This is a genomic window from Gillisia marina (assembly GCF_000258765.1).
In the GTDB taxonomy this organism is placed as follows: Bacteria; Bacteroidota; Bacteroidia; order Flavobacteriales; family Flavobacteriaceae; genus Gillisia; species Gillisia marina.
Genome location: NZ_AJLT01000052.1, coordinates 1 through 57671 on the forward strand (window position 1 = coordinate 1; position 57671 = coordinate 57671).

General features: G+C 36.1%; 50 protein-coding genes, 2 tRNA genes and 4 pseudogenes (1 of these 56 running past the window's edge). 24 read left to right on the forward strand and 32 right to left on the reverse strand.

Annotated elements, in window-relative coordinates; genetic code table 11:
- A pseudogene (locus ON07_RS11655) lies at nucleotides 1–249 on the reverse strand (hypothetical protein); the annotation flags it as partial.
- A gap of 17 nt (nucleotides 250–266) precedes the next feature.
- A complete protein-coding gene (locus ON07_RS11660) occupies nucleotides 267–1343 on the reverse strand; it encodes an AsmA family protein (RefSeq protein ID WP_029331893.1) in 1077 nt (358 codons plus the stop codon).
- A gap of 299 nt (nucleotides 1344–1642) precedes the next feature.
- Here ON07_RS11660 and ON07_RS16705 point away from each other — a divergent pair, with 299 nt between their 5' ends.
- The 4 genes from ON07_RS16705 (at nucleotide 1643) to trxA (ON07_RS11680) (ending at nucleotide 3407) form a co-directional block, all read left to right on the forward strand.
- Entirely contained in the window at nucleotides 1643–1798 is a 156-nt protein-coding gene (locus tag ON07_RS16705) for a hypothetical protein (RefSeq protein ID WP_193360284.1), read from the forward strand.
- Between the two features lie 99 nt (nucleotides 1799–1897).
- The gene (locus ON07_RS11670; RefSeq protein WP_033445110.1) at nucleotides 1898–2545 is read left to right on the forward strand and encodes a metallophosphoesterase family protein; all 648 of its coding nucleotides are present in this window, start codon (nucleotides 1898–1900) and stop codon (nucleotides 2543–2545) included.
- A 121-nt stretch (nucleotides 2546–2666) separates the two neighbouring features.
- Nucleotides 2667–2996, forward strand: a complete 330-nt coding sequence (locus ON07_RS11675) for a hypothetical protein (protein WP_010231639.1) — start codon at nucleotides 2667–2669, stop codon at nucleotides 2994–2996.
- Between the two features lie 111 nt (nucleotides 2997–3107).
- On the forward strand, nucleotides 3108–3407 hold the full coding sequence (gene trxA / locus ON07_RS11680; RefSeq protein WP_029331895.1) for a thioredoxin: 300 nt from the start codon (nucleotides 3108–3110) through the stop codon (nucleotides 3405–3407).
- Nucleotides 3408–3726: 319 nt separating this feature from the next.
- Here trxA (ON07_RS11680) and ON07_RS11685 read toward each other — a convergent pair.
- Nucleotides 3727–3799, reverse strand: a tRNA-Gln gene (locus tag ON07_RS11685).
- Nucleotides 3800–3991: 192 nt separating this feature from the next.
- On the opposite strand from ON07_RS11685, the pseudogene ON07_RS15390 reads away from it, so the two are divergent.
- Nucleotides 3992–7287 (forward strand): annotated as a pseudogene (locus tag ON07_RS15390) (protein O-mannosyl-transferase family).
- A gap of 77 nt (nucleotides 7288–7364) precedes the next feature.
- Nucleotides 7365–7940: a polysaccharide deacetylase family protein gene (locus ON07_RS11695; RefSeq protein ID WP_237708915.1), complete on the forward strand. Its 576-nt coding sequence runs from the start codon at nucleotides 7365–7367 to the stop codon at nucleotides 7938–7940.
- Here ON07_RS11695 and ON07_RS11700 read toward each other — a convergent pair.
- Together ON07_RS11700 and ON07_RS11705 are read right to left on the reverse strand one after the other, a co-directional pair.
- Entirely contained in the window at nucleotides 7937–8233 is a 297-nt protein-coding gene (locus tag ON07_RS11700) for a thioredoxin family protein (RefSeq protein WP_010231642.1), read from the reverse strand. The genes ON07_RS11695 and ON07_RS11700 overlap by 4 nt on opposite strands.
- A 75-nt stretch (nucleotides 8234–8308) precedes the next feature.
- Nucleotides 8309–9535, reverse strand: coding sequence for a metallophosphoesterase (locus ON07_RS11705; RefSeq protein ID WP_010231644.1), 1227 nt, complete (start codon nucleotides 9533–9535; stop codon nucleotides 8309–8311).
- A gap of 193 nt (nucleotides 9536–9728) precedes the next feature.
- Here ON07_RS11705 and ON07_RS11710 point away from each other — a divergent pair, with 193 nt between their 5' ends.
- The 3 genes from ON07_RS11710 (at nucleotide 9729) to ON07_RS17965 (ending at nucleotide 13846) form a co-directional block, all read left to right on the forward strand.
- Complete coding sequence (locus ON07_RS11710) at nucleotides 9729–10724, forward strand: N(4)-(beta-N-acetylglucosaminyl)-L-asparaginase (protein WP_010231646.1); 996 nt, start codon at nucleotides 9729–9731, stop codon at nucleotides 10722–10724.
- Between the two features lie 289 nt (nucleotides 10725–11013).
- Complete coding sequence (gene polA, locus ON07_RS15395) at nucleotides 11014–13767, forward strand: DNA polymerase I (RefSeq protein ID WP_010231648.1); 2754 nt, start codon at nucleotides 11014–11016, stop codon at nucleotides 13765–13767.
- Complete coding sequence (locus ON07_RS17965; RefSeq protein ID WP_010231651.1) at nucleotides 13754–13846, forward strand: hypothetical protein; 93 nt, start codon at nucleotides 13754–13756, stop codon at nucleotides 13844–13846. The genes polA and ON07_RS17965 overlap by 14 nt, the downstream gene beginning before the upstream one ends.
- A gap of 33 nt (nucleotides 13847–13879) precedes the next feature.
- Here the strand turns inward: ON07_RS17965 and ON07_RS11720 are convergent, their stop codons facing one another.
- Complete coding sequence (locus ON07_RS11720; RefSeq protein WP_010231653.1) at nucleotides 13880–14443, reverse strand: DUF5004 domain-containing protein; 564 nt, start codon at nucleotides 14441–14443, stop codon at nucleotides 13880–13882.
- 369 nt (nucleotides 14444–14812) lie between these two features.
- Between ON07_RS11720 and rplM the strand changes: the two genes are divergently transcribed.
- From rplM to tsf, 4 genes are all read left to right on the forward strand, one after another.
- Complete coding sequence (rplM, locus tag ON07_RS11725; protein ID WP_010231654.1) at nucleotides 14813–15268, forward strand: 50S ribosomal protein L13; 456 nt, start codon at nucleotides 14813–14815, stop codon at nucleotides 15266–15268.
- A complete protein-coding gene (gene rpsI / locus ON07_RS11730) occupies nucleotides 15268–15654 on the forward strand; it encodes a 30S ribosomal protein S9 (protein WP_010231655.1) in 387 nt (128 codons plus the stop codon). Before rplM ends, rpsI begins: the two co-directional genes overlap by 1 nt.
- A 157-nt stretch (nucleotides 15655–15811) precedes the next feature.
- Entirely contained in the window at nucleotides 15812–16747 is a 936-nt protein-coding gene (gene rpsB / locus ON07_RS11735) for a 30S ribosomal protein S2 (protein ID WP_010231658.1), read from the forward strand.
- A 97-nt stretch (nucleotides 16748–16844) separates the two neighbouring features.
- Nucleotides 16845–17669 (forward strand): translation elongation factor Ts, encoded by an 825-nt coding sequence (gene tsf, locus ON07_RS11740; RefSeq protein ID WP_010231660.1) that lies wholly within the window; start codon nucleotides 16845–16847, stop codon nucleotides 17667–17669.
- A gap of 53 nt (nucleotides 17670–17722) precedes the next feature.
- Here tsf and ON07_RS15400 read toward each other — a convergent pair whose 3' ends face one another.
- The 5 genes and pseudogenes from ON07_RS15400 to ruvC all read right to left on the reverse strand — a co-directional run bounded on the left by ON07_RS15400 (nucleotide 17723) and on the right by ruvC (nucleotide 20955).
- Nucleotides 17723–17980: a DUF4260 domain-containing protein gene (locus tag ON07_RS15400; protein WP_316928149.1), complete on the reverse strand. Its 258-nt coding sequence runs from the start codon at nucleotides 17978–17980 to the stop codon at nucleotides 17723–17725.
- A gap of 95 nt (nucleotides 17981–18075) precedes the next feature.
- Nucleotides 18076–18821 (reverse strand): annotated as a pseudogene (locus ON07_RS15405) (cyclase family protein).
- 38 nt (nucleotides 18822–18859) lie between these two features.
- Nucleotides 18860–19987 carry a radical SAM family heme chaperone HemW gene (gene hemW / locus ON07_RS11755; RefSeq protein ID WP_029331896.1) on the reverse strand — a complete coding sequence of 376 codons (1128 nt, stop codon included), beginning with the start codon at nucleotides 19985–19987 and terminating at the stop codon, nucleotides 18860–18862.
- A gap of 33 nt (nucleotides 19988–20020) precedes the next feature.
- Nucleotides 20021–20371 carry a four helix bundle protein gene (locus tag ON07_RS11760; protein WP_193360285.1) on the reverse strand — a complete coding sequence of 117 codons (351 nt, stop codon included), beginning with the start codon at nucleotides 20369–20371 and terminating at the stop codon, nucleotides 20021–20023.
- Between the two features lie 26 nt (nucleotides 20372–20397).
- A complete protein-coding gene (gene ruvC / locus ON07_RS11765) occupies nucleotides 20398–20955 on the reverse strand; it encodes a crossover junction endodeoxyribonuclease RuvC (protein WP_010231673.1) in 558 nt (185 codons plus the stop codon).
- A gap of 114 nt (nucleotides 20956–21069) precedes the next feature.
- On the opposite strand from ruvC, the gene ON07_RS11770 reads away from it, so the two are divergent.
- Complete coding sequence (locus tag ON07_RS11770) at nucleotides 21070–22224, forward strand: glycosyltransferase family 2 protein (protein ID WP_010231675.1); 1155 nt, start codon at nucleotides 21070–21072, stop codon at nucleotides 22222–22224.
- Between the two features lie 89 nt (nucleotides 22225–22313).
- Here the strand turns inward: ON07_RS11770 and ON07_RS11775 are convergent, their stop codons facing one another.
- The 5 genes from ON07_RS11775 to ON07_RS11790 all read right to left on the reverse strand — a co-directional run bounded on the left by ON07_RS11775 (nucleotide 22314) and on the right by ON07_RS11790 (nucleotide 25815).
- Nucleotides 22314–22790 carry a hypothetical protein gene (locus tag ON07_RS11775; protein ID WP_010231677.1) on the reverse strand — a complete coding sequence of 159 codons (477 nt, stop codon included), beginning with the start codon at nucleotides 22788–22790 and terminating at the stop codon, nucleotides 22314–22316.
- Nucleotides 22791–22851: 61 nt separating this feature from the next.
- Nucleotides 22852–23994, reverse strand: coding sequence for a tetratricopeptide repeat protein (locus ON07_RS11780; protein WP_010231680.1), 1143 nt, complete (start codon nucleotides 23992–23994; stop codon nucleotides 22852–22854).
- Complete coding sequence (locus ON07_RS17210; RefSeq protein WP_010231682.1) at nucleotides 23987–24271, reverse strand: energy transducer TonB; 285 nt, start codon at nucleotides 24269–24271, stop codon at nucleotides 23987–23989. The genes ON07_RS11780 and ON07_RS17210 overlap by 8 nt, the downstream gene beginning before the upstream one ends.
- Entirely contained in the window at nucleotides 24237–25454 is a 1218-nt protein-coding gene (locus tag ON07_RS15410) for a M56 family metallopeptidase (protein ID WP_010231685.1), read from the reverse strand. The genes ON07_RS17210 and ON07_RS15410 overlap by 35 nt, the downstream gene beginning before the upstream one ends.
- A 1-nt stretch (nucleotide 25455) precedes the next feature.
- Nucleotides 25456–25815 carry a BlaI/MecI/CopY family transcriptional regulator gene (locus ON07_RS11790; protein ID WP_010231688.1) on the reverse strand — a complete coding sequence of 120 codons (360 nt, stop codon included), beginning with the start codon at nucleotides 25813–25815 and terminating at the stop codon, nucleotides 25456–25458.
- 196 nt (nucleotides 25816–26011) lie between these two features.
- Here ON07_RS11790 and ON07_RS11795 point away from each other — a divergent pair, with 196 nt between their 5' ends.
- From ON07_RS11795 to ON07_RS11815, 5 genes are all read left to right on the forward strand, one after another.
- Nucleotides 26012–26509 (forward strand): DUF456 domain-containing protein, encoded by a 498-nt coding sequence (locus tag ON07_RS11795; RefSeq protein ID WP_010231690.1) that lies wholly within the window; start codon nucleotides 26012–26014, stop codon nucleotides 26507–26509.
- A 186-nt stretch (nucleotides 26510–26695) separates the two neighbouring features.
- Complete coding sequence (locus ON07_RS11800; protein ID WP_010231692.1) at nucleotides 26696–27244, forward strand: YceI family protein; 549 nt, start codon at nucleotides 26696–26698, stop codon at nucleotides 27242–27244.
- A gap of 2 nt (nucleotides 27245–27246) precedes the next feature.
- Complete coding sequence (locus ON07_RS11805; RefSeq protein WP_010231694.1) at nucleotides 27247–28158, forward strand: DUF5777 family beta-barrel protein; 912 nt, start codon at nucleotides 27247–27249, stop codon at nucleotides 28156–28158.
- A 25-nt stretch (nucleotides 28159–28183) separates the two neighbouring features.
- Nucleotides 28184–28642, forward strand: coding sequence for a QcrA and Rieske domain-containing protein (locus ON07_RS11810; protein ID WP_010231696.1), 459 nt, complete (start codon nucleotides 28184–28186; stop codon nucleotides 28640–28642).
- Between the two features lie 243 nt (nucleotides 28643–28885).
- On the forward strand, nucleotides 28886–29746 hold the full coding sequence (locus ON07_RS11815) for an endonuclease/exonuclease/phosphatase family protein (RefSeq protein WP_010231698.1): 861 nt from the start codon (nucleotides 28886–28888) through the stop codon (nucleotides 29744–29746).
- 6 nt (nucleotides 29747–29752) lie between these two features.
- Here ON07_RS11815 and ON07_RS11820 read toward each other — a convergent pair whose 3' ends face one another.
- The 6 genes and pseudogenes from ON07_RS11820 to ON07_RS11845 all read right to left on the reverse strand — a co-directional run bounded on the left by ON07_RS11820 (nucleotide 29753) and on the right by ON07_RS11845 (nucleotide 38123).
- Nucleotides 29753–30877, reverse strand: a complete 1125-nt coding sequence (locus ON07_RS11820; RefSeq protein ID WP_010231700.1) for an adenylate/guanylate cyclase domain-containing protein — start codon at nucleotides 30875–30877, stop codon at nucleotides 29753–29755.
- 310 nt (nucleotides 30878–31187) lie between these two features.
- A tRNA-Asp gene (locus tag ON07_RS11825) sits at nucleotides 31188–31261 on the reverse strand.
- 83 nt (nucleotides 31262–31344) lie between these two features.
- A pseudogene (locus ON07_RS15415) lies at nucleotides 31345–32275 on the reverse strand (DUF58 domain-containing protein).
- A 200-nt stretch (nucleotides 32276–32475) separates the two neighbouring features.
- Nucleotides 32476–32793 carry a thioredoxin gene (trxA, locus tag ON07_RS11835; protein WP_010231703.1) on the reverse strand — a complete coding sequence of 106 codons (318 nt, stop codon included), beginning with the start codon at nucleotides 32791–32793 and terminating at the stop codon, nucleotides 32476–32478.
- A 207-nt stretch (nucleotides 32794–33000) separates the two neighbouring features.
- Nucleotides 33001–37389, reverse strand: a complete 4389-nt coding sequence (gene dnaE / locus ON07_RS11840; RefSeq protein ID WP_010231705.1) for a DNA polymerase III subunit alpha — start codon at nucleotides 37387–37389, stop codon at nucleotides 33001–33003.
- Between the two features lie 278 nt (nucleotides 37390–37667).
- On the reverse strand, nucleotides 37668–38123 hold the full coding sequence (locus ON07_RS11845; RefSeq protein WP_010231708.1) for a ferritin-like domain-containing protein: 456 nt from the start codon (nucleotides 38121–38123) through the stop codon (nucleotides 37668–37670).
- Between the two features lie 318 nt (nucleotides 38124–38441).
- On the opposite strand from ON07_RS11845, the gene ON07_RS11850 reads away from it, so the two are divergent.
- From ON07_RS11850 to ON07_RS11870, 5 genes are all read left to right on the forward strand, one after another.
- Nucleotides 38442–38990, forward strand: coding sequence for a 30S ribosomal protein S16 (locus ON07_RS11850; RefSeq protein ID WP_010231709.1), 549 nt, complete (start codon nucleotides 38442–38444; stop codon nucleotides 38988–38990).
- 15 nt (nucleotides 38991–39005) lie between these two features.
- Nucleotides 39006–39533, forward strand: coding sequence for a ribosome maturation factor RimM (rimM, locus tag ON07_RS11855; RefSeq protein WP_010231710.1), 528 nt, complete (start codon nucleotides 39006–39008; stop codon nucleotides 39531–39533).
- 6 nt (nucleotides 39534–39539) lie between these two features.
- On the forward strand, nucleotides 39540–40259 hold the full coding sequence (locus ON07_RS11860; RefSeq protein ID WP_010231712.1) for a tRNA1(Val) (adenine(37)-N6)-methyltransferase: 720 nt from the start codon (nucleotides 39540–39542) through the stop codon (nucleotides 40257–40259).
- Nucleotides 40260–40318: 59 nt separating this feature from the next.
- The gene (locus ON07_RS11865; RefSeq protein ID WP_010231714.1) at nucleotides 40319–41497 is read left to right on the forward strand and encodes an acyl-CoA dehydrogenase family protein; all 1179 of its coding nucleotides are present in this window, start codon (nucleotides 40319–40321) and stop codon (nucleotides 41495–41497) included.
- 243 nt (nucleotides 41498–41740) lie between these two features.
- Nucleotides 41741–42517, forward strand: a complete 777-nt coding sequence (locus tag ON07_RS11870; RefSeq protein WP_010231716.1) for a DUF3050 domain-containing protein — start codon at nucleotides 41741–41743, stop codon at nucleotides 42515–42517.
- Nucleotides 42518–42552: 35 nt separating this feature from the next.
- Here ON07_RS11870 and ON07_RS11875 read toward each other — a convergent pair whose 3' ends face one another.
- The 10 genes from ON07_RS11875 to ON07_RS11920 form a co-directional block, all read right to left on the reverse strand.
- On the reverse strand, nucleotides 42553–44382 hold the full coding sequence (locus tag ON07_RS11875) for a family 43 glycosylhydrolase (protein ID WP_029331902.1): 1830 nt from the start codon (nucleotides 44380–44382) through the stop codon (nucleotides 42553–42555).
- A gap of 19 nt (nucleotides 44383–44401) precedes the next feature.
- Nucleotides 44402–46501, reverse strand: coding sequence for a glycoside hydrolase family 97 protein (locus tag ON07_RS11880; RefSeq protein ID WP_010231721.1), 2100 nt, complete (start codon nucleotides 46499–46501; stop codon nucleotides 44402–44404).
- Nucleotides 46502–46521: 20 nt separating this feature from the next.
- Nucleotides 46522–48870, reverse strand: coding sequence for a beta-glucosidase BglX (bglX, locus tag ON07_RS11885; protein ID WP_237708916.1), 2349 nt, complete (start codon nucleotides 48868–48870; stop codon nucleotides 46522–46524).
- 9 nt (nucleotides 48871–48879) lie between these two features.
- Nucleotides 48880–50589, reverse strand: coding sequence for a sulfatase family protein (locus tag ON07_RS11890; protein WP_010231727.1), 1710 nt, complete (start codon nucleotides 50587–50589; stop codon nucleotides 48880–48882).
- 5 nt (nucleotides 50590–50594) lie between these two features.
- The gene (locus tag ON07_RS11895; RefSeq protein ID WP_010231729.1) at nucleotides 50595–51302 is read right to left on the reverse strand and encodes a carboxylesterase family protein; all 708 of its coding nucleotides are present in this window, start codon (nucleotides 51300–51302) and stop codon (nucleotides 50595–50597) included.
- 6 nt (nucleotides 51303–51308) lie between these two features.
- Entirely contained in the window at nucleotides 51309–52685 is a 1377-nt protein-coding gene (locus tag ON07_RS11900; RefSeq protein ID WP_010231732.1) for a glucoamylase family protein, read from the reverse strand.
- Between the two features lie 134 nt (nucleotides 52686–52819).
- Entirely contained in the window at nucleotides 52820–54532 is a 1713-nt protein-coding gene (locus ON07_RS11905) for a hypothetical protein (protein WP_010231735.1), read from the reverse strand.
- The gene (locus ON07_RS11910; RefSeq protein ID WP_029331904.1) at nucleotides 54520–54798 is read right to left on the reverse strand and encodes a hypothetical protein; all 279 of its coding nucleotides are present in this window, start codon (nucleotides 54796–54798) and stop codon (nucleotides 54520–54522) included. The genes ON07_RS11905 and ON07_RS11910 overlap by 13 nt, the downstream gene beginning before the upstream one ends.
- A gap of 85 nt (nucleotides 54799–54883) precedes the next feature.
- A complete protein-coding gene (locus ON07_RS11915; protein WP_033445109.1) occupies nucleotides 54884–56257 on the reverse strand; it encodes a glucoamylase family protein in 1374 nt (457 codons plus the stop codon).
- Between the two features lie 43 nt (nucleotides 56258–56300).
- A protein-coding gene (locus ON07_RS11920; protein ID WP_010231743.1) for a RagB/SusD family nutrient uptake outer membrane protein crosses the window boundary here: on the reverse strand, nucleotides 56301–57671 show its 3' portion. Its footprint extends 75 nt past the window's final position; only the last 1371 of its 1446 coding nucleotides appear in the window; its start codon lies beyond the right edge, outside the window; it ends in the stop codon at nucleotides 56301–56303.

The following is a 57671-nucleotide window of genomic DNA, read 5'->3' on the forward strand; positions in this document are numbered from 1 at the left end:
TTTTTTAAGCACCTCTACTTTGAAGTCATGATATTGCAAGCGTGTATCCCCCAAAGCTCGATCGTCATTCCCGGAGAAATTAAAAAACATTGAAGATATTTTCCCTTCCACTTCAATATTTAATGCCGGTTTTAAAAATGAATTCATTCCATCTGCAGAAATCCCGGCTAAGTCACCCGAAAATTCAAATTTATCTTCCTGATCTCTAATGTCAAATTCCATATTAAAATTCAGCTTAGATTCCCCCATAAAATTGGCTCTTGCATTTATGGTGTAAGCGGAAAATTATCAGATTCCATATTTAAATTAGTTACATTTTGGATAGTTACATCCATATCAGAAAATAACACTTTCCCCGGAGGTTTTCCCGTCACAGATTTTTCCTCATAAGAAAGACTCGAATTTACTATTTGGATTTTATCAAATTTCAATTTTGTGCCTATCTCTCTTAATTTCCGACTATATAATGGCTTAATACTATTGTCATCTGGCAGTAGCTTATTTCTGTATATATGGAATTCTGCATTTTCGATAGAAGTTTTCGCACTTTCAAGATGCAATTTATCGCCATTAAAACCCCACGCGAAATCCTTCATCTTGATTTGCGGAATGCTTAGCTCAAATCTATCGTGTTCAATTTTCTGCCTTTTATCGAATTCTGTTTTGCTGTATTTGGGAAGAATTCTTAAATCGGAAATAGTAAGTACACTCTTTTTTAACTTTAATTTGTTGGCATGAAGATCATGCTCAGAATCTAAAGCGTAATATAAAGAATCACTATTAATCGAAACTTCACTGAAGTTAAATGGAACTTTGTTTTTTAGGCTTTCTTCGGTAATATGAAGGTTATAAATGTCCATGTTTTTTAATGAAACATACAAACCATCCTTTACAGTATCATTATCTGATATTTTTAAATAGCCGTCTTGAATCACCAGATGCCTAATCTTAATATCCTCCTCAAATTCTTTTTTAGAATTTTCATTCTTAGTCTTGTTCAGAGTATCCGACTTAGTGATGTGTATCCTAGGTTTTTTAAATACAATTCTATCAAATACAATTTTCTTAGTAGAGAAATATTCCTTATAATCTAGGTCTATTACTCGTATTTCTTGAGAACTGATGTTAGCGCTACCCAGTTTTAATTTCGGATTTGTAATTTTGGAACTCCCGCCTATAAGATCTACAGTAATGTCTTCGTAATCCACATTAGAGTTCACCAACTCTTTCTTTATCCCCTCCTTTATTTTATGTTTTGCGAAATTATTTGCAAAAAATGCTATTCCGAACAAAACGATCAAACCGATAAAGGCATAAAGTAAAATCTTATATTTCTTCTCCACTATAAATGTAATATTTAAGTCAATTTACAAACCCGAAAAGTATTCCTGGATTCTCTTAGGCATATTTTAACTTATTTACTTTCAAACTTCTGGAAATGTATAAGTTAAAATTAAGTCAAATTGTAATTTTTCAGTTCAAAAAACGACTTAAGGTATTATATTTGAACAATTGAAATTAAAACGTATAAAAACTTGTACTTCACTTAAAAATGATATTTAAATTAGCGATAAAGATTGTGTTTTTAGCCCTAGAGATATTCCTTGGCTTTTACAGTCTTGTTATGACCGATAGTTTAACAATGAAATTTTTATTTTTTACTGTTTCAGCTATCATTATTGCATTTGCTATTACAAAACTTACAAATAGGATATTACCTTCAGATATAGATTCTTTTCCAAGTGACGATATTATTTCTGAAACGTATATTGAAAAAGAGAATTCACCACTAAGTTAAATTATAGTCGAAGTTGTTGTTAAGATTGAAAGTGATAATGACTATAATTTGAAAAATCCGATGAAATTAATTTTATCGGATTTTTTTTTACTATTACATATGAAGATTATTTGCATTTCCGACACTCACAATAAACATGAAGAATTAGAACTTCCAAGTGGGGATTGTATTGTCCATGCGGGAGACTTTACAGAAGCAGGCACGAAAAAGGAAAGTATTAATTTCCTAGAATGGTTTTCTAAAACACCTTACAAGCATAAAATTCTAATAGCCGGAAATCACGATTTCTATTTTCAAAAAAAATCACATAAGTTAATTCAAACGATCCCTACTAACATTCACTATTTAGAAGATAGTGGCGTAACCATTGAAAATATAAATTTTTGGGGTTCCCCTTACACTCCGGGAGATAATACTTGGGCTTTTACTAAGGATCGGGGAAGACCACTTTCTCAGCATTGGAATAAAATACCTAAAAAAACCAATGTTTTAATTACACATAGTCCCCCATTTGGAGTATTAGATGAATTAGATAACAAAACAATGGTTGGATGTAAAAATCTAATCGAACGATTAAGTGAATTAGATATCACCCACCATATATTCGGTCACGTACATAACGATTATGGAAAAGTGAAAACCGAAAGAACAACCTTCATCAATTCCTCTTCCATTGATGAATCTTATAGAATAATTAATAAGCCAATTTCAATTATTTATCGACAACATTCTAATATAACCGTTTAAAGTCTTAAATAGTTAATTAATTGCTAATCAATTGGATGTTAGGATTTTATTAACATTAAGAAATGTAACTTTACGATGTGTTAAAACACCTATAGGAACATTAACATTAATGTAATTGAATATGCAAAACTTTACCCTAGACGTAATCTTAGAAGATGTTAAAAATTTGATCTCTTACAGTATTACCAACCAAGACATAGACAACTCTAAATTTGAGAGCCTTCACAAAGCAATTCTTAAAAGATATTTTGATGCAAAAAACATCAAAATAAACTATAAAGATCAAACCGTAGATCTTAACTTACCTGTTGCTAAAGGTAAATTTACCCCTATAACTTTTGAGTGCTTAGATCTTAATGGTTTTTTACAATCTTGTTTGAAAGCAGATGAAAATAGCCTTTACTTCTATCAGAATCTACTTACTCATTATAATATTGTAAGTGCAGCGTAAGAATTAAATTTTATATTATACAAAAAGCCCCCAACTTTAAAGCTGGGGGCTTTTTTGTGTTTTATTTTCGCCAAAAATTCATGATATTTAATGGATAAAATTTTAACAAACATGAAAAGCAACTTCAGCGAGATCATAAAAGGAGAAACAGTCACACTCGTAGATTTTTATGCAGATTGGTGTGGCCCCTGCAAAACCTTAGCTCCTATTTTAAAAGACACTAAAACATCCTTGGGGGATAAAGTGAAAATTGTAAAGATAGATGTAGATAAAAATCAGGAGCTCTCTTCTAATTATCAAGTACGAGGTGTGCCAACATTGATACTATTTAAAGATGGAAAGCAAGTATGGCGACAATCCGGAGTTTTGCCAAAAGAAGAATTAGTAAGAATTATAGAATCTCATTTTTAAGAGGTAATTCTAACATTGAGTTCTTGGACATAAGAATTTTTAGAATCCCATAAAGCAAGAAGCTCAGGCAAAACTGCTCGGGCATTTTTTTATATTGATTTACTAGAGAACTCCTTGACTAAGATTTGGAGTCCCAATAATTATTAGAATCTCGCTCAACAATATTAGACACAAAAAAAACCCAAACTAAAAAGTTTGGGTTTTCTATTGAAGTTGGCCTACTAGGGGCTCCCCTCGACGACGCTCGGGACAGGCTTCTCGCCCAACAATATTAGATACAAAAAAACCCGAACTAAAAAGTTCGGGTTTTCTATCGAAGTTGGCCTACTAGGGCTCGAACCTAGACTCTTCTGTACCAAAAACAGACGTGTTGCCAGTTACACCATAGGCCAGTATTTCAATACGGGTGCAAATTTAAAACAAACTTTATTTTACACAAACATTTTTCGTCTTTTTTCTAATTTATTTTTCAGGTTTTTTATTTTTATCAACTCGATAGAAAATATTCGCTTTTAAGTGCCGTTATAAATGCATTCCTGTAATTATTCTTAAATTCGCCTCATCATACTCAATATGCGCATAATATGACAGATTTTAACTTTGGTAAATGGAACAAAATACTTGGATGGCTGGTATTTGTAATTTCTCTTACTACGTATTGGTTAACCGTGGAACCCACTGCAAGTTTTTGGGATGCCGGGGAATATATAGCTACAGCAGCTAATCTTGAGGTAGGACACCCCCCCGGAGCACCGCTTTATCAAATGATGGGTGCCTTTTTTGCCACTTTTGCGCCAGAAGCTGGCCAAATTGCACTTTTGGTAAATATGATGTCCGGCTTAGCTAGTGCCTTTACCATTCTGTTTATGTTTTGGTCAATTGTGCTTCTACTTCAAAAAGTAACAGGCCCGGTTGTAACCTTAAGCGATAGCAAAAAGTTGGCGATTTTAGGAAGTGCGTTTGTTGGTTCTTTAGCTTTCACATTTACAGATAGTTTTTGGTTTAATGCTGTAGAGGCCGAAGTATATGCCATGGCGGCTTGTATAATGTCTGTTTTGTTTTATCTAGGCTTACTTTGGGAACGAGATATGTTTGCGCCACGTGGAAATAGATGGGTCATTCTCATCTCTTTTGTAGTAGGTCTTTCTTTCGGGGTTCACTTTATGGGGCTTCTTACCATCCCGGCAATCGGATTTCTATATTATTTTAAGAATTACAAGAAGATTACTGTTAAAAACTTTATTGTTGCCAATCTTGCCGTAGTAGCTGTTTTAATGTTCATTTTTAAACTGCTCTTACCTTATACACTTACATTTTTCGCTACTGCTGAAGTTTTCTTTACCAATTCTATTGGCCTTCCTTTTAACTCGGGAACTATCATAGCACTTCTAGTTATTGTCGCTACCTTTTACTTCGGAATTAGATATACACTGAAGAAGAAATATTATCAGTTAAATACTTTACTACTTTCTATTCTTTTTATCCTAATTGGTTTCTCAAGCTGGACGATGCTTCCAATTCGTGCGAATGCCAATACCGTGATCAACGAAAACAGTCCAGATAATGCTCGTGAATTGTTGGCTTACTATAATAGAGAACAATATGGAGAGACTCATTTATTCTTCGGCCCGCAGTTTACCGAAATGTATAGTGGTCTGGATCCGGAAAACCCTTATTTAGATGATGCCCCTAATTACGAAAAAGACAGAGAGCTTGGGAAATATGTAATAGTAAATGATTATAAAAATGCTCGTCAGAATTTAGACGACAGTCATAAAACGGTACTTCCAAGAATGTGGAGCACACAGCATGCTGCAAATTATATGCAATTTACCGGTCCGCTGGAATTCACTGTGAAACAGGAATATCAGGGCGAAGAACAATTACTAGCTGCTATTGCTGAATTCAGAAAAAATGTGGCTCTTGGAAGAGTAGATAACGAAGGCTACCACACCTTCCTCAATCAGTTTAGTGAATATCTTAACGTAGAAAAACCCTCTTTTGGAGCTAACCTTAGCTATTTATTTGAATACCAATTTGGGTATATGTACTGGCGTTATTTCATGTGGAATTTTACGGGTAGACAAAATGATGTTCAAGGCCAATATTCTGACACTAATGGAAATTGGCTAAGCGGAATCAATTTTATAGATGAAATGAGATTAGGCTCGCAAGACAATCTCCCATCAGATATGAAGAATAACAAGGCAAGAAACACCTATTATTTCCTTCCCTTCATCTTAGGCTTATCGGTCTATTCTTTCATTTTAAAAGAGACAAGAAAGGGTTTTGGGTGTTGATGGTCTTCTTTTTATTTACCGGAATTGCCTTAAAAATCTATTTAAATGAACGTCCGTTTGAGCCAAGAGAACGGGATTATGCTTTGGTAGGCTCTTTTTATGTGTTTGCCATATGGATAGGCTTTGGGGTTTATGCAATCTTCGATTCCATCAAAAAATATTTAAAACCTTCCCTTGCTGCTCCAATTGCAATTGCTGCCTGCCTTTTAGCGGTACCAACTGTTTTAGCTTCTCAAAACTGGGACGATCATGATAGATCCGATAGATATTCGGCATTAGCAATGGCAAAAATGTATCTGGATTCTGTAGATGAAAATGCAATTTTATTCACCATTGGGGATAATGACACTTTTGCACTTTGGTATGCCCAACAAATTGAAGGCTACAGGAAAGATGTAAGAATTGTGAACACCAGCCTCTTCGCAACCGATTGGTATATCTCTCAAATGAAACGCAAGGCTTGGGATAGCGATCCTATTCCTTCGCAATTAGAATATAAGCAATACCGCGCAGGAACGAATGAATTTGTGATGTATCAGCAGGTTACCAAGGACACCATGGCTATTCAGAATTGGATGAATTGGATTGCAAGTGACAATCCGGGAACTCAAGGACAACTCCAAAGTGGCCAAGTGGTGAACACGTTCCCTACTAAAAACATCAGAATTCCGGTAGACAAGAATGCTGTTCTTAAAAATGGAATTGTGGACGAAAAAGATGCCGATCTCATAGTAGACAATATCTTTTTAGAGCTGAACGGAAATGTGATTTATAAGAACAGGCTTTTAATGCTTGATATCATTGCCAACAATAACTGGGAACGTCCTATATATTTCACTGGCGGAAGTTATGGCGACGATGATTATTTATGGATGAAGGATTACCTTCAACTGGATGGAGTCGCCTATAAATTAGTTCCTATTCAAACGAAAGTAAATCCTAGATTCCAGTATGAAATGGGGCGTATAGATTCAGATAAAATGTACGAGATCGTGAAGAATTGGGACTGGGGGAATATGGAAGATCCAAATATCTATCATGATCCGGAAACTAAAAAGAACTCCATTACTTATAGAGGCAACATAGGAAGATTAGTGGAGCAATTGTTAATTGAAAACGACACGGCTAGAGCTAAAGAGATGATAGATCTTGCAATGGAAAAAATGCCGGTGGATTATTACGGGTATTATACACTTCTTGAACCTTTTATAAATGGTTATTTTGAAGTTGGAGAGCCCGAAAAGGCTAAAGAGCTATGGATTAAGATCGCTGTTAAATATCAGGAGAATCTTAAATATTATAGCGGTTGGGATGAAGATCGTCAGTATAACTTTGCCGATGATATTATTACAGATATGGAAAGATATAGATCCCTGATAGATCTATTATTCAGAAATGGAGAACAGGAATTTGCACGTAAAAAAGCTGAAGAATTTAATAATTACCTAAAACTATTTCCTAGGTTTTATGACGAAAGCGAAGAGGCAGATGAAGAGCCATTAATGCCAACAGACTCTGCAATAGAAAGCGAATTCCAGACAGAACAAAGCTTACCGGAGTTAGATAGTACTATAGAGTAATTGCAAATAAAGCAATGGTATATTTTAAAAATATTTCATCATTAGGGAGGCTCTTATACCCCTCCCTTTTATGGAATATGCCACGCGATCAAGATACTATTTATTTAAGCTTCGACGATGGGCCACATCCTGAGGTCACAACATGGGTTTTAGAAATGCTGAATAAATACAACGCAAAAGCCACTTTTTTTTGTGTAGGAGAAAATATAGATAAATACCCTGCAGTTTTTAAAAAACTTATTTCTGAAGGACATTCATTTGGAAATCATACTCACAATCATTTAAAAGGCTGGAAAATTTCGACACCACAATATCTTGAAAATGTATTGGAAGCTGAAGCTGTGATTTCAAGGTTTACTAAACATACAGAGGATCAAAAACTTTTTAGGCCTCCATATGGGAAAATAAAACCCTCTCAGGTAAAACGATTACAGCTACTTAATTATAAAATTGTAATGTGGGATTCCTTGAGTGCAGATTTTGATGCATCTATTTCTGCTGAAGATTGCTTCAATAATGTTATTGAAAATAGTAAAGCGGGAAGTATTGTGGTTTTTCATGATAGTGAGAAAGCTTCAGAAAAACTAAAGAAAGTATTGCCAAAAGTTTTAGCATATTATTCAGAAAAAGGATTCAATTTTAAAGGTCTTTAAACGTATTCCTTTAAAAGACCAATCAGCGTATTGGCATCTTGCTCGCCATTTTGTCTCCATTTCATTTCTCCTCCTTTATAGATCATAAGTGTAGGAAGTCCTTTTACCCTAAGCGCTTCGGCTAGTTGCGGATTCTTATCAACATCTATTTTAATGATCTTTGCCTTATCGCCAAGAGCGGCTGCAACATCCCTAAGCACGGGATGCATGGCTGTAGAAGCCTCATTCCACTCGGTATAAAAATCCAATAAAACCGGAATGTTTAAATCTATTAATTCACCAAATTTTGACATAAAATTAAAAGCTAAATTTAAATTAGATCTTAATACCTTGTTGCGTACTAAAATCAAATATAGTAATTTCTTTGATTATGCGGGTTTTGAGCCTTTTCGAAGTTCAATAACCGAAATTTCCGGCCATATTCCTACCCTTCCAGGATAGGCTAAATACCCAAAGCCACGGTTCACATTAATATATCGCCCAAATTCCTCATAAATCCCTGCCCAGTTCTCGTATCTATATTGCACGGGGCTCCATTTAAACCAGCCCGGAATTTCAATTCCAAATTGCATTCCGTGCGTATGTCCGCTTAATGTTAAATGATAATTATTAGCGTCTTTTTTTATCTTCTCCTGCCAATAGGAAGGATCATGACTCATTAAAACCTTAAAATCCTGTGGAGACAATCCTTTTCCTGCAAGATCTAAATCACCCATTTTTTTGAAGCCGCCTGCGCCCCAGTTCTCTACTCCAACTAAGGCAATTCGTTCCCCGTTTCTTTCCAAGAATCGGTGTTCATTAAGCAATAGGTTCCACCCCATCTTAGAATGAACATTTTTTAAATCGGCTAAATTATTTAATCTTGCTTCATCATTTTCCCATGCAACATAATCGCCATAATCATGATTCCCAAGTACTGAAAACACCCCATCTTTCGCATCTAATTTAGAAAAGGTTTGCAGCCAAGGATCCATTTCGGTAGCCTTATTATTTACCAAATCTCCAGTAAATAAAATGGTGTCTCCCTTTTGCTGATTAACAAGGTCTACGGCGTATTCTATTTTTTCCTTATTATCAAAACTCCCACTATGGATATCACTAATTTGAGTAATTCTATAGCCATCGAAAGCATCCGGCAAGTCATCAAAATACAAGGTGTAATTAAGAACTTTATAATTGTACTTTCCTTTATACATACCGTAGAGCAAAGAAGCAAAAGGAATTGCTGCAACCCCTAAAGCAATCTGACTCAAAAAAGTTCTTCTTGAAGGCATTTCAAAAGAAGTCTTGCTGGAAAATAATTTAGTATATATCGCTGTTAAAAAACGAATGATATCTTCACCAAACATAAATATGGTAAGCAAAATTTTACTTACCATAAAAGCAAGTACAAACCCCATTGCATAACCTCTCCCACCATTAAACCCTCCACTAGGGTTAGGTTGCATGAATTGATAGATAAAATTCCCTAAAACTAGTAGCGAAAGAATTATATAAGAAATATAAATCCAGTTGTTCTTCGTTAAAGTTTTAATCGCCTGGAAAGCGTAAATATCAACAAGTATGTAAAAACAGATAAACAGGAACCAACGCATGGGGCATTCAATTTTTTGCGAAGATACTTTTAATCACCGTTTTAAGTTTTGATTTTATAGATAAATTAACGTCAAAGTAGTCATTTCCAAGTCGAACCAACTCCTATCTTTAGTACAATTTATGAATCACAACAGATAGCTTCCAATTCTGTTTATTATCATTTATATTTAACCTTTGTTAAATATTCAAAACTTGAAAAGACGGAAGTTTATCATAAAATCTGTTCTGGCTTCTGCCGGGATTAGCCTTTTGTCAAATTCTCTTTCAGCTTTCAACCAAAATCATAATCTTAAAAACACAGAAATGACTCAAAATAATTCAACCATATTTCCTTTAACAATAGCTACCTGGAACTTTCCGAATGCCAGTAAAAAAGCCGGAGAATTATTAGCCAATGGTGCTAATGTCTTAGATGCAGTGGAGCAAGGCGTGATGGTGGAAGAAGCTGATATTCGAAACACCACCGTTGGAAAAGGAGGTGCACCAGATAGGGATGGAAATGTCACTTTAGATGCCTGTATTATGTCCCCAAAAGGAGATGCCGGAGCTGTGGTTTATTTAAAACATACTTCTAAAGCAGCTTCGGTTGCCAGAAAAGTAATGGAAGAAACTCCACATGTTATGCTGGCCGGAGAAGGGGCCGATCTTTTTGCAATTCAGCAAGGCTTTGAGAAAGAAGAGCTATTTACAGAAAGTTCGAAAGAAGCTTATAAAGAATGGTTGAAAAGGAAGGAATATAAACCAATCATTAACATAGAGAATCATGACACCATTGGGATGTTATGTATAGACGAAAATGGAGATTTGGCAGGAGCATGTACCAGTTCAGGACTATCTTATAAAGTAAATGGTCGTGTTGGAGATTCCCCAATTATTGGTTCCGGCTTATTTATAGATAATGAAATTGGTGGCGCAGTTGCAACCGGAATGGGGGAAGCCATTATGAAAAGTGTCGGTAGTTTTTTGATTGTAGAATTAATGCGACAAGGAAAATCCCCACAAGAGGCGTGTGAAGAGGCCATCAACAGAATTATTAAAGCGAATCCAAACTATAAAGAATTTCAGGCGGCATTTATTGCAGTGAATAAGAAAGGAGAAATTGGCTCTCATTGTATCCAAAAAGGTTTTAGTTACGTGAAATATCAAGATGGGAAAAATGAAAATATCCCGAGCTCTTATAATTTTTAGAACCTAATTGGTGGTTTATTTTCACTTATAATATCTTATTTTGTCTGTTCGAGCCCTTCGACTACGCTCAGGACAAACTAAAGTCGAGAACTTATTAGCTTAAAAAAGGGAGGTTTCCCCCGAGACTTCGGGGCGCTCAACCTGACATACCTACATTACAGTATAATACTAAAGGAGCTTATAGATCAATTTTTACAAACATAATTAACAAATAACATCAGTTTTAAAAGTACAAAACAGATTATTCGGCAATAACTTTGTAGTTTTGAATTTCAATTAATTCTTACCCATGGCAGACCAAAAACGCTTATTTCTACTCGATGCTTACGCTTTAATCTTTAGAGGTTATTACGCCTTTATAAAAAACCCGCGAATTAATTCTAAGGGATTAGACACTTCAGCAATAATGGGATTTACCAACTCCCTTTTCGATGTAATTCGTAGAGAACGGCCGGATCATTTAGCGGTATGTTTTGATAAAGATGGGAGCCACGAGCGCACAGAACTATATGCAGATTATAAAGCAAATAGGGACGCTACCCCTGAACCTATTTCAATTGCGATACCTTACATAAAGGATATTTTACATGCCATGCATATTCCCGTGGTAGAATTACCGGGTTGTGAGGCAGATGATGTAATTGGAACGCTGGCGAAACAAGCTGAAAAGGAAGGGTACAAGACCTTTATGGTAACGCCAGACAAGGATTTTGCCCAATTGGTTTCAGAAAATATTTTCATGTATCGCCCTGCAAGAATGGGAAATGGAATTGAAATTCTTGGAATTCCTGAAGTTCAGAAAAAATTTGGTGTTGAGCGTCCAGAACAAGTGATCGATTTTCTTGGGATGATGGGAGATGCTTCAGATAATATCCCTGGCCTTCCCGGAGTTGGTGAAAAAACAGCCAAGAAATTTTTAGCTGAATTTGGGAGCATGGAAGAACTTTTAGCAAATACAGATAAGCTGAAAGGAAAAATGAAAGAGAAGATTGAGGCTAATAAAGAATTAGGAATTCTATCTAAAACACTTGCTACCATCATTACCGATTGTGATGTGCAGTTTCATGCTGAAAACTATGAATTGTCTCAGCCCGATGGTGAGAAAGTTCAATTGTTGTTCGAAGAACTGGAATTCCGAAGATTAAAAGATCAGTTTTTAAAATTATTTTCAGGAGAACAAACCGCAACTCCTACCCAGGTTTCAGGGACGCCTACCGCGAAAGCTCAAGCAAAAGAATCGACGGCAGGAGCCGGGCAATTTTCATTATTTGGCGGAAACGCTACTGTAATTGAAGAGACTTCCAGCAGAAAAGATTTATCAACTTCCGGTCACGTATACCAAAGCCTCACCAGCAATATGGCGATTGAGTTGTTTCTGAAAAATTTATTGAAGCAAACCAGCGTTTGTTTTGATACGGAAACCACAAGTTTGAATCCGTTGGAAGCAAAATTGGTAGGAATTGCATTTTCTTGGGAAGCAGGAAAGGGGTTCTATTTGCCATTTCCCGGGGATGATAATGTGGCACAAACGTTAATAGAGAAGCTTCGCCCATTTTTTGAATCAGAAGAAATAGAAAAGATTGGTCAGAACTTAAAGTATGATATAAAAGTTCTCGCAAAATATAATATTGAAGTAAAAGGGAATTTATTCGATACCATGATCGCGCATTATCTGATTAATCCAGATATGCGACATAATATGGATGTGCTTGCCGAAACTTACCTTAACTACACTCCGCAATCTATTACTGAACTTATCGGTAAAAAAGGTAAGAATCAGGGAAATATGAGGGATGTTCCTTTAGATAAGCAGACAGAATATGCGGTGGAAGATGCAGATATTACACTTCAGCTAAAGCAACATTTTCAGCCCGAATTAATAGAAGCAGAGACTGAAAAATTATTCAATGAAATAGAAATTCCATTAGTAAGAGTTCTGGCAGATATGGAATTGGAGGGCATCAATTTAGATGAAGATTTTTTAAAATCACTTTCTTCAGAATTAGAAAAAGATATCGCAAATCTCGAAAAGAGGATTTATGAAGAGGCCGGAGAAGAATTTAATATTGCATCTCCAAAGCAATTAGGAATTATTCTTTTTGAAAAATTGAAACTAGTAGATAAACCAAAGAAGACGAAGACCGGTCAATACTCCACAAGTGAAGATGTGCTTTCTTACTTAGCATCAGAACACGAAATTGTAAAAAGTGTTTTGAAATATAGAGGTTTGGTAAAATTGAAGAATACCTATGTTGATGCCTTGCCTAATCAAGTTGAAAAAAGCACAGGCAGGGTTCATACCGACTATATGCAAACCGTTGCTGCGACGGGAAGATTGAGTTCCAACAATCCGAATTTGCAAAACATTCCAATAAGAACTGAAAGAGGAAGACAAGTTAGAAAAGCATTTATCCCAAGAGATGAGAATTACACTTTGTTAGCGGCAGATTATTCCCAGATAGAACTTCGAATTATCGCAGCCTTGAGCAAGGAAGATACTATGATCGAAGCCTTTAAAAAAGGTGAAGACATTCACGCTTCCACTGCATCGAGAGTTTTTAATGTGCCTTTAGAAGAAGTAACACGAGAGCAACGTAGTAATGCGAAAACAGTAAATTTTGGAATTATTTATGGGGTTTCTGCATTTGGATTGAGCAATCAGACCGACCTTTCCAGAGGAGAGGCAAAAGATCTTATTGAAACTTATTATGCAACCTATCCTAAACTGAAAAACTACATGCAGGAGCAGGTAGATTTTGCAAGAGATCATGGCTATGTACAAACTGTATTAGGAAGACGTCGATACTTAAAAGATATCAATTCGCACAATGCAGTAGTTCGTGGAGCTGCTGAAAGAAATGCCGTTAACGCGCCTATTCAAGGAAGCGCTGCAGATATCATTAAGCTCGCAATGATTAATATTCATCGAAAATTAAAAGAAGGTAACTATAAGACTAAGATGCTTTTACAGGTACATGATGAATTGGTTTTTGACACTTATAATGAAGAACTATCCGCGATGAAAAAAAATGATCAAGGCTGAAATGGAAAATGCTTTTAAGATGGAAGTGCCTCTAGATGTGGATTTAGGAGAGGGTAAAGATTGGCTGGAAGCGCACTAAGAGTTCAAAATTCAGAATTCAGAATTTTTCTATTTATATCCGAGTATATTCCAAGGCTAGAATTCTAATTTTTGAAGCTGAAGTATCTCCCGGATCGTTCACATATACATTCGATTCTGCTTTAGAAACATCAAAAGCAAAAGTTGAAGTAGTATAGTTAAGCGGCTTTCTTTGAGAGTAGATTGTTCCATCTATCGTTATATCCATTAAAAGGTCGCTACCTTCAATATCCCAAGTTCCAAAATCGACTCTGTTTTTCACACAAACAAATTCAGCATTATTTGTTCCTCCGTTAAAATCGAGACGCGCATTTGTGGTGGAAAATGTTCTATCCTGATTAAAAATGACTTTCATATCATTAAAACAGGCAGATTCATTCAAAAGATTTTTATCCCCAGTTCCATCATTATTTAGATCTACCAAGGTATCTGCTTGCATGGCAGAAAGCTTCCACTCCCCCACAAGATCGTCGGGATTAATAGCAGCAGCAAAATTGCTAGTTTTAAACGAGGAATTAGCGTCAGTTTCGTCTTCTTTACTACAAGAAAAGATTACCAGAGCCAAAGCAAGAAGTAGGGAGATTTTAGACAAATTCATTACGTAGGTATTTGATATTAGGGATACTAAAAGGCAAACATAAGTTTTTTAATAAGAATTTTATGACATTATTAACATCAATATTACTGTTTAACGTCAAATAATGTTTTTTAACGAAATGATAAATTTCAAATATTTCTTATTTAGGCATTATTATATTCTAGCCTTTCTTCATTAATCAGCTTCAAATTAAAAGCAACTATTGAAAGAAATAAAAGCTATTGAAAGCCAATGATTTCTGTTCTAATAAATTAATGAAGGTCTATTTGCTTTCTGAATTTATAATTGTACATTTGCACCCCTGTTTTCCCGATAGATTTATCTAGGGGCAGGGAATGGAATGTTTAATAACAAGTAAAATTAATTAGTGTGGACACATTAAGCTACAAAACAGTATCGGCCAACAAGGCTACCGTGACCAAGGATTGGGTACACGTAGATGCTGATGGTCAGACTTTAGGTCGTCTTTCTACTCAGGTTGCAAAATTACTAAGAGGGAAATTCAAGCCTAACTTCACCCCACACGTTGATTGCGGTGATAACGTAATTGTTACCAATGCCGAGAAAATCAACTTAACAGGTAAAAAATGGGATTCTAAAGAATACATTCGCCACACCGGCTATCCTGGGGGACAACGCAGTCTAACTGCAACCGAATTATTCAATAAAGGACCGGAAAGGTTAATTGAAAATGCGGTAAAAGGAATGCTACCTAAAAACAAATTAGGCGCAGCAATATTCCGTAATTTAAAGGTATATGTAGGATCAGAACATGATCATACTGCACAAAAACCTAAAACTATCAACTTAAACGATCTTAAGTAATGGAAGTTATTCACAAAATTGGTCGTAGAAAAACGGCTGTTGCACGTGTGTATGTTGGACAAGGAAAAGGCAACATTACTATCAACAAAAAAGATCTTAACGATTATTTTACAACAGGACCTTTAGTTTATAAGGTAATGCAACCTCTTAACATGACTGGGAACGAAGAGAACTTCGATATCAAAGTTAATGTTTATGGTGGTGGTATCACTGGACAAGCTGAAGCGATTCGTCTTGCTATTTCTAGAGCAATGGTAGAATTAGACCCGGAAAACAGAGCTACTTTAAAGCCTGAAGGTTTAATGACCAGAGATCCAAGAATGGTAGAACGTAAGAAATTCGGACAGAAGAAAGCTCGTAAGAAATTCCAGTTCTCTAAACGTTAATATCATTGGGCATTGCCCGAAAGTTCATTTAAAAATTAAAATTTTTGTTGTTGCTCCGATGTCACACTTAGCGTGTTGAAGTATCGGAGGTTAGTTTAGCATCTAAACCACGCCTTAGCGGGGTTGCTATCTCAACAGAACGTAAACTATTACAAAAATGGCAAACAAAGTAGAAGTAAAAGAATTACTTGATGCAGGTGTACATTTTGGACACCTTACAAGAAGATGGAACCCAAACATGGCCCCATATATCTATATGGAACGCAATGGGATTCACATCATAAACCTATATAAAAGTGCTGCAAAAATGCAGGAAGCTGGTGAAGCTCTTAATAAGATCGCTGCTAGTGGAAGAAAGATACTTTTTGTAGCTACCAAAAAACAAGCAAAAGAAATTGTTGCAGAACATGCAGCAAAAGCCAACATGCCTTACATTACTGAAAGATGGCCTGGTGGAATGCTTACAAACTTTATCACTATTCGTAAAGCTGTTAAGAAAATGGCTTCTATCGATAGAATGAAAAAAGACGGAACTTTCAACACTCTTTCTAAGAAAGAACGTTTACAAGTAGACCGTTTAAGAGCTAAGTTAGAGAAAAACTTAGGTTCTATTTCAGAGATGAGCCGTCTTCCTTCTGCTCTATTTGTTGTAGATATTACCCGTGAGCATATCGCGGTTAAAGAAGCTCAAAAATTAAACATTCCAATCTTTGCAATGGTTGATACAAATTCTGATCCTCGTGAAGTAGAATATGTGATTCCATCTAATGATGATGCTTCAAAATCTATCGACAAAGTTGTTTCTTACATGGCAGATGCTATCATTGCTGGTCTTTCTGAAAGAAAGAACAACAAAGAAGAAAAAGGCGACAACAAAGAGGAAAAAGCCGACAAAGCTGCAAAAGCTGCAAAAGCAAAAAAATCTGAAGATAAAGTAGAAGCTCCTGCTAAAGCTGAGAAAGCTGAAGTAGAAGTACCTTCTAAAGATGCTGAAGATAAAAAAGCGATGAAAGAGGCTAAAAAAGAAGTGAAATTAGAATCTAAAGAAGAAACAGTTGAAAAAGCTGCTGATTCTACTGAAGAGAAAGAATAACACACACCCTTTTTTAAGTAATATATAAGTCGTTTAGATCTTTCTTCAACCAAAGCTAAACGACTTATTTTTTAAAAATTAAAAAATTTTAAACATCATGGCAAAAATAACAGCCGCAGAAGTAAATAAATTAAGAAAATCTACCGGTGCCGGTATGATGGATTGCAAAAAAGCATTAGTAGAAGCTGATGGAGATTTTGAATTAGCAATCGAAGTATTACGTAAACAAGGTCAAAAAGTTGCTGCCAAGCGTGCCGACAGAGATTCTGCTGAAGGAGCTGTAATAGCAAAAGTAAATGATGATGCTACTAAAGGTGTGATTGTTTCTTTAAACTGTGAGACAGATTTCGTTGCGAAGAATGATACCTATGTAGCTATGGCTACTCAAATTGCAGAAATTGCACTTTCTACTTCTTCTAAAGAAGAATTATTAGCTGCAGATTTTAATGGAATTTCTGTTCAGGATAAATTAACTGAGCAAACAGGAGTTATCGGTGAGAAAATAGAGATTGGTGATTACCGCACAATGGAAGCTGCTTTTGTTGGTTCTTACATCCACGCTGGTAATAAGATTGCTGTTTTAACAGGTCTTTCTAAAAATGTAGATGGAGCTGAAGAAGCTGCCAAAAATGTTTCTATGCAAGCTGCAGCAATGAATCCAGTTGCTTTAAATGAAGAAGGTGTAGATCAATCTACTATCGATAAAGAAATAGAGATCGCTAAAGATCAATTGAGACAAGAAGGGAAGCCAGAAGAGATGTTGGATAACATCGCTAAAGGAAAGATCAAACGTTTCTTCAAGGATAACACTTTAGTGAACCAAGATTATATTAAAGATAACAAAATGAGTATTGCTGCTTACGTTAAGTCTGTAGATAGTGATCTTAAAGTTGTTGCTTTTGAAAGAGTTGCTTTAGGATAAGCAATCACATTATAATATATGAAAACCCGTTTCAATAATTTGAAACGGGTTTTTTATTTTCCTATTTCTCCTAGATGGGTAAATTTAAATCCTTTCTCATATTTTAATCCATAGCCCAATATCCTATCAAAGGAAGCATGAGAAAAAAGCATAATTCCCGCTAATTGCAAATAATGAGATCCAAAATAAACTCCCATTGCCCCTATTAATATAGCTAGTCCTTTATGATGAAATAAATTATAAGAAATAGCCCCCACCTTATTCCCTATCAAGTAGCCTAACATTCCAATATCTGGCAGTAAAAATAACATTAGAAACCACCACCATGAAAATGGAAGAAAACTGAAAAAAAAATATACCCATTAGCAACATTCCCAATTCTTCTAATTTTAAGATAAGTTTCATATCATTGAATTTTATATAATATGGGTTTACTAGGAGCAGCATCATTTTCAAAAGATGCTATCTGCAGATTTAAAATATATATGCCATCATCAATTTTATTAGGAACATAAATTAATTCTGTAATAGTAGCATCAAATCTCGTGTTTTTAGGGTAATCCCAAAATGTTTTATGCGCCAACAGCTTGCCTTCATCCTTTTCTTTATCTACAGAAGGTAAATCGATCAATAAATGTTTAATTCCGCACTCTCTCATGTATCTAGCAGCAGCTTCTTCTAAATAAGGCCAGTTGGTATTCGAGTATTTCTTGCTTCGCTTCTCAATATAGTTGGGAAGTGTTCTTATAACAACAGATTCAACCTCCTTTTCTTTTAGCAGACTTCTAATTTGAGCTTCGGTAATTACAAGATCTTCACCCCTTTTTTCGGGTTCAACCGAAATAACCTGAGCGGTGAAAAAGAAGGTTTTTAATGCTTCATTGATGCTGTAAAATTCTCTTGTAATATGTCCAACACATTCTGTATGCGTACCATGCCCATGCGGATTGAAATATATATTATTAAAATTGGTAGAACTTCCTGATGTCACTTTTCCTATAAAATCTCCATCCACTACCGGCTGGATCTTTGGGGCATTCAAATACCAAGCAATTGGGTTTTTATTATCTCCCTAAGAACAAGGGAAATATCCAAGGGCTTGGAGAGGTCTATATGGTAGGCTTTATTTTGGTGTTTGATTTCTGCTTTCATCCAAATTCTCCAATCTTCGAGGAGCTTATATGTTTTTACTAATTTATAAAGAATAAATTACTGGCGATCCCATCACTTAAAAACTTCCCTTTTTGGGTAGCGGTAAGTATCTCTTCATTTAGTACTAAAAGCCCTAACTCAATCTCTTTCGAAGCCTCGTTCAATAAATGGGTTTTATAAGTAATCCCAAATCGCTCCTCAACCTCATCAATATCGATTCCCCACATGGTTCGCAGCCTGGTCATCACATACTCGTTATATCGGTCTGTTACAGAAAGTTCTTCTTGCTCCAAAGACAACTCCCCTTTTTCTATAGATTTTATGTAGAGCGTATTATTACTGATGTTCCATTTTCTATATTTTCCATCAAAAGAATGTGCAGAAGGCCCAATTCCTAAATAGGGTTTCCCGAACCAATAGGCTGTATTGTTTTCTGAGAAATATCCAGGCTTTCCATAATTAGAAAATTCATAATGAACAAAGCCCTCTTCCTTAAGTATGGTTGTCAAAATATCGAAGTGCGCTCTTGCAGCCTCATCATCTACCGGTTTTACCTTACCCTTTTCAATCATTTTTTTTAGAGCAGTATTTGGCTCGATAGTTAAAGCATAGCAGGAAAAATGTGGTAATTCGAGAGAAAGTGCCGTTTGAATATTGGCTTTCCAGCGCTCCTTGCTCATTCCCGGAATCCCATATATAAGATCTATAGAAATATTCTCGAAAAATTGTTTAGCCATCTGTATGCTTTCCAAAGCTTCTTTGGCATTATGCGCCCGATTCATCAATTGTAGATCTTCTTCAAAAAAAGATTGCACCCCAATACTCAACCTATTTATGCCAGCATCCTTGAAGGTTTTAAGGTTCTCTAGCGTAAGATCATCCGGGTTTGCTTCCAAAGTGATCTCCACGTCTTCCCTAAGCTCAAAATTGACACTTATAGCGTCAAAGATCAGCTTCAATTCTTCTGAAGAAAGTAAAGAAGGAGTACCTCCGCCAAAATAAATAGTATCCAGCTGTTTTCCGGGCAATTCATTTTTCCGAAGCCTTATTTCTTCGCATAACATATTCACCAATTCTCCCTTTTTCCTGATAGAGGTGGAAAAATGGAAATCACAATAGTGACAAGCCTGCTTGCAAAATGGAATATGTATATATAGAGAAGACATAGATTACAATTAACAGTGATCAATTAGCAATAATCAATTTTTGATTCTAGTGGTTTTCAAAATTGAAAACATTATTTTGGATAATTCATCTGCTTTTTCAAATGCATTTTGAAAAACATCGAATTCCAAATAATCTGAATCCTTCAGAAGTGATAACCAATATTTCACTTCAAGACTTTCTTTATAAGCTATAGAAATTTTTGCGGAAAAATCAGCTTTAGAAATAGCCCCATTTGCTTCAGCTATATTGGCGCCAATAGAGGTGCCAGATCTCAACAATTGTTTAGATAATACATACTCCTTTTTAGAAGCAATAAGATTTTTATAAACTCCAATGATCATCAATGAAAAATCATAAGATTTCTTCGAAAGTGGATTATTCATTTCACTCATTGCTAATTGATAATTGTTTATTGCTTCTTGAGTTTACTCGGATTTTGTTTTACAAAAGAATCCCAACCAGTATAGCTTTTCCCTACTTCAACTTTTCCTGAATTGTAGTAATGACATACCGCCGCAGCCAATCCATCGGTAGAATCTAAATTCTTGGGCAATTCCTTAAGTCCTAATAAACTTTGTAGCATTTTAGCTACTTGCTCCTTACTGGCATTCCCATTTCCTGTAATTGCCATTTTAATTTTCTTGGGCAGGTATTCGGTGATTGGAACCTCTCTGGATAGTCCGGCAGCCATAGCTACACCTTGGGCTCTTCCCAGCTTCAACATAGACTGAACGTTCTTCCCAAAAAATGGCGCCTCGATAGCGATTTCGTCTGGATGAAAAGTATCAATTAACTCAACGGTTCGCTCGAAGATCAGTTTCAGTTTAATGTACGGATCGTTATATTTTTGGAGCAACAACTCGTTAAGTTGCAAGAACTCCATTTTTTTATTCACCACCTTAATCAATCCAAAACCCATAATAGTGGTTCCGGGATCGATTCCTAAAATAATTCGTTCGTTTTTCAAAAGTGGAAAGTCTTTAGCTACTACCCATTCTTAATAGTTTGTTTACTTTTGATTGGGCTTTACAAAGCTACATAATTCTGCTTAGCAATTCTCTTAAACCGACGATCTGTAAATATGCTTTTATTTATAATTTTTCTGATTGTTTTAACGCTATGCTATGCAGCATTAATCACTGCCCTCCTCTTCGGGTGGAAAAAGGTTGAAAAGTTCGAATTAAAGGAAGTCTCTCCTTTTAATAAATTCTCCATCATAATTCCGTTTAGAAATGAAGCCGAAAATTTACCGGATCTTCTTTATTCTCTATCAAACTTAGACTATCCACGATCTCACTTTGAGATCCTTTTGGTAAATGATGAGTCTGAAGACAACTCTTTACAGGCCTGTTTTCATTTTAAACAATCTCACCCCCAGCTTACTTTTTCTATTATCAACAACAAAAGAAGTACCGCTTCTCCGAAAAAAGACGCCATAACAACTGCAATTGCCTCATCGAGATTTAATTATGTTTTGACCACTGATGCAGATTGTATTGTTCCCGTGGAGTGGTTAAATGTATATAATCAGAGTATCCTGAAAACTAAGGCAAGTCTCATCGCTGGACCGGTAAGTTTTTTAAATGGGAGATATGTCAAAGAAAAATTTCTAAACTATCTGGTAGCATTTCAGGATCTGGATTTTATGAGCTTGCAAGCAGTCAGCATCGGAGCCTTTGGGTTGAAGAAGCCATTTATGTGCAATGCAGCAAATATGTGCTATAAAAAAGAGGCATTTCTGAAGGTGGATGGATATCAAGAAAATTCCGATATTTCCGGGGGAGATGATGTTTTTTTACTTCAGAAATTCACAGAATTAAATTATCCCGTATCCTTTTTAAAGTCTGAAGCCGCCATTGTAAGAACAAAACCTCAAGATTCATTAAAAACCTTGTTTTCACAGCGAATTCGATGGGCCGCAAAAGCTCCCGCCTATAAAAGCGCTTTTTCAAAACTTGTAGGATTACTTGTTTTATTGATGAATTTAGCGATTATAGTTACAATTGTTTTAGTGCTTTTTGAAATGATTCACTACCAAATCCTGCTCTTTAGTTTCGCAATTAAATTTACAGCAGATCTTTCTTTACTATATGTATCGGCGAAGTTCTTCAGAAAAAGAATGATATTAAGTCATTATCTATGGTCTAGTTTACTTTACCCTTTTTTCTCCACAACAGTAGCCATAGCCTCTTTATTCAGCGGATTTGAATGGAAAGGAAGAAGTTTTAAGAAATAGATTTGTTAGATGTTAGATGTTAGATGTTAGATGTTAGACAAAATAACCAATAACTATTAACTTACAACTGTGAATTGCTTAATGTAAACCTATTCAGCTTTAATAAGGATTGGCATTTTAAATACACTAGAAACAGGAATTCCCCGCTTTATTGCAGGATATATTTTAGGTAAGGAATCTACACTTTGCCGCACCCATTTATCCAGTTCTGGTAATTGATTTGTTACCACAGAATCTACTCTTATAGAATCTACCACAGGTTTTCCAGATTTAGAGATCTCCAGATATAAAAACAAAGTGTCATCTATAGCTTGTGTAACTATAGGTTCTTGTTTTGTGAGATAAGCATAAATCGAATTAGCTACAGTCGCCTCAAAACAACTACGTGCCTTGGTAAGATCTGTAATGCTTTTACAATTTTCGAAAGCAGGGTATTCATCTACTTCGCGCCAATTTAAAGATTTTGACTCTTGGCTAAGCACCTCTTCTGAAGAGATCTTCTTGGTTTCAAAATTATTACAACACACCAAAATTGGGAGAATAAGCAGAAGTAAAGTTTTTCTCATGCAGCTAACTATCTAGTCTATTGAATGCCAAAAATAGTGAATTTAAGCAGCTTAGGAAAAACTATTCTCCGTTTAGATGCAATTCTTCTTTAATATCCTTGATTCTGATTTCTACCAAATAGATCAAACTTTCATTACCCTTTTTGGAATACTTCCCAAGATAGGATTGGTAATAATTTAGCACTGCTTTTTTATCCTTAAAATAATTATCTGCCGCAATTGCACGCTCGTATAAAGCCCGTTCATTCTCCGGGTTTTCTTCTAATGCACTATTAAAATATTGAAAGGCTTTTTCATAATCCTCTTGAAGTTTGTAAGTAAGGGCCAAGCTTAAAAACTCTGCATCTACAGGCTGTTTTTTAATGAGCAAAGACATCAGTAAATGGGTTTCAGATTTTTTTAAATCGCCCGTTCTAGCATATAATTTTCCTAGATTATAATGGGTGTCAGAATTTCTGTCTTCATAACTTAATGCCGACTCGTACTGAATTATTGCATCTTTAAAATTGTTCTGATGATAATAACAAAACCCTAATTTAGAATGCACAAATTCATTTCCCTGCCCAAGCGCTAAAAGCTTTTCTAACGGGGGAATTGCCAGCACATAGGAATTTTCATTAAAATAAGTTTGAGCGAGTATGGAGAGTAAGGATGCATTATTTGGGTTCACTTGTAATCCTTGTAGACTTAATTTTTCTGAAACAGAAAAGTTTCTTCGGCTTAATGCATTTTTAGCAAGTTTGTATAAGGCTTGCTGATGACTAGGATCTATTTCAATCGTTCTTTCCAAAAAACCAATATGGGTACTATCTCTTTTCTTTTCCTTTATAATTGCTTGTTGAAATTGAAATCCGGCATTTTCGGGATATTTAATTGCCAGTAGTGAAAAGAGACTATCGGCAGCATTTAACTCCCCTGCCTTTACAAGCACCTCACCATATTCCATGGCAGAAAGCAACTTATTTGGATGATCCTGAAGAATTCTTTTATAGCTTTTTATAGCTGAATCTAAATTCCCTGAAGCCACATACAATTTTGCTAGTCGCAGCTGAACAACATCCGATTTTTCCTGAATGCTATCTAGTTGAAGAATTGCTTCAGAATAATTTCCAACAGCATACAAACTATCTGCAATAGCTAAAGTCGGGGTTTGTGCCCCGACTTGCATTACAAACAACATAATTAACAAACTTATTTTATTCATTTACATTATCAACTTGAAATACGATTGGTAAAGCATACATAACACCAACTGCTTTTCCTTTTTGCTCACCCGGAGTCATTTGGGGTAAAGAATTAATTACACGCTTCGCCTCTTCTTCCAATTTTGGATGAGGAGCACGGGATCTTACATCTACAATATTTCCGTTTTCGTCTATTTTAAATTGAACAATGACCCTATTTACTCCAGTTAGCCCAGCATCTTTCCCCAAATCGCTATTAAAATTAGCAATTACATGGTCTTGAATTTTTTGGGACATACATTTTTTTTTGCTCTTCATTAGAGGATAAGTTTTCACAACCAGGATATAATGGCACTTGATCTATTATGGCAAACGGCACATCACTTCCTGGAAAACCATTGGATGAAGACTTATCTGGGTATTGAGCAGGAGGAGGAGGAAGAGGCCAATCGTTCCGGTCTTTAACTATCTGCTCCATGATGACAAAAAACTGATTTTTTTCAATTTCGGAAAGTTCTTTGCCTTCATCTAATGCCTGTTTTATTTCGGCTAACTGCTCAGAAATTGAACTTTCCTTTTCCATTTTTTGAGGACTCTCCTGCGTACAGGAAACAACGGTAAGCATTACCAACAGTAATGGCAATAATACTAGGTATTTGAATTTTGCGATGGTTTTAGATTTTGATTTTTGTAACATAACTATTCGTTTTTTGATTAATGAATGATTAAAAAATTGATTGATGAATGAAATATTTTGTGTGTTAAAAGCCGTGTTTAGTAATTGCTCGTAATAACTTCGCTTTTCTATTGTTTTAACTACGCTGGAATCTGCAATAAATTCGTGCAGTGCGGCTATTCTATTTTGATAGATGTATATAAGTGGATTAAACCAAAAAAAGATTTTTAGAATTTCAAAGAACACCAAATCGTAACTATGTTTTTGCTGAACATGAATTAGTTCGTGTGCTACTATTTGTTCTCTTTCAATTTTGGGTAAAGCTGCGCCTAAAAAAATGGTTTTATTAAATGTGCAAGCAATATTAGAGGAAGGAATTTCAATAATTTTGAAATTTTTCACTTCTGAAACAACATCAAACTTGAATAATTTTCGCAGGTTAATTAGCTTTTTTCCAATAATTCCTAAACTAACAATGGCACCAAGACAATAAATAATCGGTAGCCAATTTAAAGCATGGTTTTTTGTAGATAAAACTATTTCTGGAAGTTGCTGTACATTTTGAGTTGCTCCTCCAATATAAACTTCCGGAAGCCAAAATCTTGAAATAGAGGTTATAGATTCCTGAGGCACAATACCAGACAACATTTCAATATTAATTATGGGCAACATAAAAGCTAACACAGGTGTTACTAGTAAGTAAACCCTATTATGATTGAAAAATGTTTCCTTTTTCAGTAATAGTTCATACACCAGCAGAAATGCTAAGTGAAATAATATGACTTGAAAAATATAAGATTCCATACTAGGTGTCTTTATTTATTTCCTTTAAAATAGCCTCCAGTTCTTTGGTGTCCAGATCGTTTTTCTTTACGAAAAAAGAAACCATGCTTTTAAAGGAGCCATTAAAATAATTATCCACCAGTTTATTCATACTCTGGTTGCTGTAAGTTTCTTTCCCTACCAACGGGATGTAGATATAGCCCTTCCCCTCTTTTCTATGTCCTACAAAATTTTTGGATTCCAGAATCCTAACGATTGTAGATACTGTATTATATGCAGGCTTAGGCTCGGGCATCTCATCTATGATTCCCGCAACATTTGCTTCTTTAAGATGCCATAAGATCTGCATGATCTCTTCTTCAGCTTTTGTTAATTGTTTCATTTGGATTGAATAATGTTCAGCTAATGTAAAACTAAATATTTAGTTGAACTAATTATTTAGTTTAAAATTTAACGGATTCTCAAAACAAACTAATCAGATAGATATTAAACTAAATTTTAAAATTGCCCCGAAAACCTTTGAAAATTAAAAATTCAATGAAGGATTAATTCAATATTTTAGCTAAAAACAAAATAGTATGGATTTAATATTAATACTGGTTGGAGGTCTATTAATGATCGTTGGAATTCTTGGGAGTTTTCTACCAGTTTTACCAGGAGTTCCCGTTAGTTGGCTAGGTCTTCTTGTATTACATCTTGCTCCTTCTATTCCAATGAACTATTGGTTATTAGGAATTACTTTAATTATTGCTATACTTATTTATGCGTTAAATCTTCTAATCCCGGCTATGGGAACAAAACGCTTTGGCGGGAGCAAATTTGGCATTATTGGCGCTACCATCGGTTTAATTGTGGGTTTAATTGCACCCATCCCTTTCGGGGTTTTAATAGGCCCATTCATTGGGGCATTTATAGGAGAAATCATTAATAAAAGTAATTCCAAATCGGCATTAAAAGCGGCTTTTGGATCCTTTATCGGGTTTTTAGCTTCCAGTTTTATGGAATTTGTAATTGCCTTTGGCTTTCTTATACTCTTTATTTACAAGGCTTGGGAATATCGCGATCTTTTATCTTAGCTACAAGGCATTAATTAAAAGCACTATATTCTAAACCTTTAGCTTCAGATATTCGTAAATATTTACGACATCCTTGCAACATCAATGCAAACATTAAATATATCATAGTTATTACCACAATATTTACTTAGATTTATAAGAAAATTATTGGTTTTTTAACTATTTAACAATCTCGTATTGCGTGTAATGAATCAAGAAACTACTTATTTCTTTTTATTTATCACCCTCTTAGCAAGTAATTTTTGTCTTGCTCAAGAGTTGTATTCTACATCTTCAGCTCAGGTAGAATTCTTTTCTGAAGCTCCTATTGAAAATATTAAAGCAGATTCCAATAAAGGTATTTCGGTATTAAATCTAGATACCGGAGAGATCGCATTTCAAGTTAAGATTAATACTTTTCAGTTTGAAAAGGCCTTGATGCAAGAGCATTTCAATGAAAATTATATGGAATCCGAAAAATTTCCCAAAGCTAGTTTTAAAGGTAAGATCACCAATTTAGACATTCAGCAAAACACAACTCAAGATGTGCTTATAAAAGGAGATCTAAGAATGCATGGAATTTCTCGCAGCGTTGAAATTCCCGCAAAGCTTCAACTAAGGGATGAAACACTTATTTTAGAATCTACTTTTAACGTTGCCTGCGAAGATTATGAAATTAAAATCCCAAAATTGCTCTGGAAAAATATTGCGGAGATTATTCAAGTAGATCTAACAGCTAACTACAAAAAATATTAAAAATGAATAAAATTTTAATCTTCAGTATTTTCTTAATTTCTACACTCACTTCAGCTCAAGATGTGGATTCTTTAATGAATGCTTTAGAAAATGACGCCAGACCAGATTTGGTAATAGCGACATTCAAAAGCCCAAAACTTGTTTTATTGCAAACTAATGAGACAGTAAAAAAGAATGACCTAGCGTTTTGGGTAGGACATCGCTTTGGAGATATTGGAGGCGAATTTGGAGGTTCCCATACCTTATTCGGTTTAGATGTTGCCACCGATCTTTATTTAGGCTTCGATTATGGAATTACAGATGAGTTAACAATTGGTGTGGGAAGAAGTAAAGCTGATGAAACCTATAATTTCCTTGCTAAATATAAGTTATTGCAGCAACTGGAAGAAGGAATGCCGGTTTCGGTTACCTTATTTGGGCAAAGCAGCTGGATAACCCGAGAAGAATTTCAGAATAATGAATTCCCCAATCAAACCGACAGAATCTCACATTTTGCACAAATTATTATCGCTAGAAAATTCTCCTCCTCGTTTTCATTTATGCTAAATCCTAGTTTTCTTGCTAGATCGCAAGTATCAGATCCAAATGATAAAGAAGGCCTTTTTGCATTGGGTATGGGAGGTCGTTTAAAGCTCACAAAACGCTTTTCTTTAATCGCAGATTATACTTGGGTAAACGGTCTTGGAAGACCTTCAGATCTTGATACTAAATATTATAACCCATTGGGTATTGGAATAGAGATAGAAACCGGCGGACATGTATTTAGTCTTAATTTCCAAAACGCTCCATTTATAACAGAGAATAATTTTATTCCTAATACTCAAAAATCATGGGAAGATGGTGGAGTCCGATTTGGATTTGCCATTTCTAGGAATTTTTACGTTGGAAAGAAAAGAACAATAAACACTAACTAGAGTTAACCCTTAAAATTTAGATACTATGAAAAGAGATGAATTTCTTAATACTATAAGCCGAGGCTTAATATTGGTTTGCGCTGGCTCTTGTGTTGTAGCATGTAGCACCAGTGATGATAGTGGTGGCGGTACAACTCCTCCTCCAACCCCAACTCCATCCTCCGGAACAAAAGTATCTGTTGCCCTTTCACGATTGAGTAGTGTAGGAGATCAAGTAACCACTGGGGGCGTTTTATTTTTTAGAATTGCTACTGGAGATACTGCTAGCTCATTTGTTGCCACAGAGGCGATATGCCCACACCAAGGCGGTGCGTTAATTTGGAAAGCAACAGATAACAAAATCCAATGTCAGTTACATTTTGCAGAATACAGCACTAGTGGAACAGTATTACAAGGGCCACAAGGCTCATCAGGAAATACCAGAACCCTTGAGATTTACGCTAAGGTAATAGAGAATGGAAATCTAGTTGCGACAGTAAGCTAAAATCACCTTAATCTTTTATATTCCTGCTCTTAAATTATTTTCTTTAACTTGATAAAAATTTAATTTAAGAGCATTCTATTGAATAATTCCAAGAAATTACAAAAGACCCTATTTTATATTGTTATTGCGATAAGTACCCTCGTAATTCTAGCAAGCTTACTTTCCCTGATATATAATATCCCCAAGTGGTATCTAAAGATTCTGGATTTCCCCCGTTTACAACAATTTATCTTAGGTGTTGTAATGCTTATACTATTTATACTTCTGAATAATAAATGGAAGCTGCCTTCTATTGCACTTGCTGTAGGATTACTCGCAGCTATTTTTATACATTTCAGTTTTATTTCGTCTTATTTAATTGGAGAAAAAGTAGTCTCGTCTATTAAAATTTCGGAAGTATCACCTGAAAAAACTGTTGGAATTCTTTTAGGTAATGTCCTTATTACAAATAAGGATTCTTCAAAATTTTTAGAAGTTATCCGTAATACCAATCCAGATCTCGTATTGGCTATGGAGGTAAACTCTTGGTGGGTAGAAGCACTTCAACCTTTAAAAAATGAGTATCCATATACAATAGAATATCCTCTGGACAATGCATATGGAATGGCGCTTTACTCAAAGTATCCCTTGAGCGAAACCGAAATTCAGTTTTTAAATCATTCTAAAGTGCCCTCTTTTAATGCGGTGGTAACTTTACCTTCCGGGGATTCTTTTAAATTTCATGGGGTTCATCCTGTAGCTCCTTTTCCGAGCGATAAATACCCGGAAAATATTGGAGAAAATGGAAATGACCAACAAAAAGAGATAGCTCTTAAAAAAGTAGGTGAGCTTGTTTCTAAAAATCAAAAACCATCCATTGTCGCCGGAGATTTCAATGATGTTTCCTGGTCTAATACTTCTCGACTATTCGGACAAGATGGAAATTTGAAAGACGTGAGAATAGGAAGAGGCTTATTTAATACATTTGATGCCAACTCCATAATCATGAGGTGGCCTTTAGATCATTTCTTTGTTTCTGAAGAAATTGCTGTAATAGAATTTAAACGCTTACCAAATATAGGCTCCGATCATTTTCCGCTATTTGCGAAATTTCAAATTGAATAATTTTCATCATGATTGGAGTGATGAGTTACGTCGTACTCCAAAAAGTTCCAAGGGTTCCGATTTTCCCCTAAGAGATAATTCTCCAAGGGAATCTATTAAGTAATGATTATTATTGCTCTTTGAGGTTACCTCTAAAATATCGCGGGAGATAATAAATTTTTGATCGAACTTTTTACATTGCTCCATCATTCTAGAGGTGGTATTTAATATATCCCCGGAAAACACAATTTCTTTTTTAATAATTCCAATTTCTCCAACCACGACCTTACCCTGATGCAGTGCGGCTTTAAAACTAGGAACAAGCCCATATTTTTTTAAATAATATTGTTCTTTATTTCCAATCGCATCTTCAATCCTAAAAAAACAAGCAATACAATTAGGAATACTAGCAGTTGCTTTTACAGGTGGCCAAGAAATAACAATTTCATCCCCCACATATTGATATATATTTCCACGTGAATTTAAAATTGAGTCTGTAATATCATTATAAAAGTCTCTTAATAGGCCGAAAAATCGTGTATGACCTAGCTTTTCTGCTATTGGAGTGGAGTTGGTAAGATCGAGAAACATAAAAACCCGGTGGACTTCGTGCGGCCTATGATATTTTCCCAAGAACATAGAAAATAAGAGATCTGGCCCGAACTTTTCGTAGATCTTTAATCCGTGAAGAGTAAAGAATACAATAAACAACCAACTTATTAAATTTCGAAGGGCATACGGATCAAATACAAGGAGATTCATTGCCTCTACTAACACATTACTGCTACCTAAGATTTGATCTTTGTAATAAAATAAAAATAAGATGACTGAGTTTATTACGAAAATAAATCCCACGAAATATAGGATACTCACTACAAGATAGTAGGCATAGCTCTTATTTCTATATTTTTCGTTTAACCTAAAAACGATTACACTCCCTCCCAACAAACCTCCAATGGCCGGGCCTATAACATTTGCCAATACAAATTTTCCAAGGGAAAAGTTATGAGGAACAAAGAATATAAATCTATCGGTTAAAATATCATAAGTAACACATTTATAAAGAGCAAGAAAAGCCCCACAAATAACCCAAAACAAAGTAATCACCAAAACTTGGTATATCTGAATCCTAGTTTTAGGACGGAGATTCATGGTATAGATTTAAATCTTACCTAAAGATACAACCCGGCCAGCAAAAAATAAATACGGTGATTTGAGTATTTTATAATTGAATAAATAAAAAAGAATTGGGAAAATTCAAAGCTGACAAGAGACCATAAAAAGAAAAAAGCCCTTTTCCAATAGTATGGAAAAAAGCTTCTCATTGGTAAATGCTGTAAAACCAGCATCTTAACCACGTTGTCTCAACTTCTTGAGACACACAACACAACTTCGTTATACTTGCTAAAAAAAGCTCCAATTTCTTGAAGCTTCTTTTTTTGCTCCCGATGATTCGGGATTGCGGTCTGGACGAGACTCGAACTCGCGACCCCCTGCGTGACAGGCAGGTATTCTAACCAACTGAACTACCAGACCGTTGCGTTATTGCGATGGCAAATATACAGCTGTTTTTAGATCTAGCAAGCGTTTTTTGAAAAAAATTTTGATTAATTTTTAGACTATCCCGCAAATTTTTGTCTCTCAACAAGATAGGTAGTCAAAATCTTTTCAAAACTTTCTCCAATATCCGCCTGCACGTACTTTATTCGGTATTTCGCACATTGTAATTTTAGCATATTGAAGTATTTTTCGACTGAATCTTGATAAGATTCCTTGAAATTTTCGGCATAAAGATCTAAATGAACACCAGATTCTACGTCTGTAAATCTTTTTGGAGCATTATCGAAGTCGAAATTGAGTTCTTTTTTCTTATCTATCACATGAAAAAGCACCACTTCATGCTTATTGTATTTAAGATGCTTTAATGCTTCAAACAATTCCTCCTCCTTTTTATCCTCCTGAAACATATCTGTAAAGAGGAATACGAGAGATCTTCTTTTTTAATTTCTCAGCGATCTGATGCAAATAGGTATAACTGTCTGTTGTTCTATTTTTCATCGGGGTGGCAACTATCCTATCCAATTCATTCAATAACATATGATGATGCCGCTCACTGCCTTTATCCGGTGCGTAAAAATCGTAGCTATCACTATATACGCTTAATCCAACAGCGTCTCGCTGGCGCTTTAAAATTTGCATTAAGGAAGCCGCTGCCAATGCTGAAAAAGCAATTTTATTAAGCGAAGTTCTATTAAAATTTTTGAGAAACGGATAATGCATTGAAGATGAATTATCTACTATTAAATGGCAACGTAAATTTGTTTCCTCCTCATATCGCTTCGTATAAAGCTTATCGGTTTTTGCGTATAATTTCCAATCTATATGCTTGGTGCTTTCGCCATTGTTATAAATCTTATGTTCGGCAAATTCAGCAGAAAACCCGTGAAACGGACTTTTATGGATCCCGGAAATAAAACCTTCTACCACTTGTCTGGCCAATAATTCCAAGTTGATGAAACCACCAGATTTATGGACTTCCTGTTCTAACATTTTTTGAACTCTATAATTAACCTAAGAAAGGTATGGAATATAATTTTTGGAATCAAGAACTTCAGAGCAAGCACAAAAGATCTGTTTTGATAGTTGTTGGGAGGCAAGCGTCAAGTAATTAAACTCACATTGAGGGAATAAAAAAAAGCCTTGCTAAATTTAAATCTAGCAAGGCCTATATTTTATAATTCTGAAGTTCTCTATAAAAGAGCGTCTAATGCTTCAGCATATGTTGTTTTTGGAGCAACTCCAACTTGACGTCCAACTACTTCTCCGTTTTGGAAAATCAATACGGTTGGGATGTTTCTCACACCATATTTAGCCGCGAATTCTTGGTTAGCATCTACATCTAGTTTTCCTACAACAGCTTTCCCATCATAGTCCTTACTGATATCATCTATAATTGGTCCAACCATTCTACAAGGTCCACACCAAGCTGCCCAGAAATCAACCATTACTGGTTTCTCACTTTTTAATACTGTTTCTTCAAAATTAGCATCTGTTATCTCTAAAGCCATAATTTGTTTTTTATTTCAATTAATATGTAAAAATAGTCAATTATTTCAGCAAACCTTACAGCGCTTGTATCGGATTTGGCTATTCAAATATCAGGCGGTCTTATCATAAATGATATTGCCGATACATTTGCCATTATAGAAAACGATTTAAAATCTAACATTTCGACAAGCTCCATGTGGCATTTAAAATCTTAAAAAAAAGTACCTTTAATTCAATTTATATTTTACATGCTCCTCATCTAAAGCATTTAAAAGCTCTTGTGAGATCTTTACCTTTTGCTTTCTACTTGTCAAATTTAATTTAATAAGCTCTTTCATTTCATAAACTATAAAGTGTAAATTGTGATCTCCTTTATGAGTCCTGAAAATATCTTTTAAAGAATCTATGTCCTCTTCTTTTAAATCATTAATATCTAACTGAATGGTAAGTTTTCTGGCATAAATGTCCATGATATCGTGCAATAACTGAAAATTATTGAACTGAATCCTAGGCTCACCTTTACTTCCTGTTTCCTTGTTGGTCCAGCCCTCTTTCACAAAAGCTTTTATGTACACAAATGCATTGGGCACCAAAAAGTGCTGGTATTTAAGATATTCCTCTCCAAAAATCCTGAATTCATAAGAATCCCAATAATCTTCTATAGAAAAAGCAGCCCAACCTTTACCCATTTTACTAGTTCTATGCTGTACTTCTGAAATTACTCCCCCAAAGGAAAGCTCACTGTTCACAAATTTTTCCTGCTCTTTAAAATCAGATACTTTTGAATTGCAGAAATAATGAATTTCAGCTTTAAAATCATCTAATGGGTGCCCCGAAATATAAATCCCCACAACTTCCTTCTCTCTCTTCAACTTTCCAATTCCTCCCCATTCTTCACAAGGTGGTACTACAGGCTCAGGGATCTGGACATCACTGGCTTCTCCAAACAAACTTACTTGCGATGAGTTTTCGTTCTCCTGAAATTTAACCGCGTATTTAATCACCTTTTCTAAAAAGGTAATCCCATCTCCCTCATCATGAAAGTATTGTGCTCTATGATTTCCGAAACCATCAAATCCTCCCGCAAGTGCTAAATTTTCCAACGCTTTTTTATTTGCAGCACGAAGATCCAAGCGTTTAGCCATATCAAAAATGGACTTATAAGCTCCTTTCTCAGTTTTTCTATTTTCTACAATAGTGGCCACCGCACCAGAACCAACGCCTTTTACTGCACCCATTCCAAATCTTACAGCATTCTCTTTATTAACAGAGAATTTATGGAACGATTCATTTACATCGGGCCCAAGCACTTTAAGCTTCATCCGCTTACACTCTTCCATAAAGAACGTCACCTGTTTGATGTCGCTCATGTTATTAGAAAGTACCGCCGCCATATATTCTGCCGGATAATGCGCTTTTAAATATGCAGTCTGATAGGCAATCCAGGCATAACAGGTAGAGTGAGATTTGTTGAAAGCATAAGCTGCAAATGCCTCCCAATCTTTCCATACTTTCTCCAGCACATCCCGAGGATGCCCCTTTGCTTCTCCCCCATCTAAGAACTTCGGTTTCAATTGCTCCAGTAAAGCAAATATTTTTTTACCCATCGCTTTCCTCAAAACATCGGCTTCACCTTTGGTAAATCCTGCCAAACTTTGAGAAAGCAACATCACTTGCTCTTGATATACTGTAATCCCGTAGGTTTCCTTTAAATATTCATCCATCCCGGGAAGGTCATAGGCGATCTCTTCATTCCCATGTTTTCTGGCAATGAAACTCGGAATATATTCCATAGGTCCAGGCCTATAAAGGGCATTCATCGCAATAAGATCCCCAAAAACAGTAGGCTTTAAATCCTTCATGTGTTTTTGCATTCCTGGAGATTCATATTGAAAAATCCCTACGGTTTCTCCGCGTTGGAATAATTCATAGGTTTTCTCATCATCTAGCGGAAAAGTATCTGGGTCTAATACGATATTATGTCTTCCCTTTACAATTTTAACTGTGTCTTTTATCAAGGTTAAGGTCTTCAACCCTAAGAAATCCATTTTTAATAGCCCGGCACTTTCTACTACCGAGTTATCAAACTGAGTAACGTATAAATCTGAATCTTTTGCGAGTGCTACCGGAACGAAATTCGTAATATCACTCGGGGTAATAATCACCCCACAGGCATGAATTCCTGTATTTCTTACCGATCCTTCTAAAATTCGAGCCTGATTTAAAGTTTGTGATTGTAAATCATCACCATCGGCAATATTTAGAAGCTCATTTACTTTTTCCAGATCTTCACTTCGGAACATTTTCTTGAGCTCTTTCGCATCTTTTCCAAAGATTTTACCCAATTTGGACATGGTCGGGATCAATTTTGCTATCCTATCCGACTCATGAAGTGGAAGATCCAATACTCGGGCAGTATCACGAATAGAAGACTTAGCAGCCATGGTACCATAGGTGATAATTTGAGCTACCTGATTGGCACCATATTTCTTGATCACATAATCCATAACTCGGCTCCGACCTTCATCATCAAAATCGATATCAATATCGGGCATACTTACACGATCCGGATTTAAGAATCTCTCAAAAAGCAGATCGTATTTAATGGGATCTATATTTGTAATCTTTAAGCAGTAAGCAACAGCACTTCCCGCAGCAGATCCCCGACCGGGTCCTACCGAAACATCCATTTCTCGTGCCGCACGTATAAAATCTTCTGTGATCAAAAAATATCCCGGATACCCTGTCTTTTCAATAACAGAAAGCTCAAAATCCAGTCTTGTTTTAATATCTTCCGTAAGCTCGCCATACCGCTCCTTGGCTCCCACATACGTAAGATGCTTTAAATAGGCATTTTCACCACGCTTGCCACCATCATTTACATCTTCAGCATCTAAAAATTCTTCAGGAATATCAAAAGCAGGCAATAATACATCTCTTGCAAGTTCGAATGGCTCAATTTTATCTACTACTTCCTGGATATTGGAAATAGCTTCCGGCAAATCCTTGAATAAGCTTTTCATCTCGGCATCCGACTTGAAATAGAACTCATTATTAGGTAATCCATACCTATAACCTCGTCCCCTTCCTATTGGAGTGGCTTGCTTTTCGCCATCCTTAACACACAATAAAATATCGTGAGCATTAGCATCTTCCTTTGCACAATAATAGGTGTTATTCGTTGCAACAGTTTTTACCTGATGCTTCTTGGCCAATTTCACCAACACATCATTTACCCTATTTTCTTCCTCAAGATCATGGCGCATTAATTCTATATAAAGATCTTCTCCAAATGTCTCTTTCCACCAAATGAGAGCTTCCTCTGCCTGATTTTCACCAACATTTAAAATCTTCCCCGGCACTTCCCCATAGAGGTTTCCGGTAAGCACAATAAGGTCTTCCTTATATTGTTCGATCACTTTTCTATCTATTCTAGGCAAATAGTAAAACCCATTTACATAAGCAATAGATGCCATTTTGGCCAGATTATGATACCCATTCTTGTTCTTGGCAAGGATCACGATCTGATACCCATTATCTTTTCTAGTTTTGTCTAAATGATCTTCGCAAACAAAGAATTCACAACCGATAATCGCTTTTAATTCTTTAGCAGTTGCCAGCTCACCTTTTTCTACCGAAGCGGCATTTAGAGTTCTTACAGATTTATTATAATTTCCAACTTCTTTCACGAAGTGAAAAGCACCCATCATATTTCCATGATCGGTCAATGCCACGGCGGGCATATTTTCTTTAGAAGCCGATTCAATAAGATTCGGGATACTGATGGTGGACTGTAAAATAGAAAATTGAGAGTGGTTATGAAGGTGAGAGAATCGGGCTTCAACCAGTTTCTCAAGATTCTCTTCAATCTCCTCGGAGCTAACCTCATCTACTTTTTCAAGCTTTTGAAGTTGCTCCCTTATTCTAGCCGAAGCCTTTTTAAGATTGATATGTTTTAATCCAATAAGCTTAAATGGCTCCGGATTTTCTTCTTTATAATTTTCAAAGTAATCTTCGGAAACCTGAAGTTCTTGTTTGGTATAATTCTCTAGTCGAATTAATTCTAAAAAACAACGGGTTGTTGCTTCCACATCGGCTGTTGCATTGTGCGCTTCAGAAAACGGCTGATCAAATAATTCTTGATGTAACTCGGTAAGTGTAGGTAACTTAAATCTTCCATACCTTCCACCAGGCAGCTTACATAATTCGGCAGTTTTTTCGGTACATGTATCTAAAACCGGAAATGCTTCCATAGGATTTTCTAATCCTTCTCTTAGAAACTCCGCCCCCATAATATTAAGGTCGAAGCCAACATTTTGTCCTACAATAAATTTAGATCTCTGTAAAGCAGCCTGAAATTTTTCTAAAACTTCCTGAAGCGATATTCCCTCTTGCTGTGCTAATTCAGTACTAATTCCATGAATTTTTTCAGCATCAAACGGGATATTGAATCCTTCGGGCTGTACTAAGTAATCTTGATGCTCCACCAAATTACCCATTTCGTCATGTAATTGCCAGGCTATTTGAATACAGCGGGGCCAGTTGTCGAAATCTGTTAATGGGGCATCCCATTTTTTAGGTAATCCAGTAGTTTCGGTATCAAAAATTAAGTACATCTATTATTTTTTCAGAATTCCATTGGGATCAAATCCTATTATCTAATTCACATCTTACATTTCAAAAAGTCAACTATCAACAAGTCATAATCACCTGATTACATGTAAGGTAAAAACCAGAAAAGGAATTGGTCCTTGGGTTTAAAAATAGAAAAATTAAAATCGAATTTAAATAGATCAAGAAACTAATTATCAACCAATTTTAAGCACAAAAAAATCCTCCCGGAATATGCGCTTCTGCATATCCCGGGAGGATTTTGGCTAATTCTAACTTTTTATTATTTTCTATCTTCCCAAGTTTCCATCGCCTTTACTTTATTAAGTGCAGCAGAAATAGAATCTCTTTGTTTCATTAGTACGTTTCCTGTAGATGGTGGCAAGCTAGTATCTTTTAAAACTTCGTTATACTCTTCTACAGCAGCTTTTTCTCCTCTAATTGCTTCTTCTAAAACAGCTTCTTCTTTTTCAGAAGACAAACTCGTTTTCAAATTCATCCAAGCACGGTGTGCATCGGCAGCTAAACTCGTTCCTTTTTCTGGAGCTTCACCAAAATTTCTAATTTCAGATTTTAGTTCATGTCCAAAATCATATCTTTCTTTTGCTCTTTCATTAAAAAATGACTGTAACTGAGGATTTTTCACTTTTTCGGCAGCAAATTTATAACCTTTCTCTGCGTCATAATTCTTTTCCAATAATTCATTCAACTTATTTGCAACTTCTTCAGAATATTTCATAATATGTATTTTTTGATTAGTAATTTTATTTTCAACAGTATAAAAATACAAGATAAAAGCCTTGGTAGCATCATGTTTAACAGGGTTTAGTATAGTTTAACGGCTTTTAACACGGCAGCCAGAAATTGATCAGATTTTCTTAATTATTAGCTAAACAGCACTTCAAAAGTTTATCCTAAACCTGTACTATTTTATGTTTAAGCCTCTGACTATTTATTAAAAATTGTAATGAAGAATTGTGTTTAGAAAAACAAATAATATAGTATCTTTGCAGACTCATTAATAATAGAGGTCGTGAACCTCACTAATTAATTAATTATGCCTGTAAAAATTAGATTACAAAGACACGGTAAAAAAGGGAAACCATTTTACTGGATTATTGCTGCGGATAGCCGTGCAAAAAGAGATGGAAAATACCTTGATAAAATTGGTATCTACAATCCAAATACAAACCCTGCAACTATTGAGTTAGATGTAGATGGTGCTGTAAAATGGTTACAAAATGGAGCACAGCCAACAGATACGGCTCGTGCTATTCTTTCTTACAAAGGAGCCCTTCTTAAAAATCACCTTGTTGGTGGAGTTAGAAAAGGAGCTTTAACTGAAGAGCAAGCTGAAGAAAAATTCAAAACTTGGTTGGAGGAAAAAGAAGGAGCTGTTTCTTCTAAAGAAGAGTCTTTATCTAAAGCACAAGAAGATGCTAAGAAAAAAGCTCTAGATGCTGAAAAAGAAGTGAATGCTAAGCGTATGGCGGCATCAGCTGAGGCTGAAACTGCAGCTGCTGAAGCTGAAGCTAGTGAAGAGGTTGCTGAAGGAACTGAAGTGGAAGCTGCTGAAGCTTCATCTGAAGAGAACAAAGAAGCTTAATTTAAATTTCTAACGATGCTTAAAGAGGAATGTTTCTATTTAGGAAAGATCGTTAGCAAGTTTAGTTTTAAAGGGGAGGTGTTAATTAAATTAGATACCGACGAACCTGAAGAATACACTGGAATGGAATCGGTTTTCGTTGATTACAACGAAAACTTGGTTCCATTTTTTATTGAAAGAAGCGGACTTCACCGAAGCACCTTGCTTCGCGTAAAATTTGAAGACGTTGATACAGAGGAAGATGCTGAAGACATTATGAAATGTGATGTTTACCTTCCACTCAATCAGCTTCCAGAATTAGATGGCGATAAATTCTATTTCCACGAGATCATAGGCTTTACAGTAGAAGACATTAACTATGGTACAGTTGGAAAGATCACTGCCATAAACGATAGTACCGCACAATCATTATTTGAGATCGATAAGGATGGAAAGCAAATTCTTATTCCCTTAAATGATGAATTCATAGAAAAACTGGACAAGAAGAATAAGATTATTTTTGTTCAAACTCCCGAAGGTCTTATAGATCTTTACTTAGACTAGTCTAATTTGGAAACCCCATTTCGTTTTAAAGACTTTAGTATAGCTCAGGATAAATGTGCCATGAAAATTGGTACAGATGGCGTCTTGCTTGGCGCTTGGACCCCAATATCTTCTGAAGTCTATTCCATATTAGATATTGGTTCCGGAACAGGGATAATCGCTCTAATGCTCGCACAGCGAAGCCATGCAGAAACCATTGACGCTCTCGAGATCGATGAAGATGCCTACGAGCAAGCAGTCGAAAATTTCGAGAATAGCCCATGGGGAGACAGAATGTTTTGTTATCACGCCGCTTTCGATGAATTTGTTGAAGAAATGCAGGATGAAAAATACGATCTCATAGTAAGCAATCCTCCTTATTTTTCTAGCAATAATGCTTCAAAAATAACTACTTCTCGTGAAACCGCTAGACTGCAAGCATCCCTTCCTTTCGAAGAACTGCTTCAAGGAGTATCTCAATTGCTTTCAGAAAATGGAACTTTCAGCATAGTAATCCCAAAGGAAGAAGAAATCACTATTTTGGAAATCGCTGCTTTAAATAAACTCTACCCAAATAAGATCACTGAAGTAAAAGGTACTGAAACTGCTAAAGTTAAACGCAGCTTAATCACCTTTCTATTTCTTCAGAAAGAAATAGAAAGAGACCTTTTAATTCTAGAAGAGAGCAGGCACAACTACACTCCTGAATACAAAAAAATGGTTGCTCCATTTTACCTTAAATTATAAGACTTTTAAATTGCTTGCTATTAGCCGGTTGGTTATTTTTGTTTTCAAAATCATAACCAATGAAACCAGATTTATTTCAAGCTCCGGATTATTACAACCTGGACGATCTTTTAACCGAAGAACATAAAATGGTACGTGATGCTGCCCGCGAATGGGTAAAGCGTGATGTATCTCCTATTATAGAAGAAGCTGCACAAGAAGCTAAATTCCCGAAATCTATTATTAAAGGTCTTGCCGAAATAGGTGCTTTTGGACCTTATATCCCTGAAGAATATGGTGGCGCCGGATTAGACCAGATTTCATACGGACTTATCATGCAGGAAATCGAGCGCGGAGATAGTGGGGTTAGATCTACTGCATCTGTTCAGTCTTCTTTAGTGATGTATCCTATTTTTAAATACGGAAGTGAAGAGCAAAAGAAAAAATATTTACCAAAATTAGCCTCCGGAGAATTTATGGGTTGTTTTGGTCTTACCGAACCAGATCATGGATCTAATCCAGGTGGAATGGTTACCAATTTTAAAGATAAAGGAGATCATTATTTATTGAATGGAGCCAAACTTTGGATCTCCAACTCTCCGTTTGCAGATATCGCTGTGGTTTGGGCGAAAAATGAAGAAGGAAGAATTCACGGGCTTATAGTAGAACGTGGAATGGAAGGCTTCTCTACGCCGGAAACTCACAACAAATGGTCTCTTAGAGCTAGCGCAACCGGAGAATTGATATTTGATAATGTAAAAATTCCAAAAGAAAACTTACTTCCAAACAAATCCGGTTTAGGAGGCCCTCTTGGCTGCTTGGATTCTGCACGTTTTGGAATTGCCTGGGGAGCGATTGGAGCAGCGATGGATTGTTATGACACCGCACTTAGATACTCCAAAGAACGCATACAGTTTGGAAAACCAATTGCCGGTTTCCAATTGCAACAAAAGAAATTAGCAGAAATGATTACTGAGATCACCAAAGCTCAGTTATTAGCTTGGAGATTAGGAGTTTTAAGAAATGAAGGAAAAGCAACCTCTGCCCAGATCTCTATGGCGAAGAGAAATAATGTAGATATGGCATTAAAAATTGCTCGTGAAGCTAGACAAGTGCTAGGCGCCATGGGAATCACCGGGGACTACAGCATTATGCGACATATGATGAATCTTGAAAGTGTGATCACTTATGAAGGAACCCACGATATCCACTTATTAATAACAGGCCTAGATATCACCGGAATTCCAGCTTTTAGTTAATCATTAAAACAAAATAATTTAAAAGGGCAGCTATAGAAAGCTGCCCTTTCAATTTTGCATAAAAGTCACATTGAGCCTGTCGGAATGTTCTTAAAAATACAGACAAAACTTCTACAAACTCAGTTTGACAGTTTTAAAAAAGTTTAGTATCATTTCCACAATCGTTAAACTTTATAAAAACCACGCCAAAGGTTTTAAAAATCAAAGCCTTAAAAGTATTTTTGCGGAAATTTTAGACTACTAATGATCCAGGAAATAAATACCGCTTTAGAGCCCCAAACAAAAGAATTACTTAATCACTCTCTTTACAGCAAAATAAGCACCCCAGAGCATCTTAGATGTTTTATGGAGCATCATGTTTTTGCTGTTTGGGATTTTATGTCCTTACTTAAAGCACTTCAAGAAAAACTAACAGCTACAACCACTCCTTGGGTGCCTGTTGGAAATCCTGAGTTACGATATTTAATAAATGAAATAGTTCTTGCTGAAGAAACCGATATGAATTTGGATGGAAAACGACAAAGCCATTTCGAAATGTATTTAGATGCAATGGAGAATAGTGGTGCCAGCAAAATAAAGATTGAAGAATTTGTTGCCCAAGTAATTCACGGTACTGACATTTTTCTAATTATTGCCACTAGTGATCTTCCCAAAAGCATCAAACAATTTCTAAAATTTACGTTTGAAATCGTTGCGGAAGGAAAACCACACAAAATAGCTGCGGCTTTTACTTTTGGAAGAGAAGGATTGATTCCCGATATGTTTACTTCAATTATTAAAAATATTCAGCAGAAATTTCCAGAGGAAGATCTAAAACATTTCAAATATTATTTCGACAGGCATATTGAATTAGATGCCGATGAACATGGTCCAATGGCATTTAAAATGGTAGAGGAGCTTTGTGAAAATGATCCGATAAAAAAGAGCGAAGTTAAAGAGGTTGCCAAAGAAGCCCTAGAAAGTAGAATAGCACTTTGGGACGGAATATTAGATGAAATCGAAACTTCGGTGCTCGTATAAAAGAGACCCTGAAATAAGTTAGGTGACGAGTTGTTTTAAGATTTACTACTTATCACCTCGCTTTTTTCTGAAATCCCATTCTCATTAAAGGCTTCCACCTGAAAAAAGTATTCGGAATCTATATTTAAAGCTCTCAGGTCATAGTTGTTCTTGTCATATATAAGCACTGAATTATTAAGCCTATCAGCCTTAATCCCCCAATACAGCACGTAGCCCTGAGTGTTTTCAATACTTTTCCAGTTTAAAGTGGCATCCCTTCTATCTTTTTCTCTAACTACTACGAAGTTTTCTGGCCTAGATGGCTTCTTTCCAGATCCAATTCCAAACACCCTAAATTCTGAAATCGCTAAATATTTGTTGGAACAAAACACGTGCTTATATCGCACATATCTCGCTTCTAATTCTTTATCAAATTGAATGAAAGCGTGAGGCTGATCTTTCTTATTCTTAGAATAATCGGCTGCAGTTTTCCAATCTTTTTTATCTAATGATACTTCAATTATAAATTGATGTTTTAGATTATCGGGACGCCCAAATACCTCAGCATTTACATCGTGAAAATTAATTTGGGTCGCCTTTAAATTCATTTTACTTCCCAAGTCCACTGTGAAGTAAATGGAATCATTATTCTGTTCTGACACCCAAAAACTTCTGATGTTCTCGTCGGTTAACTTTGAAATATTATAATCTTCTTCAAGTTTTTCCGGAGTGTATCCTTGTTCGGTCTCCTCAATAGTCTTCGCGTGAATTGTCGCTAAGGGAGCATTTGTTTCAACAGGTTTATTATAGGATAATAACATCCAACCCGTAAATCGATTTTTATGGCTTTTCACCTTAACATTGGGCAAATAATGAGGATAATCTCCATAAGCTGTATTTACATACATCTGCCCATCTTCCTCAAATCCTGCCGGGTACATCCCAATTCGACGTTCAAATTTATAGTTTACAGAAATCGGCATAGTTGCAAAATGCCAATAATTATCATTAAAATCTTGAACCGTACTTCCATGACCTGCTCCATTTAAAAAACCTCCGGGTTTATAAGAGATTGGATTGTATTCCGCATACGTAAAAGGCCCAAGTGGCGAATCTCCAACATAAACACCATCTGCATATACATTCCATTGCGTCCCAGGAGCGGCATATTGTAAATAATATTTCCCATTATGCTTGGTCATCCAAGGCCCCTCGATAAATGGTTTCACATCTGAATTATGATTGTTTCCAAAGCGTTCCCAGCCATGCTCCTCCGGATGTAAGGTAATTAGATCTACCGGCTCTCCAATAGGAACATAATTCTTGTTTGGATCTAATTCCAGTCCTTTAATAGGAAATAAGTTGGAAGATCCTTCATAAACATATACTCTTTTATCATCGTCTACAAAGATAGCCGGGTCGTGCAGGGTGTGTGGAATTACACTATAGGTAGTTTTCCAATCTCCTAATTTAGGGTTGTTGGTTTTAATTAATGCGTTTACTCCAGAAGGGTCACCTAACACCAAGATCTCATCTTCTGTGGCCCAAGCTGCAGGAGCGTTCGAACCATTGAAATACCAGCTTTGTGGCTTTATGAATTTCCAATTGGACATATCTTTGGAATACCAATATCCATGCGAACGGGTTACAAACATATAAAAGCCGTCTTTATAACGAACTATCGAAGGATCTGCTCCAGACCTATAACTCACATTTCTGAAGGCGTAATGAGACATATATGAGTAGTCGATATCTATAGGATTACAGTAAGCTGTAAAACTTTGTTTTATCTCTGTCTCGTTCGAATCCAGACTTTTTGAACTATTTTCATTATCCTCACAGGACACAATGAATACTATACATATGAGAAGTAGAAAATTTTTCATAATTCAGTTTTTCTAAAAATTAATTTGCCGGCACGATACTAACAGCTGTTCCTCCTCCGGGAGCCAAATTCAGTTTTAATATTGATTTGCTTGTAACTGTTTGCTCTTTTATGGAATAGCTCTTTGGATTTATTTTCCAGTCGGCATCCTTTCCATCCTGGTAAATAATGGCTTTGTATTTTTTATTTGGAGAAAGAAAATCAAGTTTTATTTCAGTTTTTCTTGGGTTTTTATCGGTAATGGAACCTAAGAACCAGCTCTCTGAGTTTTTATCTTTTCTAACCACAGTTAAGTAATCTCCAGGTTCAGCTTCCAGATAAATAGATTCTTGCCAATCTAACGGCACGTCTTTTATAAATTGAAATGCATCAAGATATCTTTCGTAATTCTCAGGTAAGTCTGCAGCCATTTGTAAGGGAGAATACATGGTGACATATAAGGCCAATTGCTTAGCTAAAGTGGTATGTACTTGTTCTGTCTTAGTAGGATCATAAATATTCATCTTAATTTCAAAGATCCCTGGAGTATAATCCATAGCTCCTCCTAATAATCGTGTAAACGGTAGAATGGTTTCATGCTTTGGGTCGTTCCCCGAGCTCCATGCATTAAATTCATTTCCACGGGCAGCTTCGGCAGCAATATAATTCGGATAGGTTCTGCTATATCCTGTAGGGCGAACACTTTCATGAGAATTCACCATGATCTTATAATCTGCAGCGCGTTGTGCCACAAAGTTAAAATGATTCACCATAGTTTGCCCGTCATGATATTCCCCACGCGGAATGATCCTTCCCACATAGCCTGTTTTCACTGCCGGATAATCGTATTCTTTCATGAGGTCAAAAGCTCTGTCTAAATGCCTTTCATAGTTGGCAACAGAACCAGAGGTTTCATGATGCATGATCATTTTGACTCCCTTAGCTTTAGCGTAATCTGCAACTTCTTTGATATTAAAGTCCGGGTAAGGAGTGGTAAAATCGAAAACATCTTCTTTCCAATTGCCAAACCAATCTTCCCAACCAACATTCCAACCTTCTACCAAAACTCCGTCGAATCCGTGTTTGGCAGCAAAATCTATATATCTTTTAGTGTTTTCTGTAGTTGCGCCATGCTTTCCGGAAGGAATAAGATCTTTGGAGGCTGCATTTTGAGCATTTTGGCTCCCGGCAAAATCCCATGTAGATTTCCCTACATGCATTTCCCACCAAATCCCAACATATTTCATAGGTTTAATCCAAGAGGTGTCTTCTAGTTGATTGGGTTCATTAAGATTTAAGATCATTTTTGAACTTACAACTTTCCGAGCATCATCACTTACCATTATAGTTCTCCATGGAGTTACTGAAGGAGTTCTTAAATAAGCTTTATCTCCAAGAGCATCCGGAACTAATTGCGAGCTAAGTTTAAAACTTTCAATATCTACATTTAAATGCATTACAGGATAATTAACCACTGCTGCTTCAAAAATATTGATATACAGGCCATCATTAGATTTCATCATTAATGGCGATTGTACTCTATAATTGCTTTCAATACTCTTTAAAGCGATCCCGTTATTTAAATCCAGTTTGGAATTGTCTATTTCAGATAACTTAGTTTCAGAATACACATATTCCTGACTGTCATAATCTCCCGGGATCCAAAAGGTTTTATGATCCCCTGTAAGATTGAACTCTGTATTCTCTTCAGAAACAATAAAATAACTAAGAGCGTCTTGAGCAGGAAATTCGTATCGAAAAGCCACGCCTTCATCATAGACTTTGAAAATGATATCCAATTTTCTATTGGCTTCCTTTTGAAGCAAATGAAAGCTTACCTGTATATAATTATTTTTGATGCTGGATTGCTCTCCCAACACCGGGTTCCAGGAATCATCAACGCTTGTTTCTTTTTTATTTAGAATACTAAAACCTGTTGTAAGGGCAGTATCATCCTTGAGAGAAATCCCCAGCTTACTAGGTTTAACAACCTCTTTCCACTTGTATCTAACTTGATATGTTGGCTCTCCTAAAGAACTTAGAGAGAATTCCAAAGTAATCTCTTTGGAGGGAGATTGAATTTGTTGCGCAGAGATTGACGAAAAAACAAGCACAAACAGCAAAAAATATAATTTTTTCATAGAAGATTTATAACACGAATTTACTTAACAAGCTCAAATTTTGACTTTAGAGTTTCCTCAGAATTAGTTCCAACAAAAACTTCAAACTCTCCAGGTTCTGCAACAAAATCTAAATCATAATTATAAAATTTCAAATCCTCAGCAGTCAATTTAAAGCTCACTGTTTTAGTTTCACCTTTTTTCAATTGGATTTTCTGAAAGCCTTTTAATTGCTTTACCGGTCTGGTAATAGATCCTACCAGATCCCTAATATATAATTGCACCACTTCTTTCCCATCATAATTCCCTGTGTTTTGAATTGTCACACTAACCTCTAATGTCCCATTTTCTTCAAGCTGCTCTGGACTCAGCTTTAAATTATCATATTTAAAGTTGGTGTAACTCAAGCCGTAACCAAAAGGAAATAAAGGCTCGTTGCGTTCATCTATATAATTGGAACGGAATTTCTCAAACTTCCCTTCGGAATTTCCAAGGGGTCTTCCGGTGTTCTTATGACTGTAATAAATAGGAATTTGACCTACACTCCTGGGAAAAGTAGCGGTGATTTTTGCTGAAGGGTTTACATTTCCAAACAACACATCTGCAATAGCATATCCCGTTTCAGTACCACCAAACCAAACATCCAGGATCGCTGGAACAGTTTCGTTCTCTTGAGTTAGTACTAAAGGTCGCCCGTTAAATAAAACTAAGACTACCGGTTTTCCTGTTTTAAGCAAAGCATTCAGCAAGTCTTTTTGAGATTGGGGAATTGAGATATTTGTACGACTACTACTTTCTCCGCTCATTTCTGCCGCCTCCCCTATCGCTGCAATAATCACATCGGCCTTTGAAGCAATGTCTAAAGCTTCTTTTAGCAATTCTTCATCAGACCTGCCATCTCTTGGAATTTCCTTACCAAACATGGTTCCTCTTTCCTCAAAATCCTTATCATAAGAAAGGTTACTTCCTTTTGCATATAATACAGAACCGGCGCTCCCTACAACCTCTTTGATTCCTTTAAGCACAGAAATAGATTTATCCTGAGGTGTTGCCACACTCCAGGTTCCAGCCATATTCTCATTAGTATTTGCCAAAGGACCAATCACAGCTATAACTCCGGTCTTTTTAATAGGAAGGAGATTATTTTCATTTTTTAGCAGCACCATAGATTCTGCAGCCACTTTTCTTGCGAAGGCTCTATTTTCCGGAGTGAATATTTCTGATTTAGCTCTGTTCTCATCACAATATTTATAGGGATCTTCAAATAGACCTAATTCATATTTTGCCTCTAATATGCGTCTCACTGAAGCATCTATTTTCTCAATAGAAACTTTTCCTTCGTTTACCGACTTTTCCAAAGTTGAGACAAATCCTTCACCAACCATATCCATATCTACCCCAGCATTTAAAGCTAAAGCAGAAACCGTTTGCAGATCACCCATTCCATGAGCTATCATTTCATTGATCCCTGTATAATCTGTTACCAAAAATCCTGAGAAATTCCACTGATTTCTCAAAACATCTGTAAGCAACCATTTATTCCCTGTAGCAGGAATACCGTCTACCTCATTAAAGGAAGCCATTACAGATCCTACTCCAGCATCGATGGCCGCTTTGTAAGGTGGGAAATAGTCATTATACATTTGAATTCTACTCATGTCTACTGTGTTGTAATCTCTACCGGCTTCAGATGCGCCATATAATGCAAAATGCTTAACGCAGGAAAGTATAGTGTTGTTCTTACTAAGATCTTCTCCTTGATATCCACGAACCATCGCTTTTGCAATTTCTCCCCCTAAATATGGATCTTCCCCATTCCCTTCAGAAACACGTCCCCACCTAGGGTCTCTGGAAATATCTACCATAGGAGAAAAGGTCCAGTTAATTCCATCGGCACTAGCTTCCTTTGCAGCCATTTTCGCGGTTTTTTCAATCATTTCCATATCCCAGGAAGTAGATAATCCCAATGGAATTGGAAAAGTGGTTTCATAACCATGAATTACATCCATCCCAAAGATCAATGGAATCTTTAATCGACTATCCTCGACTGCTATTCTTTGAACTTCTTTAATCTTTTCTACCGTTTTTATATTGAAAAGACCCCCGATTTTTCCTTCTTTTATTTTCTGTGCAACATCCGAACTTTTAGCTTGTCCTGTCGTAATATCCCCAGAGGAAGGCAAGTTTAACTGACCAAGTTTTTCTTCTAAAGTCATCACAGAAAGTAAGGAATCTATCTTTTTATTCATTTCAACTTTATTCGCCTTAAAAGCTGAATAATCTATTCCATGAGATTTTTCTTGTGCATTCACCATTAGGGTAAATGCAAAAGTTGCCAGTAAAATCAATTTTGTTTTTAACATCGGGGTCTTCATTATATTATAGTTCATCTTCTTTTATTATTCCATGCGTTCACCGCGTAATTTCTCAAAATTTTTATATGCCCTTTTAACTGATTCTGGGGTTGAGGTTTCAAATTCCTTTTCAGTGACTTTATATGCTCTTTGTAAGGAATCCAGTTTGCTTTTCATTTTATCTATCCTATCCTGATACTTAATTTCACCATATAGATTTTTAAGTTCTTTAGGATCTTCCTTTAAGTCATAAAACTCCCATTGATCTATGTCGTCGTAAAAATGAATCAACTTGTACCTCTCGGTTCTCACGCCATAATGGCGTTTCACCATGTGGAAAGCAGGAAAATCATAAAAATGATAATAAATCGCTTCTCGTTTTGGAGCCATATCATTTTCAGAAAAGAGATTTTTAAATGAAACCCCTTGCATATCTTGAGGTGGTTTTATTCCTGCAAAATCTAAAATTGTAGGGGCAAAATCAAGATTTTGGGTAAGTCCATTCACTGTAGAATTTGGTTTGATCTTCTTAGGAAATTGCATTAGCAAAGGCATTTTAAAAGATTCTTCGTACATAAATCTTTTATCGAACCAACCCTTTTCCCCAAGATAAAATCCTTGATCTGAATTGTATATAACAAGCGTGTTTTTATCCAAACCTGTTTTTTCAAGATAATCTAAGATTTTCCCGACTCCTTCATCTACAGAAGCAATTGTGGCCATATATTCCTGTAAATAACGTTGCAACTTATATAAGGCCATCTCTTTCCCGCTTAGATTTAAGTCGTGCATGGCATCATTCTTCTCGCGATAAGCTGTATTCCAAATCTTGCGTTGTTCTGGAGTCATTCTTTCAAAATCATCCGTCCATGGATTGCTGGCTAATTCATCTGTACCATGATGCTTAGACATTTTTAAGTCATGCCCTTCGTACATATCTTTATAAACAGTTTGTAATTGCTGTTGTGCTGCCTTTTGATTTGGATGCTTAGAAAAATAGGTGTCAGGAACAGGAAATTGAACAGAATCATATAAATTTAAATGTCGTAGCGCAGGCATCCAATTTCTATGTGGTGCTTTGTGATGTACCATGAGATAAAAAGGCTTCATTTTGTCCCTCTTTTCCATCCAATCTATTGAATAATTGGTGATAAGATCTGTGGCATATCCTTCAGCAATTGCAGTATCTTTCATATTAATCGCCCAGTGTGGATTGTTTTTTACATATTCCTTATCCAGATTTACCGTGTCTTTTTGCTCTATAAACTCTGGGTTATAATATTTTCCTTGATCATTTAAAATCTTCCAATAATCGAATCCTGTTGGGAATCCATGAAGATGCCACTTCCCAATAATGGCCGTTTGGTACCCATTCTCTTGAAGGATCTTCGGAAAGGTTTGTTGAGAATTATCGAATTTTTCACCATTCATTCTGAAGCCATTAATATGACTATGCTTCCCTGTTAGGATGACTGCTCTACTGGGACCACAAATTGAATTGGTACAGAAGTTCTTCTGAAAAACGGCTCCGTTCCTAGCCAATCTGTCAATATTTGGGGTAGGTGCCACTTTTCCTATTTCATGACCATAGGCGCTAATTGCCTGAACCGCATGATCATCGGCCATAATAAAAATTATATTTGGTCGATCCTGTTCTAGCTCAATTTTCGATAAGTCTGAATTCTTCGAATCTTTCTTGCATCCACTTAAAATGGAGATGAAAATCAAGAGGAAGAATTGAAGACTTAATTTCATGATTCTTATTTTTTCTGAGCTAACATCCAGCTGTAAAACTCCGGATTATTATAGGTTTCCTCCCAGCTATTATGGTTTGCAAAAGGATAGATCGTATATTTTACATCATTCCCAGCTTCTTTAAGGGTTTTTACCATTTGGTTGCTATTCTCAGGTAAAACCACATCATCTAAGGCGCCATGAAAAACCCAGATTGGCATGTCTTTAATGTGAGATATATTTCTATAAATTGGTCGGTAAATTGCACCACAAACAGGGGCCAACGAAGCGAAAAGCTCTGGATATTCTCCTCCGGTTGCCCAAACCCCATAACCACCCATACTTAAACCTGTAAGGTAAACTCTGCTTTTATCTATTCGGTTTTCCTTCATCACATTTTTAACCAGCGCTGCAACTTCATGTGGTTGCCAATAAACTCCTTCCGGGCATTGTGGAGCTAATATTACTGCATCAATTTTATTTCCATCTTTAACATATTTTAAGGGCCCGTGTACAGATACCTTGGATAAGTCTTTTCCGCGCTCTCCAGCTCCATGAAGAAAAACAATAAGTGGGAAATCTATTTTTGAATCATTATATCCATCTGGAGTGTATAGGGCATAATCCAACTTAACAGACATTTCTATTTTCTCCTCAAAAGAATGTTCTGTGATCTGAGAAAATGAAGTTGAATACATTCCAACGATAAAAAATAAAACCAAAAAATTTTTCATATTTCATTAGTAATTAAATCCTAATTTATCCAATCCTTGCTTCAACTCATCGGCACCCATAAACAAATCCCAAATAAGGCCAGATCTATAATTCTCAATCATTACTACTTGTGGCCCTTGATCTATTGCTAAATATCTAGGTGCTACCCAATCTTCTCCCTCAAGACTAAAAGCATCATAAAAACCTGCCGGACCCCAGGTAAGTTCATTAAGATCATTAAAGAAATATTCCATTGCTCTTAATGACTCTTCAGGAGTATAAGGAATAGAGCTAATAGCAGCGGTAGGAGAAATTACACCTCTATCATGCTTTGGGGAATGAGCAGAATACCCAATACTACCATCCTCACTTTTAGTATAGCTGGCAGTTAAACCCCATACATTTTCTCCGTAACCTTCAAAATTTTTAGGATTTTCAACACAGTACAAATAATCTATTTTTGAGTGGTTAACATTCAACTCCCAATAATTGGCATATTGATCTGAAAGCCCTTTTGGATTCAAGCCTAAATAAGAATAATGAGCCCAGAATAATGGCCCTCCAAACTCCTGAGCTCCATTATGACTTAGAATAAGTGGTAAGTCATACTTAATTTTGGCACTTTTAATTTCTCCCTTACGAGCCCAACCATTATGATATGGAGCTGCACTAATACTATGTGTAGGAGATGCTGCAGCCAGAACATATGTAATTAAGGTTTCGTTGTATCCCTCTAAAGGAAAGTTCATTTCCCAATTATGAGTAGGAGACCAGTGCCAAAAAAGAACATCTTTATTATCGTTGGTGTACCAATCCCATTCTATACCCTTCCAAAGTTCATCGAACTTTGATGCTACTGCTCTTTCTTGTTTATTACCGTTTTTTAAATATTCTCTTACAACTATAAAACCCTGAGCCAAAAAGGCTGTCTCGACAATGTCCCCTCCATTATCCTTATTGCTAAACGACTGAGTTTTTCCTGTTTCTCCATTCATCCAATGCGACCAGGCTCCATGGTATCTATCTGCCCCGGCAAGAAAATCAGCTATTTTATCAAGCCTGAGAACTGCTTCTTTTCTTGGTATAAATTTCCTTTCCATACCTACCACCAAAGACATCAAACCAAAGCCTGATCCACCGGAAGTAACTATATGGGCATCATTTTTAGGATAATTTCCATCGGGGTGAAAGCGCTCTCTAGCCATTCCGGATTTTGGTTCGGCATAATCCCAGAAGTATTTAAGAGTTTGGATTTGTACGGTATCTAATAAAGCTTCGCCATCTAATTTTTCAATTTGCTCATTTTTAGAATTCAATGCAAAATCACTATTATCTTCTGAAAGATTCTTACATGAAGTGCTAATAATTATTGTTACTACTAAAAGGTATTTGTGGAATTTCATTGTTTGGATTTGTTTCAATTAATTTAAAATATGTTGCACTTCCGTTTTGGAAACGCAACATATTTTACTAGGTCAAGAAAAATATTTGATTTTAGAGAAATGTGATAGTTATAATCCTTAGAGGATCTATCAAATTATTCCCACCTAATATCATCTATATAATAAACATCTTCGGCGGTACCATCGGTCTGCCCTGCATTAAAGAAGAACACCAAACTCTCATGATTTTCTGTAGCCTGATCACTAAAGTCAACTGTATACTCTGTCCACTCGTCAATTACAGATATATCTATAAAAATTTCTTTAACCGGGGAAGTCCCACCTTCTAGTTTAGCCAATAAAGGCACAGCTCTACTCGAAAGGATCTTGATCTTCAATTGATTTTTGGTAGAAAGGTCGATCACTCCTCCTCTGTTAAAGACTAATGCATCAAACGCGTTCGTTCCATTTTCAGTCACTTTCAATACTTTATCGCTAGTGTTTACACCACTTGGATCTGGGTTATCCACAATTTCAAAAGTGGTAATACAACAAGTGATTTCATAGTTCTGCTGACATTCAAAATCATTCACTATATCCATATTGGTTGCAACACCATCGCAAGGATCAAATGCTGCGAATCTTAGATCATCTATGTAATACTTATCTGTTGGAGTTCCGTCGCTTGCGCCTCCATTAAAAAATAATACGAGTTTTGTATGATCTGCTGCAGCCTGATCTGTGAAATCTACAGTATATTCTGCCCATTCCCCAACTACATCAATATCTACAAACACTTCTTTTACAGGAGAGCTACCACCTTCAAGCTTAACCAATAGTGGCACTGCCTTTTCTGAAAGAATCTTGATCTTGAAAAAATTTCTAGTTGAAAGATCAAAAGATTGAGAAGATTCAAATATTAAAGCATCAAATGGTTGAGTTCCATCGTCTGTAACCTCTAGAACCATATCACTAGGATTAGCATCTCCAAGCATAGGATTTTCAACTATAGAATTAGGAATAAAACCTGGTATCGTGGTGTTTTGCTGACAGTTAAAATCATTTACAATACTTAGATCTGGAACAACACCGCTACAAACATCAGAAAGTTCAGCGAATTTAAGGTCATCTATATAATACACCTGAGTGCCATCTGTCTCTACTCCGGCATTAAAGAATAAAACTATCTTATTATGATTTTCTGCGGCTTGATCACTGAAATCGTAAGAATACTCTACCCATTCTCCTGTCTTGGTTACGCTAGCGTCTTTTTCTATCGGTGAAGAAGTGCCTCCTTCTAGTTTAGCTAATAAGATTCCTTCAACCGGTGCTAAGACTTTTATTTTAAATATGTTATTTGTTGAAAGGTCTATTGGTTCAGCATAATCTATTATTACAGCATCAAATGCTCCCATTTCATCTATATACTTACCAACAAATTTACTGTTGTTAAGATCAGATTTTAAAGGGTTTGCTGTAAGCTCTACTTCCGGAACTTCTTGATTTTTCTGACAATCGAAATCGTTTACAATAGCAAGATCTATTGCCACTCCGGCACAAGGATCTGGTGTAGTCACCCATTGAAGATCATCTATATAATAAACATCTGAACCATCATTTTCTACTCCGGCATTAAAAAATAGTACCAACTTAGTATGATCCTGATTGAATTGATCGCTGAAATCAAAGGAATATTCCACCCACCCGGATGTATTGGTAATATTTGCATCTACCTCTTTACCCGGAGAGGAGCCACCTTCAAGTTTTGCCTTTAAAAGTCCGGCAACACTAGATTTCACTTTAATTTTAAAGGTATTGAATGTTGAAAGATCTATTGAAGTACCATAATCTATGATCAAGCATCCCATGGTCCGGAAGGATCATTGTATTGCCCTACAAAACGACTTGTATTTGCACCAGATTCATCTGGATTTAGCACAGCCTCTACCCCATCCAGAACTACATTAGCTTGGCATTGGAAATCTGAAATAATATTAGGATCTGGAACTACGTTGGTTTGCTCGCAAGGAATAGATGCTATTGAAGGAAAAAATTGTTCTTCTTCAGTACAAGAGGAAAAAATCATCAATAAACCTATCGATATATAACTTAGGAATAGTTTAATTGTTTTCATTACTCAACGCGATTTAAGTTAGTTATATTTTTAAAATTTTTATTTTAAACGACCTTCAGATCGCCTTTACTTGATCTTGAATGAATTAGATATTCGGACTTGTAAAACCTAGTTTTGTTAAGCCTTGTTTTACTTCGGGACAAGACATGAATAAATTCCATAACAACCCGGTTCTATAATTTTCTACCATAACTATTATTGGTCCTTGATCTATTGCCAGATATTGATTTGAATACCAATTGGCAGATTCATTAAAGGCATCGTAAAACCCATACTGCCCCCATAGTTTTCCATTGTAATTGTAATAGAAATTCCGTAGTGCTTGCAAAGATTCATCTGGCGTGTAGGGCATAGACGACAATGCTGCCGTTGGAGTAATTGTACCATTATCGTTGGTAGGACTGTGTGCCGAATACCCTTGGTTATCATCACTAGCCGTTAATCCCCAAGTAGTTACACCATATCCCAAAAAACCTTTGGGGTTTCTCGTGCAGTACTCTCTATTGATAAGAGTATGATTTATATTTTGATCCCAGTAATTTGCGTAGTTGTCCTGTAATCCTTCAGGATTTAACCCTAAAAAGGAATAGTGAGCAAAAAACAATGGGCCACCAAAATCTGGGCCTAGAGGTAATTGCCATTTCTGATAATATAATTTTCCGTTTAAATGGTTATTTCCCGAGGCCCATCCATTATGATAAACATCTGGCTCTATAGCATGAGTTCTGGAAGATGCCGCTAACACATAGGTAATAAGGGCTTCATTATACCCCTTGATTTGATGATTGATAGTAAAACCGTATTCCGGAGACCAGTGCCAGGTTAGTGATTTTTTATTATTGGTATACCAATCCCATTCTACTCCATCCCAAATTAGATTGATTTTATCCCTCAATTCTTTTTCTTCGGAATTGTCCAAATCAAAATACTGTCTGGCAGTAAGTAAACCTTGGATCATAAAAGAGGTTTCTACCAGGTCTCCCCCGTTATCTTCAGTAAAAAAAGGTCTTACTTTTCCGGTATTTCCATTGTACCAATGTGGTAAGGCTCCATGAAACCTGTCTCCGTCCAAAATAAAACTGGTGATCTTATTCAATCTACCTAAGGCTTCTTCGCGAGAAATGTAGTTTCTTTCTACACCAACAATAATCGCCATGACTCCAAATCCACTCCCTCCGCTAGTAACTATATTGGGACTTTCTCCTCCATAAGCATTTGCATCAGATCTTTCACGAGCCATTCCACTAACTGGATGGCCAAAATCCCAAAAGTATTTGAAAGTTTGTTCCTGCACTTTATCCATTAACTCATTATCTGTAAGCTGAGGTGGCAAACCCGAGTCCGGATCTGTTGGGACGGGTTTACCTCCACTTGAGTCATCATTGCTTGAGCACGATACAAACACAGTACTTAACATCCCAAAAAAGATTAGCGTGAGTATAAATCGTGTTTGTTTCATGAAAAAATAATTTTTAAGATTGTAACCTTTCAGAATACTATTATTAGTAACCAGGATTTTGAACCAATTGACCGTCACTTAGGTCGATTTGAGCTTGTGGAATTGGAAATAACTCATGTTTTCCATCCACAAAATTCTTACCGTGAGCCCGCAATACTGCTCCAGCTCTACCTTGACGTACCAGATCGAAATATCTATCATGCTCAAAGGCAAGTTCAGCTCTTCGTTCTCTCCACACATCCATGATCGTTACATTTTCTAAACTTTCAAGCCCTGCACGATTTCTCACCATGTTTAATGGCGTTTTCGCATCGCCTCCTACATTTATTGCTGCTTCAGCATTCATTAAAAGCACCTCTGCATATCTTAAAATTCTAACATTCTTATTTGATTCCCAATCTCCCCCATTAAAGCTTTCCATAGTCCTACTTACATAGGCTTTTTGATTATATCTAGGGTTAGAAACTGTTTCTGCAACAAGAAAATCATCCCAAAGAGTTTCTCCTCTAAAAATTATGGTAGCATCTCTTCTTTCATCTCCTTCTTCATAAAAATTAGTAAGATCTTCTGTTGGGGTATTAAATCCCCAGCCCCAGCCTCCAGCACCTCTAGCACCTTGGGTAACAAAATATCCTTGTACACCTTTATTTGGCGTTTCTCCCCTCCCCTGAATCTCAAAAATAGATTCTGAATTATTTTCTCCAATTTCTTTCCAGATATCCTCATATACAGGAGTTAAACTATAACCCAGACTCATCACCTCATTGGTAAGCTCTAAAACTTGTTGCCAGTTCCCCTGGTACATGTTTACTTTTGCCAATAATGTTAAGGCGGCACCTTTTGTTGCTCTTCCAAGATCGGCACTATTATATGAGTTAGGTAAACTTTCTATAGCATCCTCTAAATCTTGAGTTATAAATGTATATATAGCTTCTTTTGAAACTCTCGTATTTGCGGCATTAATATCATCCTGATTTTGAATATCCGGAACACCCTCTATTAATGGAACACCTCCAAACATTCTCACCAATCTAAAATAAAATTCAGCTCTCAAAAATTTACTCTCTCCAATTAATCTATCTCTGAGGTCTTCATCGATATCCAAATCTGGAAGAAATTTTAATGCCTGATTTGCTCTCGCAATACCTTGGTAGTTCCCTTCCCAAACTTCATTAAAAGAAATAGAGGTAGAAGTAAAGGTTAGATCATCTAAAAGTTGCTTGTCATTACCCGTATCTCCAGGATCACTTCCTTTATCGGCATCATCACTAGTAATACTACTCACACCAATCCAAGAAAAAGAACTTTCGTTAAAGTCTAAAAACTTATTATAGATGGCATTCACAAGCTCTGTAGCCGCAGTAGGGCTGGAAAGAGCTTGTTCCGGAGTTTCCTTGGATGGTTGTACATCCAG

Excerpts from the sequence above, each read along its gene's own strand:
- ON07_RS16705 (WP_193360284.1), top strand. The coding sequence starts at position 1,643 with ATGAAATTTTTATTTTTTACTGTTTCAGCTATCATTATTGCATTTGCT.
- ON07_RS11670 (WP_033445110.1), top strand. The coding sequence starts at position 1,898 with ATGAAGATTATTTGCATTTCCGACACTCACAATAAACATGAAGAATTA.
- ON07_RS11675 (WP_010231639.1), top strand. The coding sequence starts at position 2,667 with ATGCAAAACTTTACCCTAGACGTAATCTTAGAAGATGTTAAAAATTTG.
- trxA (WP_029331895.1), top strand. The coding sequence starts at position 3,108 with ATGAAAAGCAACTTCAGCGAGATCATAAAAGGAGAAACAGTCACACTC.
- ON07_RS11695 (WP_237708915.1), top strand. The coding sequence starts at position 7,365 with ATGCCACGCGATCAAGATACTATTTATTTAAGCTTCGACGATGGGCCA.
- ON07_RS11700 (WP_010231642.1), bottom strand. The coding sequence starts at position 8,233 with ATGTCAAAATTTGGTGAATTAATAGATTTAAACATTCCGGTTTTATTG.
- ON07_RS11705 (WP_010231644.1), bottom strand. The coding sequence starts at position 9,535 with ATGCGTTGGTTCCTGTTTATCTGTTTTTACATACTTGTTGATATTTAC.
- polA (WP_010231648.1), top strand. The coding sequence starts at position 11,014 with ATGGCAGACCAAAAACGCTTATTTCTACTCGATGCTTACGCTTTAATC.
- ON07_RS17965 (WP_010231651.1), top strand. The coding sequence starts at position 13,754 with ATGATCAAGGCTGAAATGGAAAATGCTTTTAAGATGGAAGTGCCTCTA.
- ON07_RS11720 (WP_010231653.1), bottom strand. The coding sequence starts at position 14,443 with ATGAATTTGTCTAAAATCTCCCTACTTCTTGCTTTGGCTCTGGTAATC.
- rpsI (WP_010231655.1), top strand. The coding sequence starts at position 15,268 with ATGGAAGTTATTCACAAAATTGGTCGTAGAAAAACGGCTGTTGCACGT.
- rpsB (WP_010231658.1), top strand. The coding sequence starts at position 15,812 with ATGGCAAACAAAGTAGAAGTAAAAGAATTACTTGATGCAGGTGTACAT.
- tsf (WP_010231660.1), top strand. The coding sequence starts at position 16,845 with ATGGCAAAAATAACAGCCGCAGAAGTAAATAAATTAAGAAAATCTACC.
- ON07_RS15400 (WP_316928149.1), bottom strand. The coding sequence starts at position 17,980 with ATGTTATTTTTACTGCCAGATATTGGAATGTTAGGCTACTTGATAGGG.
- hemW (WP_029331896.1), bottom strand. The coding sequence starts at position 19,987 with ATGTCTTCTCTATATATACATATTCCATTTTGCAAGCAGGCTTGTCAC.
- ON07_RS11760 (WP_193360285.1), bottom strand. The coding sequence starts at position 20,371 with ATGAATAATCCACTTTCGAAGAAATCTTATGATTTTTCATTGATGATC.
- ON07_RS11770 (WP_010231675.1), top strand. The coding sequence starts at position 21,070 with ATGCTTTTATTTATAATTTTTCTGATTGTTTTAACGCTATGCTATGCA.
- ON07_RS11775 (WP_010231677.1), bottom strand. The coding sequence starts at position 22,790 with ATGAGAAAAACTTTACTTCTGCTTATTCTCCCAATTTTGGTGTGTTGT.
- ON07_RS11780 (WP_010231680.1), bottom strand. The coding sequence starts at position 23,994 with ATGAATAAAATAAGTTTGTTAATTATGTTGTTTGTAATGCAAGTCGGG.
- ON07_RS17210 (WP_010231682.1), bottom strand. The coding sequence starts at position 24,271 with ATGTCCCAAAAAATTCAAGACCATGTAATTGCTAATTTTAATAGCGAT.
- ON07_RS15410 (WP_010231685.1), bottom strand. The coding sequence starts at position 25,454 with ATGGAATCTTATATTTTTCAAGTCATATTATTTCACTTAGCATTTCTG.
- ON07_RS11790 (WP_010231688.1), bottom strand. The coding sequence starts at position 25,815 with ATGAAACAATTAACAAAAGCTGAAGAAGAGATCATGCAGATCTTATGG.
- ON07_RS11795 (WP_010231690.1), top strand. The coding sequence starts at position 26,012 with ATGGATTTAATATTAATACTGGTTGGAGGTCTATTAATGATCGTTGGA.
- ON07_RS11800 (WP_010231692.1), top strand. The coding sequence starts at position 26,696 with ATGAATCAAGAAACTACTTATTTCTTTTTATTTATCACCCTCTTAGCA.
- ON07_RS11805 (WP_010231694.1), top strand. The coding sequence starts at position 27,247 with ATGAATAAAATTTTAATCTTCAGTATTTTCTTAATTTCTACACTCACT.
- ON07_RS11810 (WP_010231696.1), top strand. The coding sequence starts at position 28,184 with ATGAAAAGAGATGAATTTCTTAATACTATAAGCCGAGGCTTAATATTG.
- ON07_RS11815 (WP_010231698.1), top strand. The coding sequence starts at position 28,886 with ATGCTTATACTATTTATACTTCTGAATAATAAATGGAAGCTGCCTTCT.
- ON07_RS11820 (WP_010231700.1), bottom strand. The coding sequence starts at position 30,877 with ATGAATCTCCGTCCTAAAACTAGGATTCAGATATACCAAGTTTTGGTG.
- trxA (WP_010231703.1), bottom strand. The coding sequence starts at position 32,793 with ATGGCTTTAGAGATAACAGATGCTAATTTTGAAGAAACAGTATTAAAA.
- dnaE (WP_010231705.1), bottom strand. The coding sequence starts at position 37,389 with ATGTACTTAATTTTTGATACCGAAACTACTGGATTACCTAAAAAATGG.
- ON07_RS11845 (WP_010231708.1), bottom strand. The coding sequence starts at position 38,123 with ATGAAATATTCTGAAGAAGTTGCAAATAAGTTGAATGAATTATTGGAA.
- ON07_RS11850 (WP_010231709.1), top strand. The coding sequence starts at position 38,442 with ATGCCTGTAAAAATTAGATTACAAAGACACGGTAAAAAAGGGAAACCA.
- rimM (WP_010231710.1), top strand. The coding sequence starts at position 39,006 with ATGCTTAAAGAGGAATGTTTCTATTTAGGAAAGATCGTTAGCAAGTTT.
- ON07_RS11865 (WP_010231714.1), top strand. The coding sequence starts at position 40,319 with ATGAAACCAGATTTATTTCAAGCTCCGGATTATTACAACCTGGACGAT.
- ON07_RS11870 (WP_010231716.1), top strand. The coding sequence starts at position 41,741 with ATGATCCAGGAAATAAATACCGCTTTAGAGCCCCAAACAAAAGAATTA.
- ON07_RS11875 (WP_029331902.1), bottom strand. The coding sequence starts at position 44,382 with ATGAAAAATTTTCTACTTCTCATATGTATAGTATTCATTGTGTCCTGT.
- ON07_RS11880 (WP_010231721.1), bottom strand. The coding sequence starts at position 46,501 with ATGAAAAAATTATATTTTTTGCTGTTTGTGCTTGTTTTTTCGTCAATC.
- bglX (WP_237708916.1), bottom strand. The coding sequence starts at position 48,870 with ATGAACTATAATATAATGAAGACCCCGATGTTAAAAACAAAATTGATT.
- ON07_RS11890 (WP_010231727.1), bottom strand. The coding sequence starts at position 50,589 with ATGAAATTAAGTCTTCAATTCTTCCTCTTGATTTTCATCTCCATTTTA.
- ON07_RS11895 (WP_010231729.1), bottom strand. The coding sequence starts at position 51,302 with ATGAAAAATTTTTTGGTTTTATTTTTTATCGTTGGAATGTATTCAACT.
- ON07_RS11900 (WP_010231732.1), bottom strand. The coding sequence starts at position 52,685 with ATGAAATTCCACAAATACCTTTTAGTAGTAACAATAATTATTAGCACT.
- ON07_RS11905 (WP_010231735.1), bottom strand. The coding sequence starts at position 54,532 with ATGGGATGCTTGATCATAGATTATGGTACTTCAATAGATCTTTCAACA.
- ON07_RS11910 (WP_029331904.1), bottom strand. The coding sequence starts at position 54,798 with ATGAAAACAATTAAACTATTCCTAAGTTATATATCGATAGGTTTATTG.
- ON07_RS11915 (WP_033445109.1), bottom strand. The coding sequence starts at position 56,257 with ATGAAACAAACACGATTTATACTCACGCTAATCTTTTTTGGGATGTTA.